The 57,671-nt window shown below is 33.3% G+C and carries 44 protein-coding genes, 3 tRNA genes and 1 other RNA gene (2 of these 48 running past the window's edge); 18 read left to right on the top strand and 30 right to left on the bottom strand.

Annotated features, from left to right (window positions below; translation table 11 throughout):
• From QMO11_RS11640 to QMO11_RS11625, 4 genes are all read left to right on the top strand, one after another.
• Positions 1-535, top strand: the 3' portion of a protein-coding gene (locus tag QMO11_RS11640) for a helix-turn-helix transcriptional regulator (RefSeq protein ID WP_282037450.1). It extends 479 nt beyond the left edge of the window; 535 of the gene's 1,014 nt are visible here — the last part of the coding sequence; its start codon lies off the left edge, out of view; it ends in the stop codon at positions 533-535.
• A gap of 577 nt (positions 536-1,112) precedes the next feature.
• Complete coding sequence (locus QMO11_RS11635) at positions 1,113-2,513, top strand: RtcB family protein (protein WP_282037449.1); 1,401 nt, start codon at positions 1,113-1,115, stop codon at positions 2,511-2,513.
• A gap of 7 nt (positions 2,514-2,520) precedes the next feature.
• The gene (gene prfH, locus QMO11_RS11630; protein WP_282037448.1) at positions 2,521-3,219 is read left to right on the top strand and encodes a peptide chain release factor H; all 699 of its coding nucleotides are present in this window, start codon (positions 2,521-2,523) and stop codon (positions 3,217-3,219) included.
• A gap of 7 nt (positions 3,220-3,226) precedes the next feature.
• The gene (locus QMO11_RS11625; protein ID WP_282037447.1) at positions 3,227-3,781 is read left to right on the top strand and encodes a tetratricopeptide repeat protein; all 555 of its coding nucleotides are present in this window, start codon (positions 3,227-3,229) and stop codon (positions 3,779-3,781) included.
• Positions 3,782-4,046: 265 nt separating this feature from the next.
• Here QMO11_RS11625 and QMO11_RS11620 read toward each other — a convergent pair whose 3' ends face one another.
• The 6 genes from QMO11_RS11620 to aroQ all read right to left on the bottom strand — a co-directional run bounded on the left by QMO11_RS11620 (position 4,047) and on the right by aroQ (position 9,077).
• A complete protein-coding gene (locus QMO11_RS11620; protein ID WP_282037446.1) occupies positions 4,047-4,712 on the bottom strand; it encodes a nucleotidyl transferase AbiEii/AbiGii toxin family protein in 666 nt (221 codons plus the stop codon).
• Positions 4,691-4,978: a DUF6922 domain-containing protein gene (locus QMO11_RS11615; RefSeq protein WP_282037445.1), complete on the bottom strand. Its 288-nt coding sequence runs from the start codon at positions 4,976-4,978 to the stop codon at positions 4,691-4,693. The genes QMO11_RS11620 and QMO11_RS11615 overlap by 22 nt, the downstream gene beginning before the upstream one ends.
• Positions 4,979-5,263: 285 nt before the next feature.
• A complete protein-coding gene (locus tag QMO11_RS11610) occupies positions 5,264-6,601 on the bottom strand; it encodes a site-specific integrase (protein WP_282037444.1) in 1,338 nt (445 codons plus the stop codon).
• A gap of 14 nt (positions 6,602-6,615) precedes the next feature.
• Positions 6,616-7,013: a transfer-messenger RNA gene (gene ssrA / locus QMO11_RS11605) on the bottom strand.
• A 156-nt stretch (positions 7,014-7,169) separates the two neighbouring features.
• Positions 7,170-8,606, bottom strand: coding sequence for a pyruvate kinase (pyk, locus tag QMO11_RS11600; RefSeq protein WP_282037443.1), 1,437 nt, complete (start codon positions 8,604-8,606; stop codon positions 7,170-7,172).
• 24 nt (positions 8,607-8,630) lie between these two features.
• The gene (aroQ, locus tag QMO11_RS11595) at positions 8,631-9,077 is read right to left on the bottom strand and encodes a type II 3-dehydroquinate dehydratase (protein ID WP_282037442.1); all 447 of its coding nucleotides are present in this window, start codon (positions 9,075-9,077) and stop codon (positions 8,631-8,633) included.
• A gap of 459 nt (positions 9,078-9,536) precedes the next feature.
• Between aroQ and xerD the strand changes: the two genes are divergently transcribed.
• Complete coding sequence (gene xerD, locus QMO11_RS11590; RefSeq protein WP_282037441.1) at positions 9,537-10,436, top strand: site-specific tyrosine recombinase XerD; 900 nt, start codon at positions 9,537-9,539, stop codon at positions 10,434-10,436.
• 68 nt (positions 10,437-10,504) lie between these two features.
• Here xerD and QMO11_RS11585 read toward each other — a convergent pair whose 3' ends face one another.
• From QMO11_RS11585 to QMO11_RS11575, 3 genes are read right to left on the bottom strand one after another with little or no spacing between them, the layout of a single operon-like run.
• Positions 10,505-11,041, bottom strand: coding sequence for an RsmD family RNA methyltransferase (locus tag QMO11_RS11585; protein ID WP_282037440.1), 537 nt, complete (start codon positions 11,039-11,041; stop codon positions 10,505-10,507).
• Positions 11,032-11,889: a DUF3822 family protein gene (locus tag QMO11_RS11580; protein WP_282037439.1), complete on the bottom strand. Its 858-nt coding sequence runs from the start codon at positions 11,887-11,889 to the stop codon at positions 11,032-11,034. Before QMO11_RS11580 ends, QMO11_RS11585 begins: the two co-directional genes overlap by 10 nt.
• A 15-nt stretch (positions 11,890-11,904) precedes the next feature.
• Positions 11,905-12,534 (bottom strand): hypothetical protein, encoded by a 630-nt coding sequence (locus tag QMO11_RS11575; RefSeq protein WP_282037438.1) that lies wholly within the window; start codon positions 12,532-12,534, stop codon positions 11,905-11,907.
• 90 nt (positions 12,535-12,624) lie between these two features.
• Here QMO11_RS11575 and QMO11_RS11570 point away from each other — a divergent pair, with 90 nt between their 5' ends.
• The gene (locus tag QMO11_RS11570; protein ID WP_282037437.1) at positions 12,625-14,046 is read left to right on the top strand and encodes an ATP-dependent DNA helicase; all 1,422 of its coding nucleotides are present in this window, start codon (positions 12,625-12,627) and stop codon (positions 14,044-14,046) included.
• A 65-nt stretch (positions 14,047-14,111) separates the two neighbouring features.
• On the opposite strand, the gene QMO11_RS11565 is transcribed toward QMO11_RS11570, so the two are convergent.
• From QMO11_RS11565 to QMO11_RS11555, 3 genes are read right to left on the bottom strand one after another with little or no spacing between them, the layout of a single operon-like run.
• Positions 14,112-15,770, bottom strand: coding sequence for an FAD-dependent oxidoreductase (locus QMO11_RS11565; RefSeq protein WP_282037436.1), 1,659 nt, complete (start codon positions 15,768-15,770; stop codon positions 14,112-14,114).
• A 34-nt stretch (positions 15,771-15,804) separates the two neighbouring features.
• Positions 15,805-16,113: a rhodanese-like domain-containing protein gene (locus QMO11_RS11560; RefSeq protein ID WP_282037435.1), complete on the bottom strand. Its 309-nt coding sequence runs from the start codon at positions 16,111-16,113 to the stop codon at positions 15,805-15,807.
• Between the two features lie 11 nt (positions 16,114-16,124).
• Positions 16,125-16,388 carry a rhodanese-like domain-containing protein gene (locus tag QMO11_RS11555; protein ID WP_068472327.1) on the bottom strand — a complete coding sequence of 88 codons (264 nt, stop codon included), beginning with the start codon at positions 16,386-16,388 and terminating at the stop codon, positions 16,125-16,127.
• 360 nt (positions 16,389-16,748) lie between these two features.
• Here QMO11_RS11555 and QMO11_RS11550 point away from each other — a divergent pair.
• From QMO11_RS11550 to QMO11_RS11530, 5 genes are all read left to right on the top strand, one after another.
• A tRNA-Tyr gene (locus tag QMO11_RS11550) sits at positions 16,749-16,831 on the top strand.
• Positions 16,832-16,849: 18 nt separating this feature from the next.
• Positions 16,850-16,926: transfer RNA gene (locus QMO11_RS11545), tRNA-Thr, on the top strand.
• A 14-nt stretch (positions 16,927-16,940) separates the two neighbouring features.
• Positions 16,941-17,013: transfer RNA gene (locus tag QMO11_RS11540), tRNA-Gly, on the top strand.
• 135 nt (positions 17,014-17,148) lie between these two features.
• A complete protein-coding gene (locus tag QMO11_RS11535; protein WP_282037434.1) occupies positions 17,149-17,913 on the top strand; it encodes a Rossmann-like and DUF2520 domain-containing protein in 765 nt (254 codons plus the stop codon).
• Between the two features lie 107 nt (positions 17,914-18,020).
• The gene (locus QMO11_RS11530) at positions 18,021-18,503 is read left to right on the top strand and encodes a flavodoxin domain-containing protein (RefSeq protein WP_282037433.1); all 483 of its coding nucleotides are present in this window, start codon (positions 18,021-18,023) and stop codon (positions 18,501-18,503) included.
• Here QMO11_RS11530 and QMO11_RS11525 read toward each other — a convergent pair.
• From QMO11_RS11525 to QMO11_RS11505, 5 genes are all read right to left on the bottom strand, one after another.
• Entirely contained in the window at positions 18,496-19,566 is a 1,071-nt protein-coding gene (locus QMO11_RS11525) for a TRM11 family SAM-dependent methyltransferase (RefSeq protein ID WP_282037432.1), read from the bottom strand. The genes QMO11_RS11530 and QMO11_RS11525 overlap by 8 nt on opposite strands.
• A 175-nt stretch (positions 19,567-19,741) precedes the next feature.
• On the bottom strand, positions 19,742-21,901 hold the full coding sequence (locus tag QMO11_RS11520; RefSeq protein ID WP_282037431.1) for a S46 family peptidase: 2,160 nt from the start codon (positions 21,899-21,901) through the stop codon (positions 19,742-19,744).
• Positions 21,902-22,007: 106 nt separating this feature from the next.
• Positions 22,008-22,592 (bottom strand): Maf family nucleotide pyrophosphatase, encoded by a 585-nt coding sequence (locus QMO11_RS11515; protein ID WP_282037430.1) that lies wholly within the window; start codon positions 22,590-22,592, stop codon positions 22,008-22,010.
• Positions 22,593-22,609: 17 nt separating this feature from the next.
• Positions 22,610-23,554, bottom strand: a complete 945-nt coding sequence (locus QMO11_RS11510) for a geranylgeranylglycerol-phosphate geranylgeranyltransferase (protein ID WP_282037429.1) — start codon at positions 23,552-23,554, stop codon at positions 22,610-22,612.
• Between the two features lie 66 nt (positions 23,555-23,620).
• Positions 23,621-24,136, bottom strand: coding sequence for a KdsC family phosphatase (locus QMO11_RS11505; protein WP_068472340.1), 516 nt, complete (start codon positions 24,134-24,136; stop codon positions 23,621-23,623).
• A gap of 252 nt (positions 24,137-24,388) precedes the next feature.
• Between QMO11_RS11505 and QMO11_RS11500 the strand changes: the two genes are divergently transcribed.
• Entirely contained in the window at positions 24,389-24,763 is a 375-nt protein-coding gene (locus QMO11_RS11500) for a hypothetical protein (protein ID WP_068472342.1), read from the top strand.
• A 412-nt stretch (positions 24,764-25,175) separates the two neighbouring features.
• On the opposite strand, the gene QMO11_RS11495 is transcribed toward QMO11_RS11500, so the two are convergent.
• Positions 25,176-27,671, bottom strand: coding sequence for an AsmA family protein (locus tag QMO11_RS11495; protein ID WP_282037428.1), 2,496 nt, complete (start codon positions 27,669-27,671; stop codon positions 25,176-25,178).
• Positions 27,672-27,788: 117 nt separating this feature from the next.
• The gene (locus QMO11_RS11490) at positions 27,789-28,574 is read right to left on the bottom strand and encodes a nitrilase-related carbon-nitrogen hydrolase (protein ID WP_282037427.1); all 786 of its coding nucleotides are present in this window, start codon (positions 28,572-28,574) and stop codon (positions 27,789-27,791) included.
• Between the two features lie 77 nt (positions 28,575-28,651).
• Between QMO11_RS11490 and omp85 the strand changes: the two genes are divergently transcribed.
• Both omp85 and QMO11_RS11480 read left to right on the top strand, forming a co-directional pair.
• Positions 28,652-29,977 (top strand): Omp85 family outer membrane protein, encoded by a 1,326-nt coding sequence (gene omp85, locus QMO11_RS11485; RefSeq protein ID WP_282037426.1) that lies wholly within the window; start codon positions 28,652-28,654, stop codon positions 29,975-29,977.
• A gap of 61 nt (positions 29,978-30,038) precedes the next feature.
• Positions 30,039-31,025: a glycosyltransferase gene (locus QMO11_RS11480; RefSeq protein WP_282037425.1), complete on the top strand. Its 987-nt coding sequence runs from the start codon at positions 30,039-30,041 to the stop codon at positions 31,023-31,025.
• On the opposite strand, the gene QMO11_RS11475 is transcribed toward QMO11_RS11480, so the two are convergent.
• From QMO11_RS11475 to QMO11_RS11460, 4 genes are all read right to left on the bottom strand, one after another.
• Positions 31,022-31,231, bottom strand: a complete 210-nt coding sequence (locus tag QMO11_RS11475; protein ID WP_139314851.1) for a hypothetical protein — start codon at positions 31,229-31,231, stop codon at positions 31,022-31,024. The genes QMO11_RS11480 and QMO11_RS11475 overlap by 4 nt on opposite strands.
• A 64-nt stretch (positions 31,232-31,295) precedes the next feature.
• Positions 31,296-31,886 carry an RNA polymerase sigma factor gene (locus QMO11_RS11470; RefSeq protein ID WP_282037424.1) on the bottom strand — a complete coding sequence of 197 codons (591 nt, stop codon included), beginning with the start codon at positions 31,884-31,886 and terminating at the stop codon, positions 31,296-31,298.
• A gap of 247 nt (positions 31,887-32,133) precedes the next feature.
• Positions 32,134-33,003, bottom strand: coding sequence for an FKBP-type peptidyl-prolyl cis-trans isomerase (locus QMO11_RS11465; protein ID WP_282037423.1), 870 nt, complete (start codon positions 33,001-33,003; stop codon positions 32,134-32,136).
• Between the two features lie 114 nt (positions 33,004-33,117).
• Positions 33,118-34,080 carry a PhoH family protein gene (locus tag QMO11_RS11460; protein WP_282037422.1) on the bottom strand — a complete coding sequence of 321 codons (963 nt, stop codon included), beginning with the start codon at positions 34,078-34,080 and terminating at the stop codon, positions 33,118-33,120.
• 192 nt (positions 34,081-34,272) lie between these two features.
• Here QMO11_RS11460 and mazG point away from each other — a divergent pair, with 192 nt between their 5' ends.
• A complete protein-coding gene (gene mazG, locus QMO11_RS11455; RefSeq protein ID WP_282037421.1) occupies positions 34,273-35,052 on the top strand; it encodes a nucleoside triphosphate pyrophosphohydrolase in 780 nt (259 codons plus the stop codon).
• A gap of 29 nt (positions 35,053-35,081) precedes the next feature.
• On the top strand, positions 35,082-37,298 hold the full coding sequence (locus QMO11_RS11450) for an amino acid permease (protein ID WP_282037420.1): 2,217 nt from the start codon (positions 35,082-35,084) through the stop codon (positions 37,296-37,298).
• 100 nt (positions 37,299-37,398) lie between these two features.
• Here the strand turns inward: QMO11_RS11450 and QMO11_RS11445 are convergent, their stop codons facing one another.
• The 7 genes from QMO11_RS11445 to QMO11_RS11415 form a co-directional block, all read right to left on the bottom strand.
• Positions 37,399-38,637 carry an OmpA family protein gene (locus tag QMO11_RS11445; protein WP_282037419.1) on the bottom strand — a complete coding sequence of 413 codons (1,239 nt, stop codon included), beginning with the start codon at positions 38,635-38,637 and terminating at the stop codon, positions 37,399-37,401.
• Between the two features lie 29 nt (positions 38,638-38,666).
• The gene (locus QMO11_RS11440; protein ID WP_282037418.1) at positions 38,667-39,104 is read right to left on the bottom strand and encodes a hypothetical protein; all 438 of its coding nucleotides are present in this window, start codon (positions 39,102-39,104) and stop codon (positions 38,667-38,669) included.
• Between the two features lie 62 nt (positions 39,105-39,166).
• Positions 39,167-48,745 (bottom strand): LamG-like jellyroll fold domain-containing protein, encoded by a 9,579-nt coding sequence (locus tag QMO11_RS11435; protein ID WP_282037417.1) that lies wholly within the window; start codon positions 48,743-48,745, stop codon positions 39,167-39,169.
• A gap of 20 nt (positions 48,746-48,765) precedes the next feature.
• Complete coding sequence (locus QMO11_RS11430) at positions 48,766-50,601, bottom strand: hypothetical protein (protein ID WP_282037416.1); 1,836 nt, start codon at positions 50,599-50,601, stop codon at positions 48,766-48,768.
• A gap of 25 nt (positions 50,602-50,626) precedes the next feature.
• Positions 50,627-51,139: a T9SS type A sorting domain-containing protein gene (locus tag QMO11_RS11425; protein ID WP_282037415.1), complete on the bottom strand. Its 513-nt coding sequence runs from the start codon at positions 51,137-51,139 to the stop codon at positions 50,627-50,629.
• A 232-nt stretch (positions 51,140-51,371) separates the two neighbouring features.
• Positions 51,372-52,634 (bottom strand): glycoside hydrolase family 117 protein, encoded by a 1,263-nt coding sequence (locus QMO11_RS11420; RefSeq protein WP_282037414.1) that lies wholly within the window; start codon positions 52,632-52,634, stop codon positions 51,372-51,374.
• Between the two features lie 57 nt (positions 52,635-52,691).
• On the bottom strand, positions 52,692-55,223 hold the full coding sequence (locus tag QMO11_RS11415; RefSeq protein WP_282037413.1) for a glycoside hydrolase family 2 TIM barrel-domain containing protein: 2,532 nt from the start codon (positions 55,221-55,223) through the stop codon (positions 52,692-52,694).
• Between the two features lie 365 nt (positions 55,224-55,588).
• Here QMO11_RS11415 and QMO11_RS11410 point away from each other — a divergent pair, with 365 nt between their 5' ends.
• Together QMO11_RS11410 and QMO11_RS11405 are read left to right on the top strand one after the other, a co-directional pair.
• The gene (locus QMO11_RS11410) at positions 55,589-57,214 is read left to right on the top strand and encodes a tetratricopeptide repeat protein (protein WP_282037412.1); all 1,626 of its coding nucleotides are present in this window, start codon (positions 55,589-55,591) and stop codon (positions 57,212-57,214) included.
• 82 nt (positions 57,215-57,296) lie between these two features.
• Positions 57,297-57,671: the beginning of an MFS transporter gene (locus tag QMO11_RS11405; RefSeq protein WP_282037411.1), read on the top strand. 906 nt of this gene lie beyond the right edge of the window; 375 of the gene's 1,281 nt are visible here — the first part of the coding sequence; it begins with the start codon at positions 57,297-57,299; the stop codon falls past the right edge of the window.

Below are 57,671 nucleotides of genomic sequence, written 5' to 3'. Positions count from 1 at the left end.
TGAAGCCATATTAAAACAAAAGGTTCTCTGTATCAATTACCAGTCGTTTAAAGCAAAAAAGGCACAGCGTGTATATTTTCACCCATACCTACTAAAGGAATTTAATAATAGATGGTTTTTGGTGGGAAGAAAATCAAAAGGCGATACCATAATCACTTTTGCATTAGATCGTATTGAGTCTTTTGAACTTATGGAGAACATTAGGTTTAAAATAGATGATACATTTCATCCTCACTCCTACTATGAAAATATTATTGGTGTTACGGTGAATCATGGTCTTGTGCCAAGAATAATAAAATTAGCCATAAATTCAGAAAATGCACCTTACGTTTTAACCAAACCAATCCATTGGACACAAGAATTAATTGAACAAAACGAGAAAGGAATTATCATCACTATTAAACTAATTCCTAATTTTGAATTAGAACGATTATTACTTGGTTTTGGTCCAGCGTTAGAAGTAATATCTCCTCCTTCATTAAGAAGGAAAATGGGTGATTTGCTAAAAAAAGCAAGTGAACAATATTTATATTAGTATTTTTTTCAATTCAAATATTCACCTATTAATCGAGCCAAAACAAACCATTTTAATACTCATAATCAATTAATTACACATCACACCTTAGGGAATAAAAAAACATATACTAATAGAAGAATAGATATGCAAAAATATTATTTTCAATAAACATTTGGAATAGAGAAATAATTCACTTTATCTTTGCAACGCATTTCGCCCTAAGTATAATTTACAAAGAAAGGGAAAGTATTATGTTGGAATTTACTACACATACAAAACAAGAGATCAGGAAAGGATAGAACAATTTCTACCCTTTAATATACTTCGTCCTGATCCAATCGATCGGGATTTTTTATACCCCTTCGTTTCATCATTACATTTTTTTTCAGAATAGATTTGATTAGCTCCCAACCTTGTTGTTAGCGGCTATACATATCACAATTCTGCATAACCGTCTGAAATCATCGAATTGTTTTCATTTTAATTGCATGTTCCGCATGCTGAATTAATGCGTCTTTTTCTTATAAATCACACGCTTAATTTAAAAGAAATGAAAATTAAACTCTACTGATTATTAGACTTTAATCGCACCATAATGGGCAATTATAAGTTAAAAGGCAAAGACCTTAAACAAATCAATTATAAATCAGATAGAGCAAAAAGTTTAGCCATAGATATTATGCAAAAAGACTTTAAGCATCTATCAAAATCAGAAAAGCTAAAGTTACTTGAGAATGTACTTTTAACTCCTAAGGAATATATAAACCATAGTTCATTTTCGAAATTAGCAGAAGAGTTTATTGGTAAAACCATAACTGAAGTTGGTTTAAAACATGAGCTAAATGAAGCAACAAAATCATTTAAAGTATATGGAAGTAAAATAATAACACCAGAAACTATTGACCAAATGAAGGTTGCCATGCAGCTTCCAATAAGTATTAGTGGGGCCTTAATGCCAGATGCTCATGTTGGATATGGCTTACCTATTGGTGGTGTTTTAGCTACAGAAAACGCTGTAATACCATACGGAATTGGACTAGATATAGGTTGTCGCATGTCTTTGAGTATTTATGATGTTCCTGCTGAGTTTATCAAGAAGAACAGCTATCATATTAAAATAGCACTCAAAGAGAATACGCACTTTGGAATAGGCAAAACGTTTAAACAAATGGAAGATCATGAAGTGCTTGATAGACCTGAGTTTCATGAAACAGCTTTATTAAAACAATTACATGGAAAAGCTAAAAACCAATTAGGAAGCTCAGGTTCTGGAAATCACTTCGTTGAATTAGGAATTGTGGAATTAAAAGAACATAACCAGCTAAATATACCTGCGGGAAATTACGTGGGAATATTGGCACATTCAGGTTCTCGTGGACTAGGAGCTGCAATTGCAAGCCATTATACACAAATTGCTATGAAAACTTGTTTGCTTCCCAAAAAAGCACAGCATTTAGCTTGGCTTGATTTAAATACTAAAGCAGGACAAGAATATTGGTTATCCATGAATCTCGCAGGAGATTATGCCAAGGCTTGTCATGATGTGATTCATTACAAACTGGCAAAATTTTTAGGCATAAAAGCCATAGCCAAAATAGAAAACCATCACAATTTTGCGTGGAAAGAAATACATGATGGTAAGGAGTTAATTGTTCATCGCAAAGGTGCAACACCAGCAAACAAAGAACAATTAGGTATTATTCCTGCCAACATGATTGATCCTGGATACATAGTATCTGGCAAGGGAGATTCTAGCTCTCTCTTCTCAGCCTCCCATGGTGCAGGTAGAAAAATGAGTAGAAAAAAAGCAAAAGAATCCATCACTGGTAGTGAGCTTAAAAAAAGATTAAAACAGAATAACATTACTACTATCGGTGGAAGTATTGATGAAGCACCTATGAGTTATAAGAATATTGAAGATGTAATGCTTTATCAGAAAGATTTAGTGAATATTGAGGGAAAATTTTACCCTCAAATAGTAAGAATGGATAAATAATAAGAAAATGGAAAAGATTATACAAATAACATCAGGGAGAGGCCCAGCAGAATGCTGCTGGGTGGTGGCTCAAATCCTTAAAATGATACTAAAGGAGTCTCGCAATAATAATATCAATTACACAATTCTGCACCGAGAAGAAGGGGTTGAGAATGGAACTTTATTTTCTGCGACTATTCAATTGGAAGGCATCATGGTAAATGATTTTATAAAACAATGGATTGGTACTATTCAATGGATTGGTCAAAGTGAATTCAGAAAGAATCATAAAAGAAAGAATTGGTATGTTGCAATAAATGAATTGAACCTTGTTAAAAACATTACTCAAATTAATGATAAGGATATTGCATATCAAGCTATTCGCTCAGGAGGACCTGGTGGTCAACATGTCAATAAGGTAAGCACGGCAATAAGAGCAAGCCATACACCTACGGGGCTGCATGTTCTATGCTCTGATAGTAGATCGCAATTACAAAACAAAAAGCTTGCAAAAGAAAGGTTAATTAAACTTTTAAGTTTGGAACAAATCAATCAGAAAAAAGCATCAATTAAAGAGAGTTGGCAGAATCACTGTGAAGTAATAAGAGGTAATCCGATTAAAACTTTTGAGGGAAGTGATTTTAAGGTCAAAAAAAGCAACAAAAAATATAAATCACAAAGGCAGTCACTAAAAAAAGAATTACGGTGCATGCGTTTATACGACTAAAATAATTATGAGCACATTAGCAGATCAATATTATATTAAAGCGCTTGATCAATATCCCTATAGTCTTGAAGAAGCCATTGAAAACCTTGGGTATGCCTTAAGTCAGAACAATGATCATTCTGGCGCTAATTACTTAATGGGTAAGTTGCATCAAGAACAAATGGGCGACTTTCAAAAGGCAGAAGAATATTACATTAAGGCACTAGCTAATAATCCTGACGATTTAAAAGTCTGTGTAGATTATATATTATTGTTGATCATTCTTAAGGAGTATGACAAAACAAAAAAGTTGATTGTATACACAAATAAACTTAAGGGGGTTGATCTCTCAAAAACTTACAGTCTACATGCCTTAATTTATGAACATCAGCATGATTATGAGAAAGCTCTATCTCTATATCAAGAGGCAAAACTAGAAGCATACAATGAAGATTCTTTAAACCATTTAAATACCGAGATTCAAAGAGTGAAAATGAAAAAGAAACTAATAGATAAATCTACAATTAAAGAAAAACCAAATAAGCTTTGTATAGATTCTAAGATGAACACAGTGCAATCGTAAACCCCTATTGTATTATAAATTATATGCATTAAGATATAAATCACACCTAAAACTAAAAACGATATCTTTTTGCATATAATTCTACCTATATTTTTATTATTATATCTAAATACATATGATGAAGACATTATCAGAATTTGTTAAATGACTATGGTAAAACTAAATCTCACTCAAGAAGAGTTTTCCGATAGAGATGGGATAGCCTTAACTGTCTCAAAAAAGTAGAATAGAATTTGTTTTATATGTATAGTGAGTTTCTCTATTTTTACAACTTTGCCTCCTGATCTATATAATTCCTAAAATGTTGTTTAACGTTCTCTTTAACCTGCTCCCAATTTAAATTACTCAACATTTTAGGCATGTATGAACTATCTGCTTTATCAATAGCAGATAAGGCGAATATTACATCTTTAGGATCGTTATATTGGTACTTTAGTTTATAATGCTCTAACATTTCTTTCAAGCTATATTCTTTTAATAGCTCATTGATGTCAATAAAGTCCTTTTTCTCAGATCGACTTGTGATGGCATTCAACTTCATTGCAGAAATATCACGAGTAGAAGCTAACCTTATATCACTAATGATATTTGGTTCATCAATGAATGGATCACTTTCAAAGTGCATTAAATCAATCTTGAGCTCATCCCCACTTACATTGTAGGTCAGATATGCAGAGAAGCCAAAAGTCATATCTGAGATTTCAATATCTCCAGACCTATCTGCCAATGTTATTAGTAGCCTCTTTATTTTTTGTTTATCGAATTCTTTTTCAGGATCCAAGAACATATCAATATCATCACTAATACGATGACCTTTGTATAGAGACAAGGCGGTCCCTCCTACCAAACGGTAATTTTTCAATTCTTCCCGTCTCATTAAATCTTCTAAAATAAACCTGGTTTCGGGAATTATAGTTTCGAAATGGAGCATTGAAAGTCTTCTTTATTAACTGCAAAATAAGTTCTGGCAAAATCAAAGGTTCTTTGTGGTAGATTCGAAGCATTTAACAACTCCTTCTTTATCTTTTCTTTTCCGTAGTATTGTATTAGCTCAAAAAGATCTTGTAGCTTGCCTCGTTCAATAACCTTAATAATTAAATACTGACTATTATTATCCCAGTCGATGGTATTAAAATCGATATCCCAGAATGCTCTTCTCGAAATATTAGGTCCTATTTTAGTAGCTTCAGTATTCATAAGGTATCATCTTAAAACAAAGATACTATTTTATAGACAACTCGCTAGATGTCTTAAATTGTCTTGTTCAACCTTTGATTTATCACGACCATCAATCGCAACCTTCTTTATAGCAGAAAGTCTAAAATAAATACTCAGTACAAAAACAAAGATTATTGGAATATTAGTACTGAGTACTTTTACAAATCGAACTGCATTTAATTACAGATATTCAGCTATTTAATACAATTCAGTACAAAAGTTCATCTTTTATAGTCACTATATAGATACTACACCTCCATTTGCTTAAATAAAGCTATTTAGATTCCTTACTTCATTTACTAAAGTCTCTTTAGTAACCTGTAAATAAATTTGAGTTGTTTTAATATCTGTATGACCTAAAAGCTTACTGATAAATTTAATTGACATTCCAGAAAGCAATGCAAAAGTTGCAAATGTATGTCGTGAAGAATGATAAGACATTGATGTAGATTTATTAATTCCTGCCTTTACTAAGGTCTTTCTAAGGTATTTGTTCGTTTTTTGATTAGTAATAACTCGAAATACTTTCTCGGATGATTTTCCTTCTTTTAATGAATTAAGAATACATAGTGCCATTGATGAAAGAGGGATATCAACGTTTAATTTAGTCTTATGCATTTTAATCTCTATAATCTTCCACTTTTCAATTTTATTTGTATCATAATTTCTTATATCATTATCAGTTATATCTTTCCAACATAAATCTCGCACATCTTTAAATCTTAAACCTGTATAACAAGAAAATAGATAGTATTGTAGTACGTTTCGTTCACTATTGCTTACTCGTGAAGAGTTGTAAAATTCATTTAAATTTGTCAATTCATACCCTGTTAGGTATTCTCGTTTCCCTAATTCTTTTTTTATCTTAATCTTTGCAAAGGCATTTGTTTGAATTATATCAACAGAAATAGCATAATTGATAACGGACTTGATAAATCCCAAAGATTTAGCAACTGTATTAATAGTATTATCCCTTTCTTCGATCATATAATTCTTATAATCATAAATAAAGTCTAGATTATTTACCTCTGTTAAGGATAGAAAATCAATAGATCTAAATTGTAATAGTTTAGATAATTGGCTTCGATAAGTTCTAGCCGACTCGTCCGATAAATTTCTTTTCTCGATGTACTTTATTCCTAACTCATAAAAATTATTCTTTGAGAAATCACCTTCGTATATATTAGCAAATTCAGTAAATGTAGGGGGCTTATTAAAACGAATGAAATTATTTATGATACTCTCAGCTTTATTATAAGCATCTCTTAATTTAAGATTATTAATTACCGAATGGTAAACCTTTGATTTTATTCTTTGGTTGTTAGTATCCCAATCAGCCTGTTTACATGACACTCCAGTAGAAAAATATTTTGATTTCCTATTTATAGTTAATCTCAAATTTATAGGATAAGTTCCGTCTTTTTTTTTAGCCGATTTTCGTGGGAGTAATTTAATTGAAGCAGTTATCATTTTTATAAAATTAGTTTTGTAAAACAATTGTAAAACAAAACTGCAAATAAGCTGAGATATACTGTATATAAAGCAAATAGTATTTTTGCTTAAAATATTGAAAATGAAAGAGTATGAAACTTTTCGTTTCATACCTTTTCACTTTGTGGTGGAGATGCAGGGTTTCGAACCCTGGTCCAGTCAAGGAAGCAATATGCTTTCTACATGCTTAGCTCTGACTTAATTTTCGAATAACAGCCGGCCCAAAGCGACCAACTACTACCTTATCTTCTTTATTTAAGCAACAACCCAAAGCTTGTAGTTGCCGGTTCCCAATTTTCCAGCATCTCTGATTTAAGCCGCCTCAGGACGATAGCACTTAAGAGATGTCTTGTTTCAGTATCTTATACCGAATAATGCTAATCTACTATACTTCGATTAAGCTGCAAGAGCGTAATTATTTTCGCCTTATAAAAAGTTGAAACCCGAGATTAAAGAGCCGGAATTCCTGTGCTCTGCATGCTTACATACAACTTTCACCTGCTGTCGAATCCATATCATCCCCAGATGTGTTGTACTTGAGTGCAAAACTAATAAAAAACTTCATACAATAAAGCTTTTATAACTTTATTTAGAAGTCGATATTACACTCTTTTACTTCAAAAAAATATCAAAAAAAAGAGAGCATAAAGCTCTCTTTTAATATAAATATTGTAACTAATTAGTCAACAATTGTTTCTGCTTTCTTAAGAAGATTTTCAACAGTAATAATTTCTAAGAAAGAAGTACCACCACCAATTCCGAAGCTACCTCCAAGGTAAGCAACTAAATCTTGAGTACTTAATACATCTTTTTTAACAAGCTTATTTAAAGTCTTGATTAAGATTTCTTTCTTAGATGTACCATCTTCCATCATACGTGGACTTACACCATAAGAAAGAGATAACTCTCTTGCTACTCTATCATTGTAACAAAGACCGTAAACAGGAGCTTCTCCTCTAAATGCAGCTAAATAACGAGCAGTTCTTCCAGTAAAACTATCAGTAATAACAGCTTTAATATCTAATTCTTTAGACGCTTTAATTGCTGTATCAGCAAGGTAAGAAGTAACGCTATTTTTTGGTTGAGCAACAGGAATATCATTACGATTATCTTTTGCAGCTTCAACTTCTCTAGCGATACTAGACATAGTTTTTACAGCTTCAATACCATAATCACCATAAGCAGTTTCACCACTAAGCATAATTGCATCAGTACGGTAATAAATTGCGTTTGCAACATCAGTAACCTCAGCACGTGTTGGACGAGGATTCTTGATCATTGTATGTAACATTTGAGTTGCTACAATAACTGGTTTCTTAGCATCAACACACTTTCTGATTAATTGACGTTGGATTCCCGGAATTTTTTCTTGTGCAATTTCAATACCCATATCACCACGAGCGACCATTACACCATAAACACAACCTAAGATTTCGTCAATATTCTCAACACCTTCTTGGTTCTCAATTTTAGCGATAATTTTTGCAGGACACTCAAGTCTATCTAATTCAGCTTGAACATCAGCAACATCAGTAGCATTACGAACAAACGAGTGAGCAATAAAATCGATTCCTTGCTCAGCAGCATAACCTAAGAAAGTGATATCTTTTTCAGTTAAAGAAGGAAGGCTAATACGAACACCAGGAACGTTAACACTTTTCTTACCACCAATTTCACCATCATTTTCAACTCTAACCACTAAGTGATCGTCATGTTTTTCGATAACTTTAAGAGCTGTTTCACCATCATCAATTAAAACATCACCATCAAGAGGCATATCTTTAACAAAATTAGCATAAGAAACACATACACATTTCTCAGTAGATTTTGTTTCTGGCTCACCTTTCATTAATAAAGTATCACCCTTTGCTACTAAAATTTTGTTACCATCTTCAGTAGGTGTAGTTCTAATTTCTGGACCTTTAGTATCTACTAAAAGTGCAATTTTGTCAGATACAGAACGTACTGTAGACACAACTCTACATAATCCCTCATAATCCATGTGGGCAGTGTTCAACCTTACAACATTTACTCCTGCTTTGTAAAGTCCTTTTACGTAATCCGGGTCACACTTCATGTCTGACACTGTTGCTACAATCTTCGTAAGCTTTTTCATCAACTAAATATTTATTTCAATTTTCTAACTGGGCGAATTATTATTCTCTGTTTCCTTTAATAGCAAAGACTCAATAGCTAAAATATATGAGTCTAGTCCAAAGCCTGCAATAGTTCCAACACAAACAGGCGATATATATGAATGATGCCTGAATTTTTCGCGTTTAAAAACATTTGAGATATGAACTTCGATTACGGGAGTGGTAATTCCTGATATAGCGTCAGCTAAAGCAACAGAGGTATGTGTATATGCGCCTGCATTTAAAACAATACCATCAAATGTAAATCCAACTTCGTGAATTTTATCTAACAATTTCCCTTCAGAATTTGATTGATAATACTCTAAATTAATATTAGAGTACTTATTCTGTACGGCAGTAAAGAAAGATTCAAAACTTTGATTTCCATATACATTTACTTCTCTTTTTCCAAGTAAATTAAGATTTGGACCATTTATTATTAAAATCTTCATCTGATATATAATTGTAGTACTATTAACTACAGTTGCACGCTTTTATTATTATTTGTGCAAATGTATTGAAAACTTATGTCATTTTAAACACAATTGGGCTTCAATGATTAAAATCAGGGCTTTTTTTTTTGCCTGTAGCTAAAGTATCGCCTTCTACATCAAACAATATATAAGTTAAGTTGTTGTAATTAAGAACTAAAGAAAATGATTTATTATATTTTTATAATGATTATAAATTAAATCATTTGAGTCTGAATAATATTTTTATGATAAGAATGCTACTCTTTATTGAGTGTTTTGGTACTTATAAAAGAAAAATTAATACCTTTATGGCATAATTTACCTTCCTAAGCAAAAACGCATTATTTTAACATAAAAATTATTAGATTATTTGACTTTGTTAAGTTGTATTTTTATATTTACTTAATATCAGTTTACATATCATAAAATAACGATAATATGATTTGGGAATCAGAAATTGAAGATTTTAAGGGGTACCTCAAAGTAGAAAAAGGATTATCAGATAATTCTATTCACGCTTATCACACAGACCTCAACAAGTTAATTCAATATTTAAAGGAAAAGGATTACAGTGTTAACCCAGAAGAGGTTACTATAGTTCACTTAAGAGAAATGGTAGAGTGGGTAGCTCAAAAGGGAATTAGCGCTCGAACTCAGGCTAGAATAATTAGTGGTATTAAAGCCTTTTATAAGTATCTTTTAATAGAAGAGAAAATAGAAAAGGATCCAACAGCATTGCTAGTTCCACCAAAAATTGAACGCAAACTACCAGAATTGCTATCTGTTGAAGAAATCGATTCTATAATTAATTGTATCGACACAAAAAAACCTGAGGGGCAAAGAAATAGAGCTATATTAGAAACGCTTTATAGTTGTGGCCTGAGAGTTTCTGAACTTATAGAACTAAAAATATCTAATCTATATTTTGAAACTGGTTTTATTAAGGTTGATGGCAAAGGCAAAAAAGAACGTTTAGTACCAATTAGTACTAAGGCCATTAAAGAAATTAATCTGTACCTAAGCGAGTATAGACGTTTACTAAATATACATAAAGATAGTGAAGATGTATTATTCCTAAATAGAAGGGGTAAACGTTTATCAAGAGTGATGATATTTACAATTATCAAAAACCTTGTTACAAAAGTTGGTATTAAGAAAAATGTAAGTCCGCATACGTTCAGACACTCATTTGCGACTCACCTTGTAGAAGGCGGAGCAAATCTTAGAGCTGTTCAAGAGATGCTTGGTCATACCTCAATTGTTACTACTGAGTTCTATACTCATTTAGATAGTCAATATCTAAAAGAAACAATGGCTCAGTTTCATCCTAGATCTTAAGATTGAAAATTAAATAAAAAAAGGAGCCGAATGGCTCTTTTTTTATTTATTATGTATATTTTCTCTAACTAAGCTTTAAATAAAGTGAATACAACCTTTCCATTAATTCGATCTTCAATAAAATTAGGATGACTATTAAAACTAGCATCCCCTGAGTGTTCGAAAATCAATAGTCCATCTTCACTCAAAAGCTTATTATCTAGAATCAATTGCGGAAGCTTAATTGCCTTCTCCATATCATAAGGAGGATCGGCAAATATTAAATCATACTTCTCACTTGTTTTTTCTACAAACTTAAAAGCATCACCTTTAAGGGCGCTTACCCTACCCTTCAGATCTAATTCATCAATAGTTTGCATAATAAATTTATAATGCGGGTATCGCAACTCAACACAAGTAACCTTATTCGCACCTCTTGAAGCAAATTCGTAGCTAATACTGCCTGTTCCGCCAAATAAATCAAGCACATTTAAGCCTTCAAAATCTATTGTATTGTTTAAAACATTAAACAGATTTTCTTTAGCAAAATCAGTAGTTGGTCGGGCTTTAAAACTCTTAGGAGGACTAAATCTTCGCCCTTTAAGTTTACCACTTATTATACGCATATTGGAATATTAAATAAATTTAAATGTGTTTGAATAGGTATATTCTTAAAGATTTGCGAAAACCTAAAGTGCTTTGTAGAGGTACTTAACTCTACTCGCTTAATATACTTCTTAAGCATCGCATAGGTATTGTCGTTTTTATCAATACTTCCTGATAAATAAACCGTGGTTTTGGAGGTATTAAGTTTTAATTGATCGAAAACAAATAAAGTAAAATATAAGAAATCGTTATTGTTTTTATATGTGAATGCATTATGAAGTATTAAATTATTACCAGCTGTTACTGCAATATCGAAATACTTATTATTAACATTAATATGTACGTGGTTTTTCTTACTATCTATAGTAGTACTCAATAATGCATTTTCGATAAAAGGTACAATTTCACAAAAATAATGAATATCAGAATAGTATTTCTTTAACAGACTTACCAACTCATGAGGTATACTATAAATACACCAAGCATCAGCCATTTTTATTTTACTAAAAAAAACTTCTCCTTCAGAATGATTATTGCTAGATATTGTAAAATTAAGTTGTTCCCTTGCTTGTTCTTTATTAAAAATTCCGTCAGGAACTAAGGTGTAGTAGTTAGAGTTATAGCTAAAAAATATCTTTTGATAGGGATATAGTAGAACTGGGTTTTCTCTTAACTCCTGCTCTAAAACATTAGTAGGTTCTTGTGTTGGATTAATCTTTTTATGCCAGAACTGAATATATTCATTACTAACTGGGTCTAGTACACAAAAAGAAAATCCATCCAGCGAAAGCTGAATGGATAAAAAATATGACGTTGTTACATTAACATCGAAATTACTATCAATAACTGAGATTGACTCCATATTCATTTGTTCGATATAGAATTACTCCCAGTTACCTGCATTGTTATTTGTTTCTTCAAGAGAACCAACTTTTAAACCTGCATATCTTTCTAATTTACGAGCTTTATCATTAAGGTTAATAACCTCTTGCTCCTCTAATCCATTTAGATATACGTTATTTTCAACTTTTGCTTCAAATACCTGTACTTTTACACCAGAACCAGTAAGTACAATACCTGCACCTAACTCAAACTGCTCACCATCAGTAAATGGAATATAGCGTAGTGAATCAATTGGGTAACTATCAGCAAATAGTGAATCCGCAACACCAACAGCAATTGTATCTCTACTAATTAACCCTACTTTAAGAGCTTTTTCTTCTGTCCAACCTGCTTCAACTAAACTATCAGAAAGGCTACCTTCTTTCTTTACTAATTGTAAAGAGTCAGTTTTCACAAAGTTAATTAAGGTATCAAAACTACCTGTATACTTGTCGTAACGGGTTTTATAGGCTACCTGAGCAGTTCTAATGTCTTTTAAACGCTCAATTACTTCGGTACTTCTCATCTCGTGCGATTTTTGAAATCTAATTGGCTTCTGAACGCTTTCAACTACAGCGTATGCTAAGCCAGCTATTACAAGAAATAGAATAATTTGAATTACTGTTTTCATTATTTTACGGATTTTTTTGTATTAGTTTGAAGTCACAAATTTAAAAAAAAATTTAAATTACAGTTTTGGTTTCTGATTTTTTACAACAAAATGATAAATAAACATTTAATTAACCTGCTAAATAATGCATTCGAACACACTCCTACCACATCGCAACAAGCATGCATACAGGGATTTGCTGAATTTTTAACAAGCGACTCAACAAAACCACTTTTTTTATTAAAAGGTTACGCCGGAACCGGAAAATCGTCTTTAACGGGGTCTTTTGTGGAAGTTTTGAAAGAATTAAAGTTCAGAATCTGTCTTATGGCACCAACCGGAAGAGCGGCAAAAGTATTTAGTTCGTTCGCTAACACACCATCTTTTACGATACATAAAAGTATTTATCGACAACAATCAGCCAATGATGGATTTGGATCTTTTAAAACTGGCAAAAATTTAAAAACCGATACTGTGTTTTTTGTAGATGAAGCTTCAATGATTTCAGGAAACACTGGTGACTATTCTGGGTTTGGGTCTGGAAACTTATTAGAAGATCTAATGGAGTTCGTATTTGATGGCAAAAATTGCAAATTGGTTGTTATTGGAGATGATGCACAGTTACCACCTGTTGGAAGCTCAGAAAGCGTAGCGATGGTAAAATCTAATTTAGAAGTTTATGGCTCTACTGTATTTGAGTACTTCTTATCAGATATTGTTAGACAAAAAAACAAAAGTGGCATTGTAAGTTGTGCATCAATGTTAAGGCAAGAAATTGAAAGCAATCAGTTTATTTCTGAGATTCCTCAGTTTGATATAGAAGAGTATTTAGATGTTAAACGAGTATTAGGCGAAGAGCTCTTAGATGAAATTCAACAGGCATACGATACCTATGGTATGGATAATACCTTAATTGTAAACCGATCGAATAAACGAGCTAATTTATACAACAATGGTATTAGAAATAGCATTCTTTATAGAGAAGAAGAATTAGCCGTTGGTGATTATGTGCTCGTGGTGAAAAATAACTATCATTGGTTAAAGAACAGCAAAGAAGTAGATTTTATTGCAAATGGCGATATTGCTGAGATTGTTAGAATACGTGGTTATGAAGAGCTATACGAAAAGCGTTTTGTAAACTGTACTATTCGCTTAATCGATTATAAAGAGTTAGAGGTTGATATAAAGTTATTACTTGATGTATTGCAGGCCGACACTCCTGGCTTAACCAAAAATGATCAAGAAGGATTCTTTTATGAAGTAATGGAAGATTATGCCGATTTAAAACCCAAACAAAAACAATATGAAGGCGTAAAAAACAATGATTATTACAATGCGTTGCAAGTTAAGTATGCCTATGCAATGACCTGCCACAAGGCGCAAGGTGGACAATGGAAGGCTGTTTTTGTTGACCCAGGTTTTTTACCTGAAGATGGGGTAGATAGAGATTACTACCGATGGCTTTATACAGCATTAACACGATGTACTGAGAAATTATACTTAGTTAACTTCAAAGATGAATTCTTTTTATAGAAGTGGTCTTGGCATTTAATTCAATTAACCCAAGGAGATTATTCTTCCTTGGGTTATTATCTATATTAATTTAATGCTTTCCAGATGGTGTAACCTCCTGATAAGTTAGAAACGGTTTCAAACCCTTTACTTTTTAATATTAATGAAGCCAAATACCCTCTTAAACCTTTGGCACAATATACATAGGTAGGTAAAGACTTATCTATGGCTTCAAGCTCTTCTGTTCGCGTTCGCAACTCATCAACAGGAATATTTATTGCATTCCCAATTTTACCCTGAGCATTTATTTCGGTAGGTGTACGAACATCAATTAAATTGTAATTTGCTTCGTTCTCAGTAGCTAATAAGTTCGTTAGCTCCTCAACTCCAAGCTCGGCATAATTATTATTTATCGCATTTGAAGATACAAAACCAGAAACAACAACCGGATCTTTAGCAGGAGAGAAAGGCGGCGCATAAGCTAAATCTAATCTAGGCAAATCCGTCATTTTTAATTTAGCATATATTGCAGTACTCATAACATCAATTCGCTTATCTACGCCATGCTCACCAAATATCTCACACCCTAGAATAGTGCCATCTTCAGGAGAATAATACGTTTCAATGATCATTTCCTTTTGATTAGGATAATAACCAGGTGTCGCCCCCGCTAATATTAAATTAGTTTTGTATTCAATATTATTTGCTTTCATAAAAGTTGGGTTCATCCCTGTACGAGCCATAGTATTTTCAAACACTTTTATGATAGCCGTTTTATAGCCTCCTCCAAATACTTCAGATCCACCTGCTGCATTTATACCTGCTGTTCGTCCTGCTTTATTAGAATGCGTTCCTAATGGCAGATAATCATATTCACCGGTTTGTATATTTTTAATACTTGAGCAATCACCTGCAGCATAAATATCGGGCAACGAAGTTTCCATTCTCTCATTAACCTTTACTGCTCCATTTCGTATTGCTTCTGCCCCTTTACTTGTCAGCAACTCTGTATTAGGTCTGATACCTACACTCATTACAACAAAATCAGTATCAACCCATTTATCATCAGAAATTTTAACTGAAGTAATTTGACCATTCTCAACCTTTACTTCATCTACAAAGGTATTTGTAATAACCTCTACCCCATTCTGTTCCAAAGTTGATTTTGCAAATTGGCTGAACTTCTGTTCCCACATCGGAAGCACCTTATTGCTGCCCTCAATTAAGGTTACCTTTTTACCTAATTCTACAAGATTCTCAACAACTTCAACTCCAATTAAGCCAGCTCCCATTACTGTAATATGCTTGGCATTAGAAGCTACAGCTTCCTTCATTAACTTATCGTAATCGGATAAAGACCTACAAGGCGACCAATTATTGGCCGTTACCAAGTTTTTTACCGGCGGAATAAAAGTATGTGCACCAGCAGCATATATTAGTTTATCGTATTTATATCTTCCTTTTGTTGTTGTAATTTCATGTGCATCTGGAAGTATTTCAAGCACTTCTTCTTCAAGATGCATATCAACGTTGAAGCGTTTCTTTAATAATTCTGCTTCAACTACAATTAGTTTCTTTCGATTGTTAATTACACCCGACAGGGCATAAGGAATTCCGCAAGTAGCATAACTAATGTTACTCGATTTTTCGAACATTAATATCTCAGCACCTTCATTTTCTCGACGAGCCTTAGCCGCCGCAGACGGACCTGCAGAAAGCCCTCCTATTACAATAATTCGTTTCATTTTAAATATATTTTGTCAGGATTAAGAAATGATACTAAACGAGTCGATCAATTTTATGCCAACTACCACCATTTATAACTTCAGTAATACCATTAGATTTTAATATAGATGCTGCTTGCGCACTTCGAATACCTGATGCACAACACACCACATAAGCGGTATTCATCTTTTTTAATTTACCAATAGATGTTTTTAATTTGTCTAATGGTATATTTATAGATGCATCAATATTACCTTGTTTGAACTCTTGAGGTGTTCTTACATCAATAATTTTTGCTCCTGATAAAAGAGAATCGATAATGGCTTGATTCTTATTCCCGAATAATTTGCTTAAAAAACCCATAATAAATTCTATTAGTTGTTTAAAGCGTTTTGTACATTAACCCATGCTCCACCATCATAAAGATCTGTAAAGCCCTGTTTTGATAAATACTCACACGCTGCATGACTTCTTCCACCTGATGCGCAGCAAATCACTAACGGAAGTTTAAAGTTTTTCACCTCGTCTAAACGATGTGGTAAAGTATCTAAAGGTATGTTTATTGAGCCTGTTGCATTTCCCATGCTAAACTCTGCAGTTGTTCTAACGTCAATAATTGTTGCTTCTGAAATATTCATATCATTATATTTTTTAAAAAAGATTACGATGCAAAAATAGATTACGTACAAATTCCTATTTGTGCTTTTTATCACACAAAGCAAAATTTGCAACTTGCAGCCTAATTTCGAATAAGCTTAAAACACTCCAATTTTAATAAATGTTCGTGCTCCACTGAGATTATCAGTCTAAGTCGCAAAAAAGTTTCTTAATCTTGAAAAAAAATCATCCAAATAAATAATGATGTAAATAAAAGATTCTCAACAATGAAGAATCCACTACCCCTTATTTTAGACGATTTCACTCTAAAAAAGTGTAGCTATTATTACTTATTTCACTTGCAGATTTAAAAGTTATTTCTACTTTTGCAATCGCTTTTGGGGCAGATACCAAAGCGGCCAACTGGGACGGACTGTAACTCCGTTGTCTTTCGACTTCGCAGGTTCGAATCCTGCTCTGCCCACTTAAAAGTTATAACGTTGCCAATGTAGCTCAGCTGGCTAGAGCAGCTGATTTGTAATCAGCAGGTCGTGGGTTCGAGTCCCTCCATTGGCTCCAAAAAATATTGAATTGCGAAAGTAGCTCAGCTGATAGAGCATTAGCCTTCCAAGCTAAGGGTCGCGGGTTTGATCCCCGTCTTTCGCTCTAATTTAAAGGATGTCTTTTTTAGGCATCCTTTTTTTATTATAATTATTATCACTACACCTCTTCTTTTTAGGATAATACACTCAACTTAACCCAAAAATATTTTACATTTATCATTAAATAAAAATTATAAAAATGATTCAGAACGTTGTATTAATTGGATCTGGCAACTTGGCGACACAACTAGGCATGGGATTAGCTATGAGTGGTTTTAATATCAGACAGGTATATAGTAAATCTATTAAAAACGCTTCTATTTTAGCAGATAAGCTTAATGCGTATCATACGGATCAATTAAACGAAATTCAGAAAAAGTGTGATTTATATATAATAGCCGTAAGCGACTCTGCTTTAGAATCGGTTATTGCAGATTTGCCAAACTTACAAGGTATCGTAGTTCATACATCTGGCAGCATGGCATCTTCAATTTTAAATAGATTTGATAAGTTTGGTACCTTCTATCCATTTCAGACATTTAGTAAAGATAAGGCCGTTGACTTTAATCAAGTTCCTTGCTTAATTGAAGGGAAGGATCAGACTATTGAAATAGAACTGATGACTGCCGCTAAGAAAATTTCGAAACAAGTAATCTCATGTGATTCGGAACAAAGAAAACAAATACATTTAGCGGCAGTATTTGCTTGTAATTTTAGTAATCATCTTTATAAAATTGCCTTTGATTTACTAGAAAGCAATAACATTAATCCTGATGTAATTAAACCATTGATTAATGAAACAGCGCATAAAATTCAAAGCTTATCTCCAATTGAAGCTCAAACAGGACCCGCAATGAGGAAGGATGATAATATTATTAATATGCAAAAAGACATGTTAAACTATTCAGAGGAACTTAAATCGATTTATTCTTTATTTACAGATAGAATTTACAATCAAAAATAACCTTTGCTCGCATTTTATATTAATTACTTAAAATAAAGCACTTAATAAGTTTAAGTTATCATAGTAAAAATGTATATTAACGTTTGTTAACTTTAATATACTACACTATGGCAACTGCAATTCTCTATCGTTCAAAACATGGTACTACATTAAAGGCTGCACAACTAATTCAAGCTAAGCTTCATGATAAAATTATTGATTTATATAATTTGAGACATCATAGATCGTTGGATATTGAAAGTTATGATACTATTATTATTGGGGGTTCAATACACTCCGGGAAATTACAAAGTGACTTAAAACGCCTAATGGCAAAAAAGCAAAACGAGCTTCTGAGCAAAAAATTAGGCTTATTTTTATGTTGCATGGAAGAACAGCCCAAATCACAACACCAATTCAACCAAGCATTCCCTGAAATATTGCGAAACCATGCCGTTTGCAAATCAATAATGGGTGGTGAGTTTTTATTGGAAGAAATGAATTTTGCCGAGAAGTTTTTAATAAAAAAAGCCGCTGGAGTTACCAATTCAATTTCGAAACTAAAACTGGAAGAGATTGAATATTTTGCTGCAAAGGTTAACGCTAGTTAACCCTCTTTGCAACAATAATATCTCTTTTTATTGATTTATCAACCATATGTTCAAACCCATTATATGGGGGCTCTTTCATTACTTCCAAACCAGCCTCAGCAAACACACTTTGTAATTGGGTTCTCGATACCACAAACGAATTCCATGCAATTACAATAACTCCTCCCACTTTAAGAGTTCGTTTCCATTGCTCAACACAAGAGTGCAATAGTTCTGATGGATTCCTTGTTATACCTCCCTTATTTTTCACAGTTTTATTTCCATGGGCAATACCATAGGGCAAGTCTCCGACTATTAAATGAAACTTTTTTGGTTTAAAATATTTATCAGAGTCAACAGTAGTTCCGTTTACAACTGCTAGGACTTTACGATTATCAGTTTCTTTAAACTCTTCTTTTAAACGCGCGTATTCAAATTCATTAACGTAAACGGCTTCAGTTTTATCCTTACCATAAATCATACGCTTATTGGTGGTGTTTTTATAGCGCTCTGTCTGGATATACTTTTTAAAGAACAAGATGGAATCACTCACCGATTTTGCATCCAACTCTACTCCATATGCATTAAAGCCATAAATACAAGCTTCAAAAAGCGTAGTACCTCTCCCTGAAACAGGATCTAAGAGATTGATCGCGTCATCATAATTAAAGTCGCTACTTAACAGAGCCACATTAATCATCATTTTGGTAAATAATTCGTTGGTTTTCCCTGGATATTTAAGCATTGAGCTTATTTTATCATCCACATACTTATAATTGTATTGTTGAATGGGAACTAGTATGTTTTTGTTATTGTATGTATCCAATTGGTACATACTAAAAACGAAGGATAATCTGGAAAGGATTTGAAAATCATTGGATGATAATACACCTTCAGTAATAATAGAAAGGTATCGCACTTTGGCAATCTCTATAACCTTAACATCAGTTACATTAACAGATAAGCGTTGAACTGCAATTTTAAGTTCCGCTAAAGCTAATTCTCCTGCTAAGTTATAGTAAACTCTATTATGCCCGGGGTGCTGTAATATTAAATATTCGCACATAATTAAAATTTGTTTCATCAATAGACAAATAGATAAATGCCTACTGTAATTGTTACATTCTGTTTTGTATTAGCTTTATATTCTTGCTCAGCAATTGGAATTATTTAAAACTAACTATGTATTTAAACTCTATTAAAAAGAAAAGGGCTCTCTATATTAGAGAACCCTTTATCAATTACAATTTGTTGTATTTTTATTCGATAATAGTCATCTCATTTAATAAATAACTTGCGCCTGCAAATTTATCTATTAAAAATAAAACATAACGAACATCTAAAGATATATTTCTGCATTGTTCGGGATTATACATTAAATCACTCATAACTCCTTCCCAAGCTCTATCGAAGTTAATACCTATTAATTCACCATTTGCATTTACCACAGGGCTTCCAGAATTACCTCCCGTGGTATGATTTGTTGCTACAAAACACACCGGAACGGTTCCATTTACTTCATACTTACCAAAATCTTTTGTGGTATGTAATTCTTTTAATTTAGCTGGCACACGATAATCGTAAATATCTGGATTATCCTTCTCTATAATACCTTCTAATGTAGTGTAATACTTAAACTGCACAGCATCTTTTGGCTCATAAGCACTTACTTGACCATAAGAAACACGTAATGTAAAATTGGCATCTGGGTAGAATACTTTATCATTCTCAAACTCCATTAAACCAGCCATGTAAGTTCTATCTAGTAACATTATTTTACTTCTTAGCTCTTTGTATTGATCTACAACATTTGACTTTGCTAACTCAACAAAACTATCTAAAAGAATATAAGCAGGGTCTTTATGTAGTTTCTTAATGCTCTTTTTTGAAAAATTATTTACAAAGGCTTCTGCTGTATTTTGATTCATAAATACAGATTTTTCAAATACCATATCTACATATTTTGAAATATCTCCATTATATTTTCCATTGATCAACATATACACATCTGGCAAAAAATTTGCATCAATATTCTCTTGATACACTTGAAGCAACATCGCTGTTTCCTCTTTGTCAAGAGGCATATAGTAATCTTTAAAGAACTTCTGATATCGAGTAATTATTCCTTCTTTCTTACTTAATACCACTTCATTATCAACAGTATCTTTCTCAATTTCTGATATTAATCCATCGAAATAACCTGATAAACCAACTCCTTCCATACCATTTCTTCGTATCATCTCAGAAATATAACTGTAGGTTATATAGTATTTCGAGTATTCTTCATAAATACCTTTATACTCGGTTAAAACCGTTTTATATTTATCATTACCTGACGCATCAGCCCATTTTTGAAATGCCACTTCTTGTTCTTCCTTTTTCTCAATAGCATTCAACTTATCAAGCCCTTTAATTTCTCCAATCCAACGTTTCCAACTATTAGAAGTTGATGCATTTTTAGCTGCATATTTAATTCGAACCGCAGGATCTGCTCCTTGGTAACGATTCATAATCTCTAGTTTTTTAGTTCTAACATCAATCAATGTTGGATTCACCTTTTCTGTAATCATCTTAATATGATAAGAAGGAACATACTCATAGGTACTACCAGGATATCCAAAAACCATAGTAAAATCGCCTTCGCTCACTCCCTTCATTGAAATAGGAAAGTGATGTTTTGGTGTATAAGGTTTATTTTCTTCAGCGTATTCTGCAGGTTCATTATCTTCATTCGCATATATGCGAAATAAAGAAAAATCGCCTGTATGGCGTGGCCACATCCAATTATCTGTATCTCCACCAAACTTACCTATTGCACTAGGAGGAGCGCCAACCAAACGAACATCGGTGAAAACTTCATTAACAAATAAAAAATATTGATTTCCATGGAAAAAAGGTTTTAACACCGCAGTAAAGTGTGTATCCTTTATAGCTTCATCTTTTATTGCTTTTGAGTTTTTTGAAATAACTGAATTACGCTCTTTCTCCGTCATTTCTTCAGTTACACCTTCTAACACCGCTTCGGTAACATCTTTCATTGAACGTAAAAAAGTTGCCTTCAAACCTGGGTTAGTTAATTCTTCATCACGATTCATCGCCCAAAAACCATTGGTTAAATAATCATTCTCTAAAGAACTATGAGACTGAATAGCACTATATCCACAGTGATGATTTGTTATTAATAAGCCTTCGTTAGATATTAATTCGCCAGTACAACCACTTCCAAAGATAACCACTGCATCTTTCATACTGGCTTGGTTTACACTATAAATATCTTCAGCAGTGAGCTTAAAACCCAGCTCTTGCATTTCTTCGATATTGTATTTCTGTAATAATATTGGAATCCACATTCCTTCTGCTGCCTTTATACTTCCTGAGATTAGGAATGCAGCACATAAAATTGCTACTATTTGCTTCATTTAGTTTAGTATTGCATTACCAACTAGCTTTTTTAAAATGCGATATTGGGAAACATTTTTAACAAGATAGATAGTAAAATATGATTTGTTGATTTTATATTTTATATTAAAATTGATTCAATTCTTCATAGAGCCTTTGAACTGGCAATCCTACTACATTAAAATAAGATCCTTCAATTTTCTCAATGCCTATCATACCAATCCACTCTTGAATACCATAGGCCCCAGCTTTATCAAAAGGTTTATAATTATTGATGTAGTATTCAATTTCTGCTTCTGTTAAAGACTTAAAATACACATCCGTTGAAACGGAAAAACTAACAACTTTTTGTTTCGAAGATATAGTGACTCCACTAATAACCTGATGTTTAATTCCGGAAAGTAGCTTAAGCATTTCTGTAGCTTCAGCTTTATCCTTTGGCTTACCTAAAACCTTACCTTTTGCGCAAACAATTGTATCCGCAGTAATTACTATTTTATTTGAATCGTTCTGAATATCTGCTAAAAAAGGTTTAGCCTTTAATTTCGATAAAAAAACAGCAATATCTTCATGTTTCAAATCTGAAGGATATTTTTCTTCTACATCTTCCTTTATCTCTACTGAAAAATCTATCCCAATTTCTGATAATAGTTGAGAACGACGTGGCGATTTAGACGCCAATATTATATTATAATTGTTTAAATTTTGCATTAAGCTCTGATGAAAAATTAAAATAATTGACCTGCTACAAAAACATACAACACACCAAAAAACATTATCAATTTATACATTGTGCTCAATTGGTGATAGCCTTTTGCTGTAGAGATTTTGAATAAATAGATTAAGGATGAAATTAACGGTAGGGTTATAAAAATCATGAAATAAGCAAATGTAAATGTATCATCTGCTAAACGATCGATGCTATAGTATAACAACCAAATAACAACCAATATAAAAATTGTAAGCAAACCTATTACTGCCTTTGTATATGGTACACCTAAAGTAATTGGAACTGTATGACACCCTTCCTTTTCATCCCCTTCCATATCTTCTAAATCTTTAATGATTTCACGGGTTAAATTTACAACGAAGGCAAAAAAGGCAAAACCAAGTGTCCAAAACCAAGCTGTGGAGCAGGCTTCACTTTCAATTATTGAAGCTCCATGAACTCTATACAAGGCAGAAAATTCAGCTGAAACAACCAAAATTGCAACTAATGCAATTAATGCCGAAACAATAATATTTCCAATTAGGCCCTGTTTCTTAAATGTTGTTGAGTAATACCATAAAAATGCAGGTATTAAAATATACATCAATGCATAACTTTCTTTACGAAGAACATACGAAAGAAACAATCCCATAAATACTCCACAGAATGTAAATATTACATGAAGAAACATGGCCTCTCTTCGCTTAATTTTTTTATCAATCACCATCTTATCCGGACGGTTGATTCTATCAATCTTAATATCAAAATAGTCGTTAATTACATAACCAGATGCTGCTAAAAACAAGGTACTTATTACCAATATGATAAATCTTTTATCGGTAAATCCAGCCTCATAACCAAAATGATTTAAAATGGGAATAATTAAACCATAACGAATTAAAACTTGCAAAAGAGCTATAATAATGAGATTCTTATAGCGTATTAATCGTAATATTGGAAGCATATTTTTATTTCTTGATTAGTATTAAAGCCTTCGATATCGTTAAGAGTTAAGGATCTTAATTTAAAATTACCATGTTTTATCAAGTCCCCATTTACCATGAGCTCTTAATACTTGTTCGATCACATCGCGCACACAACCCTCGCCACCATTTTTATGACTGATATATTTACAGCACATTTTAATCTCTTCAACGGCATCGGCCGGACAAACAGATACACCAACAGTTTGCATTACTTCTTCATCAGGTAAATCATCTCCCATATACATAATCTCCTCAGCTTTGAGGCCTTGTTTATTCATCCAATCGTTAAGCTGATGAATTTTATCCGAAGCTTTCATATATACGTCTTCAACGCCCAACTGTGTATATCTATTCTTTACAGCTTCAGTATCCCCTCCTGTAATAATAGCAATAGGATAACCTTGTTTAACCGCAGCTTGTATTGCGTAGCCATCTTTTATATTTGCTGTTCGCATCGGAATCCCATTGGCATCCATAGGTATTATTTGTGCAGATAAAACACCATCAACGTCAAATGCAAATGCTTTAACCTGCATTAGGTCTTCTTTAAAGTTACTCATGTTATATAATTTAATATCATGCGAATTTACAGAATTTAGTTTATTAAGCGAATCGTATTTAGAATTGTTTATCCATAGAATAATAGTGTGTTATATTGGATACATCTTTAGAGCATTAATAGTATAAAATGCTTATATTGAATGAAACCTCGTAGAAACACAATTACAGAACACGACACAAATCTATAATTAATTATGTCTCAATATATTTACCTGATTTTGTTATTTTCTGTAAAATAAAACTTTATTGCTATGAAAAATGGATCTATACAAATTGTTGATTTAGAATTTGAATATCAACTATGGAAAGGAAGACTTTCTTTATACACAAAAGAAGTTGACCTACTTATAAAACGCAATGAAACCATCCTGAATCCGGAAAATGCGCATAAATTAAACTCGATTGAAATAATGGCATTAGAAGAGCATAAGAGTATTATTGAAAGTGCCTTGAGTAAGATAAATGTAAAAGAACAAGAAATTGAGTATTACATAAAAGATTTCCCAATCACCCATGAACATCAATATTTTGTGGAACATTTAGAATTAAGAAAGCAATTTGAGAAATTAATTTTGGTTCATACCGATAGAGTTAAGGATATTATAACTGCCATCGGCGCTAACTAATTTCACCTGATTGATAATTTGTGTACCTTCTTAACTTTTTATAATGTCAACTTTCAGATTATTTGGAAATAAGAAAGTTCTATATAAGGATAATCACATTTAAAATATTTTCTAGATGGAAGTACGCATATTCGTGTAACAACAAATCTAAAAAAGACAATTTGATATAAAAATATCATGAACCCAAAACAACACCGTTACGTATTTTATTACAAACAGTTACACTGATTACGAATGGTTACATATTGATCTAAATAAATAACTATTCGCACATTACAAACACACTGCAATTTGAAGGTCATTTAAAAACATCTACTAGGTATAAAAAGCTAATCCTAACAAATAGAACTTTTCTTTCGGTCAACTTTTCTCTTTTATGGAAGAGAAAAGTTGTCGATTTCAAGCAAGAATATTACTTAAAAAAATCTCCTAGTTTATTTTTGATATCATCCACAGCCTTTTTTATATTATCATCCTCAAGCAATTCTTCAATAGCCTTTTGAGTATCTTCACTAACCTCATTTTGCAGTTGTTTTTGAGCTTTAGCAATGTCTAAACTCATTTTAGGATTATCGGCACTTCCTTTAATGAGAACGTCAACAATAACATCTTCTCCATTCTGATTCACAATACCTCCAAAGAATCCCATTGCATTAGCTACATCCTTACGGGATACAGGTGCAGCAATAACGTAATTTAAAGATTGGTCAAAACCTTGTTCTCCCTGAATTGTAAATTTAGCACCATTAATATTTGTTGAAAACGGCGATACTATAATTTTACCATTTCGCATCTCATAATTAATATCAATATCTTTTGCTGTAAGCGTTCTATAACTCTCTTTATTTAAAAGATCTGCCATTTGATTTAACACTTTGGAGTTGGATACTGTAACTGCATCTGATTTTATAGTTCCTCCACCTTTTATGCTAGCAATATTTAAAGTGTAATCTTGATTTACTTTACTACGGAGTTTAAAATCCGAGCTTATTTTACCCATTGCATTTTTTGCAACAGGCATTAATGAATCAACTACGGTGAACGAATTAGCCATTGTTTTTATATCCACTTTATCGGCACCAATAACAAAATCAATATAAGGTTTCGATATATTCTGAGTATTATATTGACCTTCTATATCAATCTTTCCACCTAGTGTATTCATATTATATCGGTCAATTACTAGTTTTGAATCCTTGACCACCAAAACACCTTTTGCTTTATTTACAATTAACTTATCGTACGTCAATTTATCAATATTGGAATAAAGCCTCAAATGAATATTACGCGGTATTCCTCCAAACTCTACAACTCCGGAATCTTTTTTCGATTCAGAAACGCTTTTACTCTTTCGAAGGATTTCGTTTAAGTTAAGAGATGACGAATAATGATTTAAACTACCTTTAAGCGTGCTGTTTTTAAAATAGTATGGTAAATATCCCGATAAGGAACCATTCAAACTAAGGTCTGAATTTACAACAGAAGCTTTCAACTGTTTTAGCTCAATGGTTTCAGAATTTATATTCATCAATGCCTCAGACACCTTTATTTTATATGGCATTATGCTATTTGAATAAGAAAATCCTTTGAAAGAAATATTCCCATTTATTTTTAGAGCTTCATAATCCTCTATATCAATCAATGTCTTATTCCCTGCAAAGTCAATTTTTGAGTTAACAATGCCCTCTAATTCCATATCCTTAAATTGGACAATATCACTTACCGATTTTAAATCAATTACCCCATCAATACCACCAACAAATGAAGCATTACTAACTGGAGTCTCTAAATAAAAACTTCCTTGAAAAGGATTATCTGAAATAGAAAAATAAAGTTTCTCTAGACTAACTTTAGTACTGTCCAATATTTTTCCTGAATTGTTAATCTTAAGAGCAACATTTATATCATCAATGCTATCGTCAACATCAGAGTAAGCTATTCGGCCATCCTCAACTAATACATTGAAGTTAAAATTTGGTAAGCTATTAGAATCAATAAATACTCCATTTACATTGGCTGAAATATCAAAATTTCCTTCCGTCTGAATACTTTCAAAGTCTTTTAAATATTGACTAGGTATTAGCGACAAAATTGTTTTTATATCATTATTTATCGTTTTGAGTTGCAAGTTAATGTCAAACCCTTCGTTTAAAATCTGAACTCCTCCATTAAATCCCATTTTTAGATCGTTAATAGCTAATGTATTATTCTTAAATGTGAATTTATTAGTGTTTGTATCGGCAAGTATATTCGCATCAAAGGTTAGATTTGCATCACTTAAATATTTAACATTCTCTTGCTGAACATTTAATTCTTTAACACGGCTTTTTAACTGCACAATTGACTCTTCTGCAGATAAATTCCCGCTTAATTGAAGATTAACTCCACTTAAACTAGTTTTACTATGAGAGTTTTCATCAACATATATTATTGATGCATTATTTATTTGAAATTTATTTAAAACCAACTTAGAACCTGAATTTTCCTTTTTACTAGAATGTTTCTTTTCGGAGTTTTTGTTTACAATATCCCAATTATTTACTTGATTACGAGTTATTGCATTAACAATAGGTTGCTCAATATTTACCTCAATAATCTTTAATCCATCGGATGAGAAAACACTAAACAATTGCGCAGATAATTCAATATTTTCAACGTGCAATAATGTGTCCTCCTTAAATGTACCAAGACCTATGATATTAAAACCCGTAAGTTCAACTTGAACATTTGGAAAGTCCTTTAATAGAGATACAGAAACCTTTTCCCACGCTACACTCGAATTAATATTTTTGTTTATTTCAGTTTTTAATCGAGTCTCAACACGACTTACCATTGTGAAGGGTATAATAATAAGGAGAGCCAATAAAACTACTATTGAGATGATTACTGCTTTTAAAGCCTGCTTCATTATTTGTTTGTTTAATTTGCGCATTAAATTAACCATATCGAACTAATAAAAAAATAATTTTCTATAAAAGGATATGATTAGCTGGCGAACTACATTACCAATGATTTATCAAATACTCTATTCGATTGAAAAGCAGTCTGCATCATTTAATACGGGAAATTTTTCTCTGAAATTATTTTGAGCAGCCAAGTCGAAACCTACAATCTCTAGATTTGTTTTTTGCTCTTTAGACAACACTAGGACCTTTCCTTTAGCATCTATAGCTGCCGAATTACCATTGTATTTTAAATTATCCCCCTCGCCAACTCGATTAACTCCAATACATAAACATTGATTTTCAATAGCACGCGCTTGCAGTAAAGTATCCCACACTTTTATACGTGGAATTGGCCAATTTGCCATACAAACCATCACATCATAGTCGCCAGTATTTCGTAACCAAACGGGAAATCTGATATCATAACAAACTACAGGTAATATTTTAACACCATTATAGTCGAACACAACCCTTTCAGCTCCAGCAGAAAAGCTCTTATCTTCACCACCCATACTGAACAAATGCCTTTTATCGTAATAATTTACCTGACCGTTATTTATATATACAGCTCTATTATAAAATTTCTTGTCTTCAACTATCGCAACAGAACCAATTATAGCAATCTTATTAAGTACTGATTGTTCTTTCATCCATTGTAAAATAAAACCATCCATAGTCTGTGCTATTTTACTAACATCCATTGAAAACCCAGTGGCAAACATCTCTGGCAAAAGTAAAACATCAAACTCATCTTTGTGCGATGATATTATTTTACCAATCGCTAATAAATTCTCATCAACATTCTCCCATTTAATATCCAACTGTAAAATACCAAACCTTACTATGTTATCCTTAATTACGTTCATTGTTAGTTTTAATAGAATTAATATGTTAGTCTAAATAGCTTATATTTGTTGGCAAGTTAATCATTTAACAAATAATTATGCGCAAGCTTGTGATCTATTCTTTTCTTCTTTTTTCACTCCATCTGCATAGTCAATCGGATACTATTAACGAAAATGCAGGAATGAAATTTGGCTTATTACCAGCTATTGCTTTTGATGCAGATTTAGGTTTTCAATACGGAGGATTGGTAAATTTCTTTTGGTATGGCGATGGAACTAAATACCCTACCTACAATCACTCCTTATATTTTGAAGCTTCGCAATATACTTCAGGCACTAGTTTGCTTAGGGCTTACTACGATTCTCCAGAATTTATAAAAGGAATTCAAACCACATTAGATATTACCTATTTTAATGATTTAGCCACTGATTTTTATGGGTTCAATGGTTATAATGCCCAATTCAATTCAGAGTGGATAGATGACGAAGATCCGAACTATAAAAGCCGTGTTTTTTATTCTCATCATAGAGAGATGTTTAGAATAATGACAAATTTTAAAGGGGTGCTTACAAATTCTAACAAAGCACTAGAGTGGATGGCTGGCTTTACATTGTTCAATATGAATATTAATTCTACAAATATAAATCAGCTGAACAAACGAATCTCTGATGACAAGAAACTACCTGAAACTAATGGCCTTTATGACAATTATGTTGATTGGGGGATTATTGATGAGAAAGAGGCAAAAGGAGGACTAAGTAATTACATAAAGCTTGGGCTCTCCTATGATACTCGCGATTTTGATGCAAATCCTGCCAAAGGGATTTGGAGTGAAGTATTTTTTACTATGTCGCCATCATTTCTGTCGGATAAAAACACACAATATACCCAGCTAACAGCAATGCATAGGCAGTATTTCACACTAAGTGCTGATAAATTGATATTTGCTTATAGGTTGGCAATTCAAAACAAACTTAGCGGAACAATACCATTCTACCTACTCCCTCATTATGTAACTTCAAACCTAACTTCGGCAACATCACAGGGTCTTGGAGGAAGTAAAACATTAAGAGGAATTAGGCGCAATAGAGTGGTTGGCGATGGATTTGCACTGGCAAATATAGAGCTACGTTGGAAATTTCTTCGAACAAGACTATTGGGTGAGGATTTATACTTAGCCAATAATACTTTTTTTGATATGGGGATGATTACTCAAGAATACAAAATAGATTACACTTTAATACCTGAATCAGAAAGAGCTGAGTATTATATTCCGAATGAGGAAAAGATGCATTTTACCATTGGAACTGGCCTAAAAGTAGGCTACGGCGAGAATTTTATTATTTCGGCAGATTATGGTTTAGCCTTATCTAAAAAAGATGGTGAGTCTGGTTTATATATACTTCTGAATTATTTATTCTAAAGTACTATTTTATTTAATTTTGTCTTAGATTCGCGAATCCTTAATTTCAACTTTTATTTAGATGCCAAAATATTCTTTAATTATACCAGTTTATAACCGCCCTCAAGAAATTGATGAACTATTATCTAGTTTAACTGATGTATCCTTCAATGATTTTGAAGTTGTTGTTGTTGAAGATGGATCTACTTTAAGTTCTGATTTAATTTGTAAAGGATATCGAAATAAACTGAATATAACCTATCATTATCAGAAGAATACAGGGCCCGGTTTAGCACGAAACACTGGAGCAAGTTTAGCCAAAGGGGATGTTTTTATCTTTTTTGATTCTGATTGTTTAATTCCATCAGATTACTTTGAAGCTGTAGAACAACAAATTGATAAAATTGATTGTTTTGGTGGACCTGACATGGCACATCAATCGTTTAGCCCAATACAAAAAGCCATCAGTTATTCAATGACATCTACGCTAACTACGGGTGGAATTAGAGGTGGAAAAAAGAAGTTAGACAAGTTTTATCCGCGAAGTTTTAATATGGGTATTAAACGAAATGTTTTTGAAGCACTTAAAGGTTTTAGAGATATTCGTTTTGGTGAAGATCTAGATTTTAGCTTACGAATTGTTGAGGGAGGATACAAAGCTGTATTGATTGAGAATGCCGGAGTTTTTCACAAACGACGAAACAATATGAAATCCTTTTTTAAACAAGTGTTTAACTCAGGTATTGCAAGAATTAATCTAAATATATGGCACCCCGGCTCACTTAAGCTAGTGCATGCTGCCCCTAGTATTTTTACACTAGGCTATATTATTTGGGGTATTATTTCAATATTTATTCCGCAGTTATGTATATTGTTACTATTGCCATTACTTATATTCTTTATTGATGCATTAGTAAAAAACAAGAATATAAAAATTGCATCGCTAGCTGTTGTAGCTTCAATGGTACAAACTTTCGGATATGGTACAGGTTTTATCTATGCCTTATTCAAACTAATTGTTTTGAATAAAACAGACACAGGTGCATTTAACAAAACCTTTTATAACTAATTAAAATTAAATCTGAATAGTTTATCTGTATCATCAGTTTTAACTGGATCTCCTTTTGAATAACTAATGATGCTATTGATAACTTTTGAAGGAGGTTGTAACAATGGATCATCAAAAAAACTATCAGGCAGTTGACTAAATAAGTCAACCATCTGAAGACTATAGTTCTCTAGTTCTTCTAATTGTTTTGTAAAATTTGAATTCATAGGCATCCTAAATTAATCTATTTCTAAATGTTAAACGCCTATGAATATATTTTATTGCATACTATTACACAGTTAATGATATTTTTTGTTCTTCAACCATATCTCTCATATTAATTATGGCATAGCGCATCCTGCCCAAAGCAGTATTAATACTAACACCTGTCTCTTCGGCAATTTCTTTAAAGCTTAATCCCATAAAGTGCCTTAAACGCACAACTTCCTTTTGATTTTCGGGTAAATATTCGACTAACGACGCCACATCTTTCAATATCTGATCAGTCACTAACTTATCCTCAATATTTGTATCTGAGAATTTAGAAGAATTGAATAAATCGTACTCAATGGAGTCGTTAGATACCATTTGCATATGTTTTTGCTTACGGTAATAATCGATAATAAGATTATGCGAAATACGCATTACCCACGAAGGAAACTTTCCATTTTCGATGTACTTTCCCCTTTTAAGATTATTAATTACTTTAATAAAAGTATCCTGAAAAACATCCTCAGCCAAAGCTGGCTGTTTTACCATCATCAGAATATAGGAATATATTCTACTCTTATGCCTATTAATTAAAATCTGCAAACATGCTTCTTGTCCCCCAATGAAGCGCTCAACCAACTCATTGTCGGTCTGATCTTGAAGATTTACCATTTTTTTACGTTTTTAAGTTTTAGCGTAAAATTTTTCTATAGGCACTGACGGTTTATGTGAATAATTATTTTGAAATGGTAAAAAAAGTAAAAATATATTAATAAAACAATACAACCCAATAAACATTAATCAATTATTAACATTCAATTTAGTTACAAAAAGCATATTACAACCAATATAACAACCTGTTATAAATAAAAAAAGCCATCCTAAAAGGACAGCTTTTTAATATAAATTTTACATACGATTATTCCTCAACAGGAATAACAGCATTTAAGGTAACCGAATATTTTAGAACATCTACGTCAGTTGTGTTTCTATCAGAAGGAGCATAAATTAAAGCTTCTCCACCTTCTTTCATTAATGGCAAGGCTAATTTAAAACAATCGCTCATTTCACTCAACAAATACTTTCCGTTCTCGCCAGAGTGTCTTTCTTCCATTGTAACAACATTAATACCTGAAAATGAAATTTCAACTGAATCGGTTAAACTAGGCATACTACCTAAACCTTCCATCACTTCTTTGTAATATACATTTGCCGTATCAGTTATTGCTGTACCGACCTCATCAGGGTTATTACTAAAGTAATCCTGAATTAAGCCATTTTCATAATTATCACGCTCATCCGTATCTAATGTAAACCCATCAAGAGTTACTGTAAAGTGTCTGTTTCCATCACTATAAGCTTGCCGTGATGGTATAAATATATGAGCTTTACCTCCGCGCTTCATTTCTTTTAGTGCAATTCTCCAACCTGCTATATTACCTTCCAAACTAAATAGGCGCGGCTGGTTGGGTTGGGTATTATCAAAACTAGTACCTGAAGTAATATAATACCCCGCATAGTGCACCAAAATATCAGTAGTATCGTTGGCTACTTTATCACCTATACCTTCTTCTATATGTGATATATATACTCCATCATCAAGTGGTATTAAATCCTCTTCAGTTAAACCTAAATCTAAACCTACAGTATCATTTGTAGCATATAGTATTATATCAGCATCATCTTGTTCAGGTGTTTGAGGTACATAACTGGTTCCGTCGTCATCATCTTTTTTACAAGCCCAAATACCCAATAAAAGAAGTGCAGTAAGTATATATGTATATTTCATGTTTAATATTTTACAAACACCAATGGCGTTTATGTAATTTATAGTTCTTGTTAATAATTATAGTACTGAATTCAGCCACAAAGTTAAAGTTTAATCGTAATGATACAATAGTGTTTACTTAACAGCATCATTATTGTTTACTTTGTCGCTTTTATCATACGCTGTTACTATTCGTTGTACCAATGGATGACGAACAATATCTTTGGCGTTAAATTCTATTACTTTAATTCCTTTTACCCTTTTTAATATACGCATAGAATGCACTAAACCAGACATTGATGCCTTTGGTAAATCAATTTGAGTAATATCGCCGGTAACTACATATTTCGTACCATTTCCCATACGGGTTAAAAACATTTTAATTTGATTGGTTGTAGTATTCTGTGCTTCGTCTAATATTACAAATGCATCACTCAAGGTTCTACCACGCATGTAGGCCAATGGTGCAATTTGAATAGTGCCATTTTCCATGTAGTCTTTTAACTTAGCTGACGGAATCATATCCTGTAAAGCATCGTAAAGAGGTTGTAAATAAGGGTCAATTTTTTCTTTCATATCACCTGGAAGGAAACCTAATTTTTCACCAGCTTCTACGGCAGGTCTACTCAATATTATTTTACGTACCTCTCTCCTTTTCAACGCCCTAACAGCTAATGCAATTGCTGTATATGTTTTTCCTGAACCTGCAGGACCAACAGCAAAAATCAGATCATTCTGATCATATTCTTTAACAAATTCTCTTTGATTGGTTGTACGACCGCGGATAGGTTTCCCATTAACTCCGTATAAAATTACATCATCCTCTGATTTTTTGGCTCCTACTCTACCACTATCAATTATTTCAATAATTGAATGTTCGCTGATAACGTTGTATTGATTATAATGATCAATTAAAAGGTGAACTTTTTCTTCGAATCGTGCTATCTCATCAGCTTCACCCATGGCTTTAACCCAATCGCCACGTGCAATAATTCTCAGTTTTGGAAAACGATCTTTTATGATCTGTAATTTTACATTTTTAACACCAAAAAACTCTATTAAGTCAATGGTTTCAAGGTAGATTAGTTTCTCTATCATATAGTAATTAGCATGCTATTTTGTTCAATTTATGCAAATTAAACACTTTTATTCTTAATCGGATGGACATTTATCTAATAATTTCGATACAAATATAAACTATTAGGCAAGCACCTAAATATCTGCCTAAGCTTTGCTTATACAGTATTTCTTTTGTTATTTCGTGTAACAATAATTTGAATTAATTATAACATGACAACAGGTAAATTAAATGCTTTTAAGGAGCTATTAGATATTTTAGATAAATTACGAGTTGAATGCCCGTGGGATAAGAAACAAACCAATGAGAGCCTGCGAAATTTAACCATTGAAGAAACCTATGAACTTGCAGATGCCATCTTAGAAGGAGATGATGAATCTATAAAAAAAGAGCTTGGCGACCTTTTACTTCATGTAGTTTTTTATGCCAAAATTGGCGAAGAAAAAGAAGCCTTTGATATTGAAAGTGTTATTAAATCGCTAAATAAGAAACTTATTTATCGCCATCCGCATATATTTTCAGATACCAAAGTAGCCAATTCAAAAGAAGTTGAAGAAAATTGGGAACGCCTAAAACTAAAAGAAAAAGGTGGTAACAAGTCGGTACTTGAGGGTGTGCCAAAATCATTGCCAGCCATGATTAAAGCCAATAGAATACAGGATAAAGTGCGTGGTGTTGGTTTTGATTGGGAGCACAAAGAGCAGGTTTGGGATAAGGTAAGCGAAGAAATAAATGAAGTAAGAGATGAAATAATTAATGGAGATCAAGATAAAATTGAAGCCGAATTTGGTGATTTATTCTTCTCATTAATTAATACTGCTCGTTTATACGGTGTTGACCCTGAAACAGCTTTAGAGCGCACCAATAAGAAATTTACAAAACGCTTTAATTATCTTGAGAAAGAAACCATTAGTAAGGGCAAGGATTTAAAAGAAATGAGTCTAGAAGAAATGGATATCATTTGGGAAAAAGCCAAGCAATTTGATAAATAAACGTACCATTACAATATAGTTTTTTAACCATGAGTAGTAATTCGAAATTAGGAACCGCACCCGTTTTTTTTACAGCTATATCCACTATTCTAGGAGCCATTTTATTTCTGAGATTTGGTTATGCAGTTGGGTCTTTAGGCTTTTTTGGGGCTTTATTAATTGTATTATTAGGACATTTAATTACCTTACCTACAGCCTTAGCTATTTCTGAAATTGCTACGAATACAAGGGTTGAAGGTGGTGGAGAATATTTTATAATATCGCGTTCATTTGGCTTAAATATTGGCGCCACAATTGGCTTTGCCCTTTACCTATCGCAAGCCATTAGCGTAGCTTTTTACGTAATTGCATTTACTGAGGCCTTTGAACCTGTATTTTCATGGTTAAGCCAAACATTCGATCTTAATTTACCACGCCAAGTCATTAGTGTTCCTTCACTACTAATTTTAGGCGTATTAATTTTAAAGAAAGGTGCCAATATAGGCCTTAAAGCACTATACATAATTGTGGCCATTTTGTTTGTTTCCTTAGCATTATTCTTTCTCGGTTCAACAGATTTTTTTGCTTCGGGTGATTATGGTTCTAATTTTGATTTTAAAAATTCAAAAAACTTTTACACCATTTTTGCTATCTGTTTTCCGGCTTTTACCGGAATGACAGCAGGTGTTGGACTCAGTGGAGACCTAAAGGAGCCTAAGAAATCAATTCCCAGAGGAACCATTTGGGGAACCTTAATTGGTATGGTAATGTACGTGTTCGTTATTTATAAGCTTTCAATATCTGCTTCGGCCGAAGAACTCACAAGTGTACAATTATCTATGGCTAACATTGCCATTTTCGGATCCATCATTATCCCGTTTGGATTAGGTGCATCTACCATTTCGTCAGCTATTGGTTCTGTTTTGGTAGCTCCACGCACATTGCAAGCGCTGGCCAATGATAAAAGTTTTCCATCGGCAAAACTGAATCACTTCCTTTCTAAAGGGAAGGGTGCTGCAAACGAACCATATAATGCCTCGCTAATAACTTTGCTTATTGCCGTTGTTTTTGTATTGGCAGGAAACGTAAATTTTGTTGCCGAGATTATCTCTATGTTCTTTATGATTACTTATGGAGCATTGTGCTTAATCTCCTTTTTGAACCACTTTGGAGCATCACCATCCTATCGCCCTTCATTTAAATCTAAATGGTACTTATCCTTAATGGGATTTGTACTCTCAATATGGGTTATGTTTAAAATAAATGCAGGCTATACAATTGCTGCATATTCGTTTATCATTGCCATATACCTTTACCTTAATAAGGTGCATAAGAACAGAGGCGGACTACAAAAGATTTTTTTAGGCGCTTTATTCCAAATAAACCGACGGATTCATGTTTTTATCCAAAATATGAGAAACGAAAGTCCAGAGAAAGAAGAATGGCGACCTTCAGCAATTTGTATTTCACCAAACTCATTGGAACGTACTAAAATATTTGATTTAATGAGTTGGCTATCATACAAACATGGATTCGGCACTTATTTTCATCACCTTAAGGGTTATTATTCAAAAGCTACTAAAGCTGAAGCCGATGCCATTACACATCGTTTAATAGAAAGGCAAAAGCTTGATGGTGATAATTTATACATCGCTTCCATGATTTCGCCATCGTACACTACAGCTATTGCACAAAGTATTCAAACCCCAAGTATTTCGGGGATGGAAAATAATACCATAATATTTGAATATATGCGTAAAAACCCGGGCGAACTGAATAGCATCCTCGATAATATAAATCTTACTAGAGCGGGTAATTACGATGTTTGTGTTTTCTGTGATTCGGGTAAAAACACGCGCTACAATGGTGGAATTCATGTATGGGTAAGAGCCATTGATTTTAAAAATGCCAACCTAATGATTTTATTAGGAATTATTATTCTGGCACATCCCGACTGGAAAAAAAGTCATATTAAAATATTCAATGTTTGTGCTAGCGAATCAATAGAAAGCAATAAGCTAGAAATAAAACAACTGATACAAGATGGAAGATTACCCATTACTTTAAATAATGTGGAGATAATTCCGATTGAAGAAGAAACGAACATTAAAACCACCATTAATCAGCGTAGCGCCGATGCTGGATTTTGTATTATTGGCTTCAGAGGCGAACAGCTCAAAAAACAAGGCATTGAGCTTTTTAATGGCTTTGATAGTATTGGTGATACTTTGTTTGTTAATTCAAGTAGAATTCAGGAGATTGAATAGTCTATAAATAACATCCATAAGAATAACAACCTCATAAGAATTTGTCATCTTTATGAGGTTGTTTTTATTTATTGAGATTTTAGAGCTACAAATATAAATTCTAATGAACCACCTTGATCTCGACTCTACGGTTCTTGGCTCTATTCTCCTCATTATTATTAGGGGCTATTGGTACTTCAAATGATCTACTCACTGTTAGCAGCTGGTCTTCTGGAGCTCCATAATCCATTAACAATTGCTTAACTATAAGTGCTCTTTCCATGCCTAGCTTTCTATTTTCTGCATCTGAAGATAAGTCGCAAGTGTGGCCCTCAATTCGCACAATTACATCTTGATTATTTTTTAAGAACAATGATAACTCTTTTAGTTTATCCACCTCAGATTCCTCTGATATATCTAATGATTTTACCTCAAACTGTACCTTTATGTCTCTTATTATCCCTTGAGCTAATACAAATGGTGCTTCTTTAATCAAATACACAGTATCTATTCTATTAATTACCTGGTAAATGGTATCAATTCTATTTATATCCTTTGTAGAGGATACATTTGTATTATTGGAAATACGCTTAAAACCACTGTCTTTAAAAAAGTAAGAAACACCTATACTAGCACTTGCCATACTTTCGTACGCTTTTCCGGCTATACGGCCTTCAAACTGATCTGGAAAAGTTGACATATTAACCTTTAAATTAACATGTAAGCGTTTATTCAGTTTATATTTGCCCATTAATTCGGCATTAAAAGCAAGCGATGTTGTTGCTGGAATTCCTTTATAGTCTAACACACTCATCACACTTACCCCTAGCGCAGGAACAACATCCCACTTACGCTTATTTTTATAACCTGCAAAAAGATTAAAAGCACTAAACTGAAAATCAACACCTGCATTAATATATCTAATAAAATGTCGATAACTACCATTCTCATGAATCGTTACGTAATTACGTACTGGATCATTATTACCATATATTATTCCCTCCTGAGGATCGGCTGTATACAAACCATCAACTGTACTAAATCCATTTAATTCGTAACCTTGAAAATTTAATCGCAAACCCCAAAATGGAGTAAACCACTTTCCTATTCCGAATGTATACTGCGGTGTAAACCGATCATTAAACTGAAGATTACCGACATCTTGTGAAAATAAGATTTGAGTACCTAAACCTCCATCAATATAAATATTTTGCTTAAACCCTAATGGTTCAAATATAAACTTCTGCTTGGCTTTAAGTGAATCCGAAGGTGTAACATTATCCACACTTTGTGCATAAGTTTTGTCACAGAATACTACCAATACTAGAATCGCGATTTTTACTTTATATTTTAATTTCATAAAAGTTAATCAAGGTGTTAAAACAATTTTTACTGTTGTACCAATTCTAAAATTACTGGATTATCAAAGGTGCCATAGGTTGCATCACTCTCAAAAGCAACAGTATTATTTGCATGATACAAATAAGAGAGACTTGCATTATAATACCTAAAAGTAATCTGTTGATCTTCGGTATCAGATGCTCTAACGGTAATATAATACACCCTCTTTGTACTATCCTTACCCTCTACTAAATTACCTAGCCCTCTGCACTCTGTTCCAATAAAAGCACTTACCATATCCTGATCAGAGGCATATTTACTAATGTTATCAGGAATACCAACAATGGCTGTAAAGCTATTGGGCAAATTATTTATTGACGATATAGCCCAACTTGGTGTTGAATAGGTGTTAAATGATTCTGAGTCTTTACTACACCCTACTATTAATATGAATCCTATTAGAATACTTAATTTAAATATTTTCATGGTCTTATTTTTTAGATTAGAATCAAGAACTCTAAACCTTCAGAGCTCTTGAACATTGCACCTTAAATCTTCTTAACTTTAGTTACTGTTCTTATACCATTTACTTTTACCACAACAAAGTAAATACCTGGCTGTAAGTCTTTACAATCAATAGTTGATATAAATCGATGTTCTTGTTTTAAAGTAAATTCCTTATGAATCATCGTTTGACTAGCAATATTTAATATCCGCACATCCACTGTTTCAATATTATCTTGATCAATATCAATAGTAACTACGCTTTCTATTGGATTCGGGTAGACCTTAACCTCAACACCTTCAATAATTTCATCTTCAAAATGAATAACTAATGGTTGATCAATTGAACCTGTAACCGAATTACTTTTGTAAGAATCCTTTGTAACAGAGTATGCGATTGTTTCTCCATTTCTCTCAAGTGCATATTTAATATCCTCGTTCTTATTACCGCTAGTTGTTATAAAGCTCATTAACTCACCATTGATATCCTGAACTGTAGAAGTAGAATTTACTTCACCATTTAAATATGTGATAATCTTATCATCTAAAAATAGAGGAATATTAGCAATGGCAACCATATTCATATTAGTTGGGTATTGATTGCTCACATATACATCTTTTATCATATCAAGTTTTGTATTCTTCACACTAAGTGAGCCTTGATTATTAGGATACACAAAACTGGTACTATTAGATCCGTTACGGAATAACATATATCCTACACCTGGCTCTAAGTAAGTTAAGTTACCTACCCAACCTACACTATTTGTATACATAGCAAAACCATATTGCGATTTTATCACATCATTTATTTGTGCATCATATGATGCCAAAGCCTCTTCAATAGTTAATCTAACGGTTGGAACATAAGATATATAATTCCATTCTTCTGCGTTTACATTAATACTATTTGAACTAGGTAATACTTTCTCACCCAACAAATTAATAGTTTGCACTTTATCCGTAGATAATTTATACATTGTTTTGTTACCCAGTTCCAATGGTTTTTCAATCACCCAACGCGATTCCGCCACTGAATAGTTGGCACTTATATTGTCTAATTCTGATTTAAAGAAGCTAGAGGTATTCCATACCATATTGCTTAATGCCTTATCAATAGAATTTAAACGTTCTGTAGCAACATTAAAAGAAATCCAGTTCCAACCTTCCAATAGGTGTATATTCTGATAAACCAAATCTTTAGCATCAAATATTACTAAATCATCTAAGCTTCCAACAACTGAATTGTTAGCAAAATTTATAGTGCGACCTGGATCTGCCAGATAAGTAATTCCTGTACTTGAGTCCCACATTCTAAACTCTACATCATCAAACGTTATGCTATTGCTATATAAAGTGAGCATTACATACCAAGCTTCAAGATCTCTGTTGTATTTTGAAGCAGTAACTCCAATACATTTTCCATCTCTAAAGGCTGCTATTAAATCTCCTTCATCTGAAGAGTAGATATTATTGAATCGTAATTTCCCGAACACCGACATATTGTATTTGTATTCGGCTGGGTTTATATTCCAATCGGGCTGTTCTGAGGTTACTGTAACAATCAACTCTAAGGGCTCTGATACATTCTCTGAGTTTACTAAATAAACTACCTCATCATATGTTCCTACATTTAATCCTTCATGAATTTCAAACTGTAAGGTTTCTGAACTATTAGGATTAATAGAGCCCTTAGATGGTGTTACATTTAACCATGCTGGGATATTATCTACATTAAACTTTTGAACTGTACCTCCATTATTAACTGCCAGTACTTCGAACTTTGTTGATGAATTAACCTTTTGGCTTATATTTAAACTGGTCTCACTCCACACCAATTGATTTCTATCAATATAGGCGGTCCATATAATTGGCGAAATATTTTCATTACCATTTATATCTCTTATTCCATCAACCGTAAACGTTATAATTGAGTTTTCAATACGAGACAAAGGTTCTTCTAATGAAATAATTAATGCATCGTCATTAACAACAAAGTTGTAATTTAGGTTTGAAACAGGCCCTCTTCCTTTTACAGAAGGAATATCTGTTATTTCAACTGCCCCATAATTAATGGCCGCAGGAACAGATGCATTGTCATTACTTTGAACACGCTGATCTTCTAAACTAAACTGTAACTCTTGGTTTCCTTGCCAATTTATATAATGCTCAAACGGATAATATGCCAATAAGCCCATTTCATCCCCAATCAACTGTATATTATTTGTTGCGCTAATAATATCCTCATTACGATAGAGGTTCCAAATACGCAATTCATCAATCTTACCTTTGAAATATTGATCTTCGTTAGATAATGTTGCTTGGCCTTCTGGAGTCCATAATCTGGCACCTAAGTTCATATGAGCTGAAGCTATACCACCAATTTCATTGGCATCAAAAAATGATTTCACCTCTCCATCAATAATTATTTGAGCCCTTCCAAAAGTTCTATTTACGGCTATAGTGAAATGATGCCATTTATTGTCCATATAATTACCCTCAACTATAGACTTATAAGCATTGTTCTGGTAAGTTAGTTTACCTGATTCAAAACCAACAGCAAATAAATTCTTTGAACCACCTAGATCGGTACCATCTCCTCTACCATTAGAAAGCATAGTTGCATTAGATTGGTTGGGATCTGCACTAAACCAAAACTCGAGTGTATAGTCCATTGTTTCATCAATAACAGCAGAACTTCCTGTATTAATTTGAAGTTTATCATTCGAACCATCAAAGCTTACTGCCCTTCCCTCTGGAGTAGACCAAATACAACCGTCTAGCACCAGAGTTGCTCCTCTTGCCTTATCTTGTGTTAAGGTTCCACGAGCTTCTTCAATTGGGTAATATGCCATTAAGCTAGTTTCGTTACCCGACAATTGCGCTAAACTATTTAGCTGTAATTCACGTGATGAAAGAAGATCATCCCAAATACGAACATTATCAATCTGACCTTTAAGGAAATTTGTACCTGTTGATATAGATTTACCTAATATAAGGTTGCCAATACCATTATAATAATTAATTGGCGCCATACTAATCACTTCTTGGTAATTAAAGAAGGCTGAAACATAACCTTCGTTATCATACTGTAGTGCAATATGTGCCCAACTTCCTAACTCTAAAGGAACAGTATTAGAACTCTTTATTATACTATTACCAATGGTAACTTCAATATACTTATCCTTTGTAATGGCAAGTTCGATTGATTCATTTATATTACCCTGACTTAGTAAAGTAGCATCTTGATATTCATCAATCTTCACCCATAATTCAGCGGTAATATTTTTTGAAGACATATTTCGTTCAACTTCAGATGCCATAAAATCATTATCTCCATCAAGATGAATAGCAACAGAATGATCTGTAATAGCGCCATTACGAATACCTGTAACCTGAAAGTTATTGATGGTAAGTAATCCATCTGCAATAGTCTCGTTAAAATTTAGCCTTATTTCATCATTTATAGTTAAAATTCCATTGGCAGGCTGTGCAACTCCAAAAAGTCTCGGGTTATACATATCTTTTATACCACTATGGGATTCTGAAGTATTTTGAACTTCTTCATTATTAATTACACAAACAGAAACAGCCCTCAAATCATAACGTTGATCAGGCAAATCATCCATAAAGAAGTTATATCTAATAACACCTGCATCAACTGCATCTATCATTTTTGCATTAAAGCCATTTTCAATAGCTTCATTAAACCTTGTTGAATCATTATAATAACTCATTAGATTTACCCAATCATCATCTGACTGAGAAGCTGATTTATATTGAAGTGCTATCCAACCAAAATTATCATAATTCACATTAAACTCATCCATTATTACTTCCATATAATGCTTATCAATACCATCCACTTTAGTAGTTGGTAGTTTGGTATTATAAGTCCAATTATTATTTGGTTTTGAGATACTTACATCGGTACACGAAGGAATAAAATGAACCGTAAAAGTTAATGTATCCGCAATGTCGGTATGAGAATCTGTAGGATCATACTGACATTGCGATTGCAATATCAACTGTAAATCATCGTAATTTAATGCTCTTCCTTTGCCAACCTCAAGTGTTTTAATTAGTGTTTCGCCTGCCGGAACTAAAAAAGTTCGACCATTACCAATACCACTACCATCAATCGAAAATTTGGCTCCGTCAGGGTTCGAGGCTTCTATAGTTTTTAAATCAAATACAACATCATCGTATGACTCGGAGTTATTTCTAAGGTATAACTTAAGCTGTGCATTTTCTCCAGAGGGAACATTCTCAACATACTTTACCTCCATATCTATTTCAGGAACCTCTATACGTTTTGTTGCTTCACTAATGAGATGCTGACCAGGTTCAAAAAACCTAGTTACATATGCTTCCTCGTGAGGACAAGAAGTGGAACCTGCTTTAGTTTTAAAAATAAATGAAGGGTAATATGATTTATTAATTATATTACTTTCTTCAACAAATCCTCCATTCCCATCTGTTTCATATTCCTCATCACCTTTACTATATCCTGCTTCGTAACATACATCAACACTCAAATAATCGATACCACCATCTTCTGCTAATACAAAACCTTTTGAGTGTTCTGCGCTAGTTTCAGATGTAAATGTACCTCCATGCTTAGTTTCTATTGATTCTGAAAATGAAAATTTAGTTTTTGGTCCGGTACCACTTCCTATTTGACTATCATTTGATATTTTACCACCAATATTTACATAAAAGGTACTCTGATGTGACTTAGTTGTAGAATACGACTCACTATAATCAACATTAGAACCTCCGTGAAAAGAGTAATTTTGCAATAATGTTGCTTCAACCTTGGCTTTCTCATTATCGGCCATTCTAGCTTTCCATTGTTCAACGGATTGATTCAGATAAACTATTGTATCTGCTACTGATAGACTAGGGTTATTTGTTGGATAAATTATTTTATAACTCGGCCCATCAAATATGTCATCCGCATCCCCTAAGGTTTTATCTAAAATACTCTCATCTTCATTAACTTTACCAAAATCAGGACTCGATTCTGGCAAGTAAGAATAATAAAATACTTTACCCTGAGCATCTGCCGCAGCTTGTAGTTCTGCTATGGAAAAACCCATACTTTCTTTAAGTATATCGTTTCGGATGTTTTCAAACTGAGGGATTAGCTTTTCTTCAATATGTATTTGAGGATATGCAAATAGTGTGTTAAAAGATTGAGACATACTTCTACCCTCAGCATATACAATTGCCCAATCTCCAACTTTTTTATAATGCGTCCCGGTGTAAGCATCCAATTTAGACAATGGCACAATTGTTACATTCTGAGTAGAACCAAAACTTATATTAGTTGAATATCCGATATACAAATCCGCGTCAGCACCAACAAAATAAGGATCTGCACTGGTTTGAAAACGAGTAGTTGTTTTTGTGGTTGTTTTCTTAGTATCCTGTCCCTGGTATTCCTCTTCATGGATAATACCCACCGTAGCACCAGAACTAGTTTCAAGAGTTTTAAGAATTACTCCTGCTCCAACACCTGTCCAGGTTACAATTTCTGCCTTAACCCCTAATGTAAAATCCTCATTTCCAGAGTTTTTTATTGAACCCGTATAAGTAGATGATTCTTCAAACGAAATTCCTTTCTCAAGATATGCATAACTATTTGACCCCGGTGGATCTCTCAATACACTCAATACTTTATCAGGACCTGCTGTAACAAAATCGGTACCTGTTTGGTGAGCTCCCAAAACATAAGCTTCACCATTGGTGAAAAATACTGGATGTTCCCAATCAATAGACGTAGGAGCGGCATCATCACCATAAGTTACTTTAAGATTCATAGTACGAATACCCGAAGTAATTTCAGGATCGCTACCCGAGAATGTATAAAAAGCAACCCCAACTGAATCAGCCACTACTTCTGCATCCTTATTATCATTATTAGCTAATTCGTTATTGAACTTAAAGATTGCATCTTGAGTTGGAACTTCATCAGTACTCGAAATTACATCGCCTGAATAATGTGCATATTTCTCAAACACCTCCAGTTTAATCTTATAACTCTGATCTTGAACATAAACTGGTTTTTCGAATGTGTATGAATCTGATTCGCTATTATAAAGTGGCACCTTAACCTCTTCTTGCAACATATTCGGAATTAATACAGTATCATTTCCGAAATAAGGCAAAACATTACCTGAACCATTTACTTGATTTACTCTAATTTCAGGTTCATATCGTTTAATAAATTTTTGGGCAAAATTATAAAAAACTGTATCCGAGTATTGTTGATACTCCATAACACCATCAACTTCTGTAGAATCAACATATTCATTTCTCACAGACTGATCAATAAATTGTTGAGTAAGGTTAATTGATCCTCCTGAACCTGGAATATCAACATGATGTGTACCAGCATTTACTTTTACAGTAAACTGTTCTGGGATTACATTAGCCACAAATTCACCAGTAGTATCATTTACATGAATTACAACTTCATTATTAATATACTCAACCAAATTTGTATGTGAGTTAGTTGCTTTAGATGGTTTAAAATGTGATTCAACACTTAAAGAATCGTTATAACTTAATGTTTCTACTTTAAGATGCTTTAGAGTTACTGTTATATCATCTGCAAGATTGTTTATTGATAATGAGTGCCCCAAAGGGTATGCCTCTTGAACACTTCCTCCTGAGACACGACCTATATATTTTACTGTAGTACTATCCTTAAGAAGTACATTTGATCTATCATCCTGATAATTTAAGTTCTGACCACTAGAATTTGTAACCTTTCCATCATTCTCGAAAACATGATAAGGCTTTACAGCTTTAACTTCATGAATACCCACAGGTACCATTATAGAAAATGTACCGTCAGCCATAGTTGTCTCAGGAATGCCATTTGATTTAACCACTGTTTTACCATCTACAGTAAAGTTAACTCCCTCCACAGGAATAATAGAGTTAGTATAAGTAATTATTCCACTTACAGTAAAAGAAGATTTATCAATAAAATTAACTGTGTGACTCTGGGCTTGTTCACTTATAAACCTGATTTCTTTTTCAGATTCAAACCTATGGATTCCCAAGGTTGGAACAATGTAGTAAGCAGTACCATTCCCAACATAAGGAATAGAACGCACTTCATAACTACCATCAAGTCTGGTTACTACCTTATAGCCAAGCTGTTCTTCTGTAGGCGTATTGCTACTTATAAAAACATCGCTTTGCCTACCATGATTAGCGTTATATCTAGAGCCTGAAAAAGACGTATCATAAAACTCATTAGTGGTTGCATAATTAAAGTTATAATACGCAATCAAACCTGTTTCATCTCCAGTTATATAGCGGTTATAATCCCTCTTTATAGTTTCTTCGCTTAATGGAATATTCCATATACGTACTTCATCAACTTTACCTTTGAAGTTATTATCTCCTAGTTTAAGTTGATTAGTATTACCTGTAATAGTTGTAGACCCGATTACTTCCGAGATAAAATTACCATTTATATAGATTTGGGTCTTACTGCCCGTATAAACACCTGTTAAATGTACCCACGCACTATTTGCCTTTAAAACACTAGCCTTTAAGTTCTCATCTGTGACAATTACTGTTTTACCTCCGGCAGTAAAGTAATATGCATCACTTTGTATTCCTAATTCGTACATACCAACCTTAGATAAAATTGTACCATCTGTTGCATCAGGAGACACATAGGCTTGCACTGTTATTGAATCGGTATTTTCAAGTAATAAATTACCATTATTAACCGTTGCCATACCCAAAGCTCTAAAACTTAAACTCTGCGAACTGATTTCTGCCTCTGTAGTAACATTGATTTCTACCCCTTCCTCAGCTTGGCCATTCTCAAAGGTAACCCTTCCGTAAATATCTCCTGAAGGTGTACGAAAACCTAAATCTGTTAACGGATTAGCATATAAAGCAGAATCAGCACAATTTACAGTACCCAGTATACGATAATCATATAATATTCCTGCCTGTCCACTATAATCAGTATATAAATATTCTTCTAAAGCCAATGAGGCAGTAACATCACTTATTTGCTTAAAATCATTCGATGAATTGTGTTCTCTACGTTGTATAATAAAACCTTGAAACGGTCCTTTGGAGGTCCAACGCATTTCTGTTCTATCAGAAAAATATCCTTTTGAAACCTCTAAAGTTGATAAATCCCCAATATCCTGCGGAAATATTTCACCTGTAAATAAAGAGTTGCTAACATTATACAAACCTCCGGGTACAACTTTTAGCTCATAATAATATCGATTACATGTATTTATCATTTTATCAGAGTAATTACCCCTATCTAGATCTTCCTCTTTTAAAATAAAGTCTTCTTTACTATTTGTTGTTCTGTTAATACGAGATAGTACAAACTGACTTCCCTTTGACCATAAGTCGCCTTGAGTATCCCATGTAATGGTAGCCTGATGTTCAACCTTATCATATATAACAGTTGGTGCTTTTAATAGATCTTTGTGATCAGTAGATATATATATATCTGTACTAACTCCCATCCAATCATACCAAGTACTCCCTCTATTCCTGCGCATTCGGTAAGTGTAGGTATTTTTGGTTGTTGCACCTTCAAAGGAATTATCTTGAATAGTATATAATATTTTGCTTGGATCATAATCTATAGTACCTATCAGCGACCATAAATTAGAGTCTTTTAGTGATTTTTCAACTATTAGATTATCGGTTAAATAATCCTGACCAGCAGACCCTTGTAATGACGACATTGCAAAAGAAACATTAACCACTCTCTCCACATCATCAAAACTAGCTTTAGGATCGGTAGGTAAAGATAAAGCCGGCACTTTAATCTCATTCGATTTTACTGTAAAATCTAAATTCCCTCCATTGGCCAGATACTCATGACGCAATTCATAACGCTTTGTACTTTGTTCAATGGTACGAATTGTAATTGTGCTTCCCGATACCGAAGAACTAGGAACTAGATCATTTGTATTGGCGTAATATAATTTATAAGATCCTTTATTCTCTATATCGCTATTACTACCACTTTTTGAAAAAGATATTGTTGTATATTTATTTGATAAATTTAAAGCACTACTATTGATTGTTAATGGTCTAAGCTCAGGAATATCCACAGAATATGACCCACTTATAGCATCAGTCCCATATATACCATTTACGTCCCAAGTTCCAGAAACCCTAATTGTTGTTACATTAAGATCCTCTGTTTTTATATGCCAATCAACCTCTAACCAGTAATACCTATCACTTGATTTCCAACCCCTACGCCTAAAATCGGCTCCTGATAATGTTTGTTCAATTTGTTCATTTGCATTGCAGCCACCAGCATTAGTTGTAAACAGAGTGCGACCATTATTATCGCTTACTGTCATGCTTTCTATGTAACCATCCTCATCCACAGGCCCAAACTTATTATCGCCTTGCCTAAATTTCATTCGAATAATTACTTCATCTCCCGATATGATAGTTGAAACGCTATTAAATGATTGGTCCCAATTATTCCTAGCTTGAGTTATTTGTTGAAATAAACATAAGAATAAAGTTATTAGTATAAACCTACATGCATGCTTGATATTAAGCAGTTCTGTTAACGTACCATTACAAATACATTTCATATTTTAATATTTATTTTTTCTTAAAAGGTTCTAATTGATCTAACTAATGCTTTATTTGTTTTGATACTATCTCCGTATTCAACACCAGACTCTTTAAAGTTGATTATGAAAGCTTTTGTATCATTTATTTCCGAGGAAGACCAATACAGAACATCGTCGGTTGTCGCTCCTGTTTTAAGTTCTATAGCGCCACTTAATGACATTAAACCGTTATTAATTTTTTCGATGTTATTGTAAATCGAAATAAGTTCGGTACGTGCAGGCAAATACCACTTTTCGCCTTTATCAATACACCACCTAAAAGCAGGAAAAGTAGTTAATGTTATGTCGTAGCTTTTTAAAGCTGCTTTATTAATACTCCCATCACTCAATGAAGTCGCATTATTCAGGCTACTCTCTAAAGACCAAGCTAAGGAATCTTGATTTGCAGCTATTATTTTACCATTTAAACCACTGTTCCAAATTTCGATAACCACTCCCTCTGCATTATCAATTGATGGATATACATCTCCTATTTTATATTCTATTTTTGAAACAGGTTTACTATTCATCTCTGCCCAAGATAAATATCTAATTGGACGAACTTTTAAGGGCTGATATTTCCTAGCCTTAAATGAACTCCCTGCAACAAATAAGCTATCACTTCCCATTGGGTTTAAATCAATAGGAATAGTCCCATTTTCATCGAACAGATGACTAAAGTCTAATTCAAAAACATTAAAAAATTCTTCTGTCATCGTAATCGTAGTATCAGACAAAACAGTAACTAAAGCTAATGTTTGTTGGGCCTCTGTTGAAGTCCAATATAATTTCCCATTCAAGGAAGTTGCACCATTCGTTTCCGCTAACTTAAGACTCAACTCTTCTCGATTATCGGTAATAGTTAGAAGTTCATTTAAAGCTGGCAGATACCATCCATTACCCAATTCTTCACATACAGAAAAAGCTGGATAAGAAGAAATTACGTTGGATGAGTTCTTAATGACATTCATATTTAAAATGCCATTATTAGCATTATCAGCATTGGTCAATTCTACATGTCCATTAATATCCCAAGCTACCGTATATTCGTATAATGACAAGATCTTGGCATACTGTCCAACTTGCGAAGATTCGATAACCACACCTATAGGTACGCCATACTCGTAAAAAACATCTCCCTTTTCATATAAACTTCCTTCTGTGGGAGAACTAGCAACAGGATCTTTCCATACTAATTTACCTCTTACTGACGACAGAACTTGTCCATCTAAACCCATTGCAAGAGTATTCCATTTATTATTATCCCAATACAACAAGTCTCCATCTGAGGTTCCTTCCGGGATAGGAACTAAATTAGAAGTATAAATAGTAATAGAATCTTTAATATTTGGTTTCTCTATTAGGTCGCTATAGTTCCCTGTGATAGATTCGGGCATACCTATCACATTATTAAACTCAACTAATTCAGCCGATTTAGCATGCATAGCATATGGTACTGTAAGCAATTGCGTTGTTGAACTTAGTATATAATCCTCTCCTCCATAAGGATCAATCTCTGTTTTTACAAAATAAGGTCCATCGGTCCAATTAATTAGTGAGAAATCACCAACAAGGATATTACCTTCACCTATTGCCAGAGTTATGAGTCCGTTTTTGTTGCTTGATGTAAGGTGGTCTTCAACATATACTTCTTCACCAAACTCACTCGTATTAATAATACTAATCTGAACTTTAATAATAGAACTTGAACTCAATATACTTCCGTCAGCCATTCTAATAACAGCCTGATATGTAAAGCTATTAGGAACCTGCGCATTTAACGTTAATGCAATACATAAGCTAGTTAAAAAACTAATTCGTAATAATCTATTCATAATAGGATTTAAATAAATTCAATATTTATTTCTTTAAGAATCTGCGAAAAGCAACCTGATCCTCATTATTGGTAACTTTTAATATATATGCTCCACTAGCAAATTTGCTCATATCAATAGATATAAGGTTTCTATCCATGGTATAAGTTGAAATAACTTCCCCCATAAAATTGTATAAGTATAGTTCGGCATTCTCTAGGTCAGTATCAGTAATACTAACATTAAGATGTGATATAACTGGGTTAGGATATAAGTTAAACTTTAGGCTCTTACCTGAGATCTGTGCCGATTGATTTGGAATTGATACAAACTCAAAATATTGTACTCCCGAAGTAAAAAACTGTGAATTGTTTTCAATTGATGAAGGTTCTATAAATATTTGTCCGATTGAATAGCTGTAACTATAATTATTTGATATTAGACTTTTACCACAAGAATTAATACTCTCCTGTGCATAACCACCTTTACTGATAATTACTATAAATAATATGGCAATAAGGTATTTTATTAAGTAAGCATAATAGCACCTTGTTTTCATCCTGTAATGAACCATAATTGAGTATAAGTGTCATGTTTTGCTCAAATGTAAACTATGTAGAGTTAAAGATCCAATTATCCTCTATAGCTTTTACAAAGGTTCAATTTCCTTAGATCAACTTAGATAAAACGCTATACTAAAGGAAATAGCCCCCCAAAAACCAACAAATACTCAAAAAAAAGAGGGTTTCGCAAAAGCGAAACCCTCAAATAAAAACTTAATCCAATCTAAACTAGCGTTTAAGCGCTTCTGTTTGCTCCTGTATTCTTTCGCGTTGCTTTTTATTTAAACCATGCTTATAATAAAACTCAGGTTTATAATAATTAAACAAATGCTTCATACCCGGGTCATCTACATCTTGACTTAGGTCGCAATCAAAGCGTAATAAAATAGCATGATTCTCTGACCACTTTGTTACATTTGTAAGGTGCGATATTCCCCAAGTGATACCTCTACCATCTTTTGTATCGGTAAATGCATCGGGTATAAATGGGCCTCCTGCTGTTGGCATCAGTTCTGTTATTGCAGCTATTTCAAAATTAACACCATCCTTGGCATACTGAACTGTAAAATGCTCGTTACCATCTTTGATTACTAAGGCTGCTATCCCTTCTTTAAAGGGAAATAAAGTAGTTTCGTGACCTGAATTAATTACAGGGTTAAGTGGGTGCTTTGTAAAAGGCCCTAATGGATTATCAGCTGTAGCTAAACCTTGCATGCGCACTAAATTTGGCTCGCCATCGCAATCTGACTTATAATACAAATATATTTTTCCTTTATAAACCAATGGGTGTGGATCGTGTATTGAATATTGATCCCACTCACCTTCTCCTCCATTAGGAATTACAATTTCAGGATGTGGTGTCCATGGTCCATCTGGAGAATCGGCATAAGAAACTGCCACTGGACAGTCGTCGCCACGCTTACCACTCGCTTCCATAAATCCTTGATAATATAAATAGAATTTACCTTTCCATTTTAAGATATCTGTTGTAGCTACTGAACGCCAACCTACTTGTGGTTTTGGCGGACGTGGCACTGCAACACCTTGCTCTTCCCAAGTGAAACCATCTTTACTTGTGGCATAAAAAATATCAGCCAAATCCCAATCACTTGAAGGAATGGTATCATTACACAAAGCTGCACCTTTAGGCGGGGTTGGCGTATCACGCTTCGTATACCAAACGTAATATTTACCGTTCTCAAATATTACTTTTGAAGGATCTCTTCTTGAAATTGTTCCGTTATGGTCATTATAATCGAACCCTTTAAGTTCAGTATACTTAAACTGCGAATATAACTCATTATCCTCCGGACGTGGCGCCATATAATTGGTATAATTACGCTCCATGGCGGCACTTAGTTGTCTATCTGGTTTTTGTTTAGGTAAGATGAACGGGAATCCGCCCTCATTCTGAGTTTGTGTTTTACAAGCTGTAGGAGCTAAAGCTAACAGAACAAAGCTCAATACAGCAATAAATTTAGTTTGTTTCATAAATATAAAAGTTATTAGGCATCATTTTAAAATGATCCCATTTGACTGTGTGAATTATTAATGTATTTGTATTTCTAATTGATTACTTTTTAACCGTTTACTATAGGCTGATATAGTTGCCATATCCATCTCCTTTTGCACTTTTACAACCAACAAAGCCTTACCCTGATGTGTCATGATCTCATTAGACTGATACGGCATGAAATTTTTATTACTACCGTTATCCACCCCTAAAACCTTTAGAGCATCTGACACATTAAAATGTATTACTCTATCATTATTATATACAGGGTTACCATCATCATCAAGCAATTGTGCCACCACATGAGCCACTTGGTTTGAGTTGGCATCCATGCTCTTTTTATCAATACTCAGTTCAATATTTGTTGGCTCAGTACTTGTAATAATTGAACCTATCGCTTTTTGATTATTGCTATATCCAACAGCCTCCAGGATTCCGGCATTAAAAGGAACTTTCCATTTATAAATACGATCCTCAAATTCGTTCAAACTACGTTTGCCTAATGATTGTCCGTTTAATACCAATTCAAGCTCAGGCAAATTAGATATTACCTCAACCACAACGGGTTCGCCATGCTCATAATTCCAATGCTTATTAACTTTATGCCAAACCCATAAACGTTGTTTCCACCCGTCTTTCTTTTTATCTTTAAGATCAGCTGTTTTTTCATCTACGGTATAAAGAGACTTATCTAAACTTTGCGTTGAAATAAAAATGGTAGGCTCTTCACTCCAAAGTGATTTCATCATATAGTACGATGGTTTTTTAAAGCCTGCATAATCAAGCAGTCCACTACTTGTTCCTTTTCTGCGCACATCATTATCTGAACGATGGTGGGCCTCTCCCATGTAATCAACACCTGTCCATATAAACATCCCCGGCACAAAATCTCGTTCTAAAATGGCCTTCCACTCATGCCACTGCCCGAGGTTTTCTGTTCCCATTAATGGTTTATTGGGGAAATATTTATGCCCGTAATCGTACATTACTCTGCGATAACTAAAACCTATAAGATCTAAAGCATCGGCATAACCAGTTACATAACTCGCCGAGGGTAAAATGCAATTGGCCACCACTGGACGTGTAGTATCAACCTCTTTGGTCCAGTCTGATAATTTCTGAGCAGTTTCTCCAATATTGTATTCTTTACTATCAAGCTTGTTATAACGTTCTTTAATTTGAGAGGGCGATAAAGGCGTTGGATTCCAAAAATAATTACCACTCCAATCGGCATCCCAAAAGCCTGTTGCTTTTTTATTCCTAGGGTAGGTCCACTCTATTTCATTACCTATACTCCACTGAAAAATAGATGGATGATTACGATGCGATAATACTGTGGATTTTAAATCGCGCTCTGCATGGGTTTGAAAATATTCCGCTGAACCACGTGTAATATAATCGTTGTGCCTCTCATTCATATTTAAACGCTTATCCTTAGGATAATCCCACTCATCAAAGAATTCATCCTGAACAAGAAAACCTAATTCATCACATAAATCAAGAAACTCATTAGATGCAGGGTTGTGTGAAATTCGTATAGCATTACAACCTCCATCCTTTAAAATATTCAATCGTCGGCGCCAAACATCCTTTGGAACGGCAGCTCCTACTAGTCCACCATCATGATGCAAACACACGCCTTTTATTTTCATCGGTTCGCCATTCAAAAAGAACCCTTTATCGGCATCAAAACGTATATCCCTAATTCCGAAAGTAGTTTCAAAACTATCTTCAATTTTATTGGATACTATGATCTGATGTTTCGCCGTATATAAAGTTGGCGAATCCACACTCCATAATTTAGGATTTGTAAGCTGAATTATTTGTGAAAATTCGTGAGTTGACTTAGGCTCAACTACACAATCCTCGGAGTTTGATTCCACTAGAACTCCTCTGTCATCATAAATCTGAGTTTGTAAAACAAAACTCTTACTAAGCTTATCGGCATCAACAATTGAGGTGTTTATTTCTAATTTTGCTTGATTACGTGATACTTTATTGGCTTTTACAAATGTGCCCCATACCGGAATATGCAGACTATTAGTAACTACCAATTCTACATTACGATAAATACCTGAACCTGGGTACCAACGACTATCGGCAAAACGTGTTCTATCTACTTTAACCGCAATAGTATTATTTTTGCCATCTATATTTAAGTAGGGCGTTAAATTGTAATGGAACGGAGTATATCCATTGGGGTGTCGCCCAATTTCTTTGCCATTTAACCATACCTGCGAATGATTATAAACACCATCAAAAACAATTGCTACTTGTTTTCCTTTAGGCACATCAAAAGTTTTTCGGTACCAACCTTCGCCACCCGGAAGGTATCCAACACAACCCTCGCCATTAATGGTATCAAAAGGAAATTCAATACTCCAATCGTGAGGCAAATCAATACTTCGCCAATTGGCATCGTCAAAATCAATTTCCTTTGCTTTTTGGTTTGAATTTAACGAAAATCTCCACCCCGAATTAAAATCTTGATTTCGTTCGAATTTTGTTTCCGACGAACAAGCTACTAAAAGTAAAATGGTAATTAGGCATAGTATATTTTTCATCATCACATTTACAGCTTTTCTTATTTAAATCAGAAGAACAATTTGTTGAATTATTCTCCCTTGATAAATCAATCAACTTTAAATACAATTCTACAACTACTATTCTGAACGCGAAACTTTTAATTATAGACAACAACTAGACATATGGCTTTACACCCCTTATTAATCGTATATACCTCCTATACAAAGGCTCATTTAATTCTTACATTGCTATTATAAAATAGAACAAAGCATTATATTAGTTCGCTAAATAATTATTCGTCAAAACTCAACTAATTTCAGATTCTAAATTTCGATACTAGGTGTGTTTTTTTGAGTTATTACAGCTATATTTTTCAAGCCTGTTTACCAGGATAAATTTTGATCTGATGCAAAAAACATTTAGTAAATACCACCATACTTTTTTACTGTGTCTGATAATAGGTTCGTTTATTGGCTTAAATGCACAAAACAATATCGACCTTAATAAAAAGTATTTCCGTGCACTAAGCTTACAGTACACGCAACAAGACAGCGCACTTGTTTTACTTAAACAATGTAAGGAAGCGTATAGTAATTTAAGAGATACTAGCAAAGTAATTGACTGCCTTACCAATATGTCATCAATATACACTAGTAATGCTAACTATACTAAATCGTATGATGCCCTTTGGGAAGCCTTAATCCTCACCAAAAAAACCAATAATTCCGGCGCGGAAGGTAAAATATATGATTCGTTGGGTATGCTATATGCCTTATTTCAGCGAAACGATGAAGCCCTAAGATACTTCCATAAAGCAGTAATAATTAAGAAACAACAGCTTGAAAGCGAATCGGCACAATCATCGTTATTAAATAGTACTTACTATGCCTTGGCCATTTATCATAGAGAAAGAAGTCAATTTAAACTGGCCCAAGCTTATTTAGATAGCTGCAATATGGTGCTAAATAAAATAAAGGCCTACAGCGGTAATCGGAGATTTATTAATGCAGAGCAAGCTTATTTATTCTACCATTCTGGTAAACTTAAAGTTGCCGAAGAGTTATTACTTAGTATTGAACCTGAATTTAAAGAAAGGAATGATTCGTATAACGTGATACTTTATTCTTTTTTAGGAGATATCTATGATGCAAAAAATAACTTTAAGCTAAGTGAGAAATACTATCTAAAATCAATTAAAACTGCCAACATATATAAAAGCCACTTAAACTTTTTGCCAGAGGCTTATAAAAAACTGGCCCATTTATACTCCAAAAATAATATACATATAAGAGCTTTTAATAACCTCGAAAAAGGATGTACTCTTAATGATAGCTTATTTGGCGCTCGAAGCGTTAATAATAGCAAGCTTTTACAAATTAAAGATGATTACCGTATTGAGCAGGAAAAACAAAAAGAGTTATTGAAAGAAGCACAGCTTACTAATGCCAGGTACGAAAAAGACAGGTGGTTTTTCAGAAATATATTACTTACCGTTATATTAATTGCCACCTTAATTATTGCCGCAATAATGTTCTTCTATCTTAGAAATAGAAATCAATTACTAAAACAAGATCAACTTTTAAAGGAAGAAAAGAATAAAGAAATATTAGAAATTAAAAACAAAGAACTAACAGCATCTGCCCTACAGTTAATTGAGAAAGATGAGCTTCTAATAAGTATTAAAGAACAACTAAATAACTTAAACGAGCAAAACAAAGGAAAATCGACAAGTACGAAACGTATTATTAGCCAAATAAAAACCAATAGCAAACAAGATTGGGATACGTTTAATGCTCGTTTCACCGATGTCAACCAAAGCTTTTATGATGCTTTAAGTCAGCAATTTCCTGAGCTTACACAACGCGATCACAAATTGTGTGCTTTAATAAAACTAAGTTTCTCGAGTAAAGATATGGCCTTATTACTTGGTATTTCAGTAGAAAGCGTCCATACATCTCGATACCGATTACGCCAAAAACTCAGCTTGCAAAAAGGCGATAATTTAGGTGAATTTATTGCCCGAATTGGATGACGAATATCACAATGTCAAAATACCTTAAAATACCAAATGCCTAGTTGAATTTGAGTAGCTTTGCAGCCTACTTAAATTCATTATGGGAATATTACAGAAACTAGATACTAATGAAAGAAAAGCCTTTAAATTACATCTACTTTATAGTGGCTTAGATGGTTTAGTGCGTGGTGCACTTATCCTAAACCAATTTATCTTTATAAAATCATTAAAAGGATCTAACGTTCAGTTATCATTTCTATTTCAATTTAGCATGGTGGTATTTTTGTTTGCCATGCTTGCCAATGAAATAATGCGTCGCTATCCCAACCGAAAAAAGTTACTGCGCACCGTTGGTTTAATTGCCCGTCTACCGTTAATCACTTTTGCATTTTTCCCAGCCATAGTACCTGAGGGTTTATCAAACCATTTTCATATTTTATTCCTTGGTGTATTTCTTCTCTTTTATTCATCTCAA

It is taken from the genome of Saccharicrinis aurantiacus (genome assembly GCF_947489045.1).
GTDB lineage: Bacteria > Bacteroidota > Bacteroidia > Bacteroidales > Marinilabiliaceae > Saccharicrinis > Saccharicrinis aurantiacus.
This window is presented reverse-complemented; position numbering and strand designations above follow the sequence as displayed.

Excerpts from the sequence above, each read along its gene's own strand:
- QMO11_RS11635 (WP_282037449.1), top strand. The coding sequence starts at position 1,113 with ATGGGCAATTATAAGTTAAAAGGCAAAGACCTTAAACAAATCAATTAT.
- prfH (WP_282037448.1), top strand. The coding sequence starts at position 2,521 with ATGGAAAAGATTATACAAATAACATCAGGGAGAGGCCCAGCAGAATGC.
- QMO11_RS11625 (WP_282037447.1), top strand. The coding sequence starts at position 3,227 with ATGAGCACATTAGCAGATCAATATTATATTAAAGCGCTTGATCAATAT.
- QMO11_RS11620 (WP_282037446.1), bottom strand. The coding sequence starts at position 4,712 with ATGCTCCATTTCGAAACTATAATTCCCGAAACCAGGTTTATTTTAGAA.
- QMO11_RS11615 (WP_282037445.1), bottom strand. The coding sequence starts at position 4,978 with ATGAATACTGAAGCTACTAAAATAGGACCTAATATTTCGAGAAGAGCA.
- QMO11_RS11610 (WP_282037444.1), bottom strand. The coding sequence starts at position 6,601 with ATGAAACGAAAAGTTTCATACTCTTTCATTTTCAATATTTTAAGCAAA.
- pyk (WP_282037443.1), bottom strand. The coding sequence starts at position 8,606 with ATGAAAAAGCTTACGAAGATTGTAGCAACAGTGTCAGACATGAAGTGT.
- aroQ (WP_282037442.1), bottom strand. The coding sequence starts at position 9,077 with ATGAAGATTTTAATAATAAATGGTCCAAATCTTAATTTACTTGGAAAA.
- xerD (WP_282037441.1), top strand. The coding sequence starts at position 9,537 with ATGATTTGGGAATCAGAAATTGAAGATTTTAAGGGGTACCTCAAAGTA.
- QMO11_RS11585 (WP_282037440.1), bottom strand. The coding sequence starts at position 11,041 with ATGCGTATAATAAGTGGTAAACTTAAAGGGCGAAGATTTAGTCCTCCT.
- QMO11_RS11580 (WP_282037439.1), bottom strand. The coding sequence starts at position 11,889 with ATGAATATGGAGTCAATCTCAGTTATTGATAGTAATTTCGATGTTAAT.
- QMO11_RS11575 (WP_282037438.1), bottom strand. The coding sequence starts at position 12,534 with ATGAAAACAGTAATTCAAATTATTCTATTTCTTGTAATAGCTGGCTTA.
- QMO11_RS11570 (WP_282037437.1), top strand. The coding sequence starts at position 12,625 with ATGATAAATAAACATTTAATTAACCTGCTAAATAATGCATTCGAACAC.
- QMO11_RS11565 (WP_282037436.1), bottom strand. The coding sequence starts at position 15,770 with ATGAAACGAATTATTGTAATAGGAGGGCTTTCTGCAGGTCCGTCTGCG.
- QMO11_RS11560 (WP_282037435.1), bottom strand. The coding sequence starts at position 16,113 with ATGGGTTTTTTAAGCAAATTATTCGGGAATAAGAATCAAGCCATTATC.
- QMO11_RS11555 (WP_068472327.1), bottom strand. The coding sequence starts at position 16,388 with ATGAATATTTCAGAAGCAACAATTATTGACGTTAGAACAACTGCAGAG.
- QMO11_RS11535 (WP_282037434.1), top strand. The coding sequence starts at position 17,149 with ATGATTCAGAACGTTGTATTAATTGGATCTGGCAACTTGGCGACACAA.
- QMO11_RS11530 (WP_282037433.1), top strand. The coding sequence starts at position 18,021 with ATGGCAACTGCAATTCTCTATCGTTCAAAACATGGTACTACATTAAAG.
- QMO11_RS11525 (WP_282037432.1), bottom strand. The coding sequence starts at position 19,566 with ATGAAACAAATTTTAATTATGTGCGAATATTTAATATTACAGCACCCC.
- QMO11_RS11520 (WP_282037431.1), bottom strand. The coding sequence starts at position 21,901 with ATGAAGCAAATAGTAGCAATTTTATGTGCTGCATTCCTAATCTCAGGA.
- QMO11_RS11515 (WP_282037430.1), bottom strand. The coding sequence starts at position 22,592 with ATGCAAAATTTAAACAATTATAATATAATATTGGCGTCTAAATCGCCA.
- QMO11_RS11510 (WP_282037429.1), bottom strand. The coding sequence starts at position 23,554 with ATGCTTCCAATATTACGATTAATACGCTATAAGAATCTCATTATTATA.
- QMO11_RS11505 (WP_068472340.1), bottom strand. The coding sequence starts at position 24,136 with ATGAGTAACTTTAAAGAAGACCTAATGCAGGTTAAAGCATTTGCATTT.
- QMO11_RS11500 (WP_068472342.1), top strand. The coding sequence starts at position 24,389 with ATGAAAAATGGATCTATACAAATTGTTGATTTAGAATTTGAATATCAA.
- QMO11_RS11495 (WP_282037428.1), bottom strand. The coding sequence starts at position 27,671 with ATGAAGCAGGCTTTAAAAGCAGTAATCATCTCAATAGTAGTTTTATTG.
- QMO11_RS11490 (WP_282037427.1), bottom strand. The coding sequence starts at position 28,574 with ATGAACGTAATTAAGGATAACATAGTAAGGTTTGGTATTTTACAGTTG.
- omp85 (WP_282037426.1), top strand. The coding sequence starts at position 28,652 with ATGCGCAAGCTTGTGATCTATTCTTTTCTTCTTTTTTCACTCCATCTG.
- QMO11_RS11480 (WP_282037425.1), top strand. The coding sequence starts at position 30,039 with ATGCCAAAATATTCTTTAATTATACCAGTTTATAACCGCCCTCAAGAA.
- QMO11_RS11475 (WP_139314851.1), bottom strand. The coding sequence starts at position 31,231 with ATGAATTCAAATTTTACAAAACAATTAGAAGAACTAGAGAACTATAGT.
- QMO11_RS11470 (WP_282037424.1), bottom strand. The coding sequence starts at position 31,886 with ATGGTAAATCTTCAAGATCAGACCGACAATGAGTTGGTTGAGCGCTTC.
- QMO11_RS11465 (WP_282037423.1), bottom strand. The coding sequence starts at position 33,003 with ATGAAATATACATATATACTTACTGCACTTCTTTTATTGGGTATTTGG.
- QMO11_RS11460 (WP_282037422.1), bottom strand. The coding sequence starts at position 34,080 with ATGATAGAGAAACTAATCTACCTTGAAACCATTGACTTAATAGAGTTT.
- mazG (WP_282037421.1), top strand. The coding sequence starts at position 34,273 with ATGACAACAGGTAAATTAAATGCTTTTAAGGAGCTATTAGATATTTTA.
- QMO11_RS11450 (WP_282037420.1), top strand. The coding sequence starts at position 35,082 with ATGAGTAGTAATTCGAAATTAGGAACCGCACCCGTTTTTTTTACAGCT.
- QMO11_RS11445 (WP_282037419.1), bottom strand. The coding sequence starts at position 38,637 with ATGAAATTAAAATATAAAGTAAAAATCGCGATTCTAGTATTGGTAGTA.
- QMO11_RS11440 (WP_282037418.1), bottom strand. The coding sequence starts at position 39,104 with ATGAAAATATTTAAATTAAGTATTCTAATAGGATTCATATTAATAGTA.
- QMO11_RS11435 (WP_282037417.1), bottom strand. The coding sequence starts at position 48,745 with ATGAAATGTATTTGTAATGGTACGTTAACAGAACTGCTTAATATCAAG.
- QMO11_RS11430 (WP_282037416.1), bottom strand. The coding sequence starts at position 50,601 with ATGAATAGATTATTACGAATTAGTTTTTTAACTAGCTTATGTATTGCA.
- QMO11_RS11425 (WP_282037415.1), bottom strand. The coding sequence starts at position 51,139 with ATGAAAACAAGGTGCTATTATGCTTACTTAATAAAATACCTTATTGCC.
- QMO11_RS11420 (WP_282037414.1), bottom strand. The coding sequence starts at position 52,634 with ATGAAACAAACTAAATTTATTGCTGTATTGAGCTTTGTTCTGTTAGCT.
- QMO11_RS11415 (WP_282037413.1), bottom strand. The coding sequence starts at position 55,223 with ATGATGAAAAATATACTATGCCTAATTACCATTTTACTTTTAGTAGCT.
- QMO11_RS11410 (WP_282037412.1), top strand. The coding sequence starts at position 55,589 with ATGCAAAAAACATTTAGTAAATACCACCATACTTTTTTACTGTGTCTG.